The sequence below is a fragment of the Roseomonas marmotae genome (genome assembly GCF_017654485.1).
Lineage (GTDB): Bacteria > Pseudomonadota > Alphaproteobacteria > Acetobacterales > Acetobacteraceae > Pseudoroseomonas > Pseudoroseomonas marmotae.
Genome location: NZ_CP061091.1, coordinates 2556952 through 2614106, shown reverse-complemented (window position 1 = coordinate 2614106; position 57155 = coordinate 2556952). Strand labels below are relative to the sequence as shown.

The 57155-nt window shown below is 68.7% G+C and carries 48 protein-coding genes and 1 tRNA gene (1 of these 49 running past the window's edge); 33 read left to right on the top strand and 16 right to left on the bottom strand.

Translation table 11 applies throughout. The features are described 5' to 3' along the window. The first annotated feature begins 124 nt into the window (after positions 1 to 124). Positions 125 to 1693 (top strand): GMC family oxidoreductase, encoded by a 1569-nt coding sequence (locus tag IAI58_RS12365; RefSeq protein WP_207445494.1) that lies wholly within the window; start codon positions 125 to 127, stop codon positions 1691 to 1693. Between the two features lie 49 nt (positions 1694 to 1742). Here IAI58_RS12365 and IAI58_RS12360 read toward each other — a convergent pair whose 3' ends face one another. Next, a complete protein-coding gene (locus tag IAI58_RS12360; RefSeq protein WP_207445495.1) occupies positions 1743 to 2933 on the bottom strand; it encodes an aminotransferase in 1191 nt (396 codons plus the stop codon). Positions 2934 to 3260: 327 nt separating this feature from the next. On the opposite strand from IAI58_RS12360, the gene IAI58_RS12355 reads away from it, so the two are divergent. The 3 genes from IAI58_RS12355 (at position 3261) to IAI58_RS12345 (ending at position 6672) form a co-directional block, all read left to right on the top strand. Beyond that, the gene (locus IAI58_RS12355) at positions 3261 to 3599 is read left to right on the top strand and encodes a P-II family nitrogen regulator (protein WP_207445496.1); all 339 of its coding nucleotides are present in this window, start codon (positions 3261 to 3263) and stop codon (positions 3597 to 3599) included. A gap of 165 nt (positions 3600 to 3764) precedes the next feature. Further along, positions 3765 to 5207, top strand: a complete 1443-nt coding sequence (gene glnA, locus IAI58_RS12350; RefSeq protein WP_207445497.1) for a type I glutamate--ammonia ligase — start codon at positions 3765 to 3767, stop codon at positions 5205 to 5207. 175 nt (positions 5208 to 5382) lie between these two features. Beyond that, the gene (locus IAI58_RS12345; protein ID WP_272874773.1) at positions 5383 to 6672 is read left to right on the top strand and encodes an NCS2 family permease; all 1290 of its coding nucleotides are present in this window, start codon (positions 5383 to 5385) and stop codon (positions 6670 to 6672) included. Between the two features lie 60 nt (positions 6673 to 6732). Here the strand turns inward: IAI58_RS12345 and IAI58_RS12340 are convergent, their stop codons facing one another. Further along, the gene (locus tag IAI58_RS12340; RefSeq protein ID WP_207445542.1) at positions 6733 to 7284 is read right to left on the bottom strand and encodes a transglycosylase SLT domain-containing protein; all 552 of its coding nucleotides are present in this window, start codon (positions 7282 to 7284) and stop codon (positions 6733 to 6735) included. A 967-nt stretch (positions 7285 to 8251) separates the two neighbouring features. Here IAI58_RS12340 and IAI58_RS23475 point away from each other — a divergent pair. After that, entirely contained in the window at positions 8252 to 8998 is a 747-nt protein-coding gene (locus IAI58_RS23475) for a PEP-CTERM sorting domain-containing protein (RefSeq protein WP_419555780.1), read from the top strand. On the opposite strand, the gene IAI58_RS12330 is transcribed toward IAI58_RS23475, so the two are convergent. The 3 genes from IAI58_RS12330 to IAI58_RS12320 are packed head-to-tail and all read right to left on the bottom strand — an operon-like array spanning position 8901 to position 12140. Continuing rightward, positions 8901 to 9632 (bottom strand): proteasome-type protease, encoded by a 732-nt coding sequence (locus IAI58_RS12330; RefSeq protein ID WP_207445499.1) that lies wholly within the window; start codon positions 9630 to 9632, stop codon positions 8901 to 8903. The genes IAI58_RS23475 and IAI58_RS12330 overlap by 98 nt on opposite strands. Continuing rightward, entirely contained in the window at positions 9629 to 10576 is a 948-nt protein-coding gene (locus tag IAI58_RS12325) for an alpha-E domain-containing protein (RefSeq protein WP_207445500.1), read from the bottom strand. Before IAI58_RS12325 ends, IAI58_RS12330 begins: the two co-directional genes overlap by 4 nt. Before the next feature lie 4 nt (positions 10577 to 10580). After that, the gene (locus IAI58_RS12320) at positions 10581 to 12140 is read right to left on the bottom strand and encodes a circularly permuted type 2 ATP-grasp protein (RefSeq protein WP_456315959.1); all 1560 of its coding nucleotides are present in this window, start codon (positions 12138 to 12140) and stop codon (positions 10581 to 10583) included. Between the two features lie 255 nt (positions 12141 to 12395). Between IAI58_RS12320 and IAI58_RS12315 the strand changes: the two genes are divergently transcribed. From IAI58_RS12315 to IAI58_RS12295, 5 genes are all read left to right on the top strand, one after another. Beyond that, positions 12396 to 13061, top strand: a complete 666-nt coding sequence (locus tag IAI58_RS12315; protein WP_207445501.1) for a DUF1194 domain-containing protein — start codon at positions 12396 to 12398, stop codon at positions 13059 to 13061. Between the two features lie 15 nt (positions 13062 to 13076). Further along, a complete protein-coding gene (locus IAI58_RS12310; RefSeq protein WP_237182848.1) occupies positions 13077 to 14153 on the top strand; it encodes a ligase-associated DNA damage response exonuclease in 1077 nt (358 codons plus the stop codon). Beyond that, the gene (locus IAI58_RS12305; protein ID WP_207445502.1) at positions 14150 to 15766 is read left to right on the top strand and encodes a cisplatin damage response ATP-dependent DNA ligase; all 1617 of its coding nucleotides are present in this window, start codon (positions 14150 to 14152) and stop codon (positions 15764 to 15766) included. Before IAI58_RS12310 ends, IAI58_RS12305 begins: the two co-directional genes overlap by 4 nt. A 98-nt stretch (positions 15767 to 15864) precedes the next feature. Next, positions 15865 to 16038, top strand: a complete 174-nt coding sequence (locus IAI58_RS12300) for a DUF1328 domain-containing protein (protein ID WP_207445503.1) — start codon at positions 15865 to 15867, stop codon at positions 16036 to 16038. Positions 16039 to 16146: 108 nt separating this feature from the next. Then, a tRNA-His gene (locus IAI58_RS12295) sits at positions 16147 to 16219 on the top strand. A 74-nt stretch (positions 16220 to 16293) separates the two neighbouring features. Here the strand turns inward: IAI58_RS12295 and IAI58_RS12290 are convergent. Then, entirely contained in the window at positions 16294 to 17463 is a 1170-nt protein-coding gene (locus tag IAI58_RS12290) for a benzoate/H(+) symporter BenE family transporter (RefSeq protein ID WP_207445504.1), read from the bottom strand. Positions 17464 to 17659: 196 nt separating this feature from the next. Between IAI58_RS12290 and IAI58_RS12285 the strand changes: the two genes are divergently transcribed. From IAI58_RS12285 to IAI58_RS12260, 6 genes are all read left to right on the top strand, one after another. Beyond that, complete coding sequence (locus tag IAI58_RS12285; RefSeq protein ID WP_237182210.1) at positions 17660 to 19612, top strand: PhoX family protein; 1953 nt, start codon at positions 17660 to 17662, stop codon at positions 19610 to 19612. Between the two features lie 210 nt (positions 19613 to 19822). Beyond that, positions 19823 to 20680, top strand: a complete 858-nt coding sequence (locus IAI58_RS12280) for a hypothetical protein (protein WP_207445506.1) — start codon at positions 19823 to 19825, stop codon at positions 20678 to 20680. Then, entirely contained in the window at positions 20677 to 21744 is a 1068-nt protein-coding gene (locus IAI58_RS12275; protein WP_207445507.1) for a toxic anion resistance protein, read from the top strand. The genes IAI58_RS12280 and IAI58_RS12275 overlap by 4 nt, the downstream gene beginning before the upstream one ends. A 100-nt stretch (positions 21745 to 21844) precedes the next feature. Beyond that, entirely contained in the window at positions 21845 to 23272 is a 1428-nt protein-coding gene (locus IAI58_RS12270) for a cytochrome P450 (protein WP_237182211.1), read from the top strand. Beyond that, positions 23265 to 24137 (top strand): lysophospholipid acyltransferase family protein, encoded by an 873-nt coding sequence (locus IAI58_RS12265; RefSeq protein WP_207445508.1) that lies wholly within the window; start codon positions 23265 to 23267, stop codon positions 24135 to 24137. The genes IAI58_RS12270 and IAI58_RS12265 overlap by 8 nt, the downstream gene beginning before the upstream one ends. 53 nt (positions 24138 to 24190) lie before the next feature. After that, positions 24191 to 24559, top strand: coding sequence for a DUF4440 domain-containing protein (locus tag IAI58_RS12260; RefSeq protein ID WP_207445509.1), 369 nt, complete (start codon positions 24191 to 24193; stop codon positions 24557 to 24559). A gap of 34 nt (positions 24560 to 24593) precedes the next feature. On the opposite strand, the gene IAI58_RS12255 is transcribed toward IAI58_RS12260, so the two are convergent. The 3 genes from IAI58_RS12255 to IAI58_RS12245 all read right to left on the bottom strand — a co-directional run bounded on the left by IAI58_RS12255 (position 24594) and on the right by IAI58_RS12245 (position 28529). Further along, the gene (locus IAI58_RS12255; protein WP_207445510.1) at positions 24594 to 25055 is read right to left on the bottom strand and encodes a RidA family protein; all 462 of its coding nucleotides are present in this window, start codon (positions 25053 to 25055) and stop codon (positions 24594 to 24596) included. A 361-nt stretch (positions 25056 to 25416) separates the two neighbouring features. Further along, positions 25417 to 26760, bottom strand: a complete 1344-nt coding sequence (locus tag IAI58_RS12250; protein ID WP_207445511.1) for a sigma-54-dependent transcriptional regulator — start codon at positions 26758 to 26760, stop codon at positions 25417 to 25419. Continuing rightward, positions 26757 to 28529, bottom strand: a complete 1773-nt coding sequence (locus IAI58_RS12245; protein ID WP_207445512.1) for a sensor histidine kinase — start codon at positions 28527 to 28529, stop codon at positions 26757 to 26759. The genes IAI58_RS12250 and IAI58_RS12245 overlap by 4 nt, the downstream gene beginning before the upstream one ends. 309 nt (positions 28530 to 28838) lie before the next feature. Between IAI58_RS12245 and IAI58_RS12240 the strand changes: the two genes are divergently transcribed. Next, complete coding sequence (locus IAI58_RS12240; RefSeq protein ID WP_419555855.1) at positions 28839 to 30170, top strand: dicarboxylate/amino acid:cation symporter; 1332 nt, start codon at positions 28839 to 28841, stop codon at positions 30168 to 30170. 9 nt (positions 30171 to 30179) lie between these two features. Here the strand turns inward: IAI58_RS12240 and IAI58_RS12235 are convergent, their stop codons facing one another. Then, entirely contained in the window at positions 30180 to 31001 is an 822-nt protein-coding gene (locus tag IAI58_RS12235) for an IclR family transcriptional regulator (RefSeq protein WP_207445514.1), read from the bottom strand. 144 nt (positions 31002 to 31145) lie between these two features. Here IAI58_RS12235 and IAI58_RS12230 point away from each other — a divergent pair, with 144 nt between their 5' ends. The 13 genes from IAI58_RS12230 to IAI58_RS12170 all read left to right on the top strand — a co-directional run bounded on the left by IAI58_RS12230 (position 31146) and on the right by IAI58_RS12170 (position 47791). After that, on the top strand, positions 31146 to 33218 hold the full coding sequence (locus IAI58_RS12230; protein ID WP_207445515.1) for a hydantoinase/oxoprolinase family protein: 2073 nt from the start codon (positions 31146 to 31148) through the stop codon (positions 33216 to 33218). Further along, positions 33215 to 34867: a hydantoinase B/oxoprolinase family protein gene (locus IAI58_RS12225; RefSeq protein WP_207445516.1), complete on the top strand. Its 1653-nt coding sequence runs from the start codon at positions 33215 to 33217 to the stop codon at positions 34865 to 34867. Before IAI58_RS12230 ends, IAI58_RS12225 begins: the two co-directional genes overlap by 4 nt. A gap of 33 nt (positions 34868 to 34900) precedes the next feature. Continuing rightward, positions 34901 to 36424, top strand: coding sequence for an ABC transporter substrate-binding protein (locus tag IAI58_RS12220; RefSeq protein WP_237182212.1), 1524 nt, complete (start codon positions 34901 to 34903; stop codon positions 36422 to 36424). Then, a complete protein-coding gene (locus IAI58_RS12215; RefSeq protein WP_207445517.1) occupies positions 36417 to 37106 on the top strand; it encodes an SDR family NAD(P)-dependent oxidoreductase in 690 nt (229 codons plus the stop codon). Before IAI58_RS12220 ends, IAI58_RS12215 begins: the two co-directional genes overlap by 8 nt. After that, positions 37103 to 37378: a (2Fe-2S)-binding protein gene (locus IAI58_RS12210; RefSeq protein WP_207445518.1), complete on the top strand. Its 276-nt coding sequence runs from the start codon at positions 37103 to 37105 to the stop codon at positions 37376 to 37378. Before IAI58_RS12215 ends, IAI58_RS12210 begins: the two co-directional genes overlap by 4 nt. Further along, positions 37375 to 38730 carry an FAD-dependent oxidoreductase gene (locus tag IAI58_RS12205; protein ID WP_207445519.1) on the top strand — a complete coding sequence of 452 codons (1356 nt, stop codon included), beginning with the start codon at positions 37375 to 37377 and terminating at the stop codon, positions 38728 to 38730. The genes IAI58_RS12210 and IAI58_RS12205 overlap by 4 nt, the downstream gene beginning before the upstream one ends. Further along, positions 38727 to 39869: an NAD(P)/FAD-dependent oxidoreductase gene (locus tag IAI58_RS12200; protein WP_207445520.1), complete on the top strand. Its 1143-nt coding sequence runs from the start codon at positions 38727 to 38729 to the stop codon at positions 39867 to 39869. Before IAI58_RS12205 ends, IAI58_RS12200 begins: the two co-directional genes overlap by 4 nt. 61 nt (positions 39870 to 39930) lie before the next feature. Then, entirely contained in the window at positions 39931 to 40731 is an 801-nt protein-coding gene (locus IAI58_RS12195; protein ID WP_207445521.1) for a DUF1206 domain-containing protein, read from the top strand. Positions 40732 to 40770: 39 nt separating this feature from the next. Continuing rightward, positions 40771 to 41760, top strand: coding sequence for a phosphotransferase enzyme family protein (locus IAI58_RS12190; RefSeq protein ID WP_207445522.1), 990 nt, complete (start codon positions 40771 to 40773; stop codon positions 41758 to 41760). 118 nt (positions 41761 to 41878) lie between these two features. Further along, the gene (locus IAI58_RS12185; protein WP_237182213.1) at positions 41879 to 43966 is read left to right on the top strand and encodes a hydantoinase/oxoprolinase family protein; all 2088 of its coding nucleotides are present in this window, start codon (positions 41879 to 41881) and stop codon (positions 43964 to 43966) included. After that, positions 43963 to 45618: a hydantoinase B/oxoprolinase family protein gene (locus tag IAI58_RS12180; RefSeq protein ID WP_207445523.1), complete on the top strand. Its 1656-nt coding sequence runs from the start codon at positions 43963 to 43965 to the stop codon at positions 45616 to 45618. The genes IAI58_RS12185 and IAI58_RS12180 overlap by 4 nt, the downstream gene beginning before the upstream one ends. Positions 45619 to 45771: 153 nt before the next feature. Then, positions 45772 to 46848 carry an IS5 family transposase gene (locus tag IAI58_RS12175; protein ID WP_208775950.1) on the top strand — a complete coding sequence of 359 codons (1077 nt, stop codon included), beginning with the start codon at positions 45772 to 45774 and terminating at the stop codon, positions 46846 to 46848. A 565-nt stretch (positions 46849 to 47413) separates the two neighbouring features. Further along, complete coding sequence (locus tag IAI58_RS12170; RefSeq protein ID WP_207445524.1) at positions 47414 to 47791, top strand: hypothetical protein; 378 nt, start codon at positions 47414 to 47416, stop codon at positions 47789 to 47791. 96 nt (positions 47792 to 47887) lie between these two features. Here IAI58_RS12170 and IAI58_RS12165 read toward each other — a convergent pair whose 3' ends face one another. Further along, a complete protein-coding gene (locus IAI58_RS12165; protein WP_208775949.1) occupies positions 47888 to 49162 on the bottom strand; it encodes an amidase in 1275 nt (424 codons plus the stop codon). A 126-nt stretch (positions 49163 to 49288) separates the two neighbouring features. Here IAI58_RS12165 and IAI58_RS12160 point away from each other — a divergent pair, with 126 nt between their 5' ends. Next, on the top strand, positions 49289 to 49741 hold the full coding sequence (locus IAI58_RS12160) for a GNAT family N-acetyltransferase (protein WP_207445526.1): 453 nt from the start codon (positions 49289 to 49291) through the stop codon (positions 49739 to 49741). Here IAI58_RS12160 and IAI58_RS12155 read toward each other — a convergent pair. The 5 genes from IAI58_RS12155 to IAI58_RS12135 form a co-directional block, all read right to left on the bottom strand. Further along, positions 49738 to 50838, bottom strand: coding sequence for an IS630 family transposase (locus IAI58_RS12155; protein ID WP_208775915.1), 1101 nt, complete (start codon positions 50836 to 50838; stop codon positions 49738 to 49740). The two genes, IAI58_RS12160 and IAI58_RS12155, sit on opposite strands and share 4 nt — an antisense overlap. A 73-nt stretch (positions 50839 to 50911) precedes the next feature. Then, the gene (locus IAI58_RS12150; RefSeq protein ID WP_208775948.1) at positions 50912 to 52153 is read right to left on the bottom strand and encodes a Gfo/Idh/MocA family protein; all 1242 of its coding nucleotides are present in this window, start codon (positions 52151 to 52153) and stop codon (positions 50912 to 50914) included. Positions 52154 to 52176: 23 nt separating this feature from the next. Beyond that, entirely contained in the window at positions 52177 to 53043 is an 867-nt protein-coding gene (locus tag IAI58_RS12145; RefSeq protein ID WP_207450778.1) for an ABC transporter permease, read from the bottom strand. Continuing rightward, positions 53040 to 53981 carry an ABC transporter permease gene (locus IAI58_RS12140; RefSeq protein WP_207450776.1) on the bottom strand — a complete coding sequence of 314 codons (942 nt, stop codon included), beginning with the start codon at positions 53979 to 53981 and terminating at the stop codon, positions 53040 to 53042. The genes IAI58_RS12145 and IAI58_RS12140 overlap by 4 nt, the downstream gene beginning before the upstream one ends. Before the next feature lie 18 nt (positions 53982 to 53999). Beyond that, the gene (locus tag IAI58_RS12135) at positions 54000 to 55526 is read right to left on the bottom strand and encodes an ABC transporter substrate-binding protein (RefSeq protein WP_207450774.1); all 1527 of its coding nucleotides are present in this window, start codon (positions 55524 to 55526) and stop codon (positions 54000 to 54002) included. A 197-nt stretch (positions 55527 to 55723) separates the two neighbouring features. On the opposite strand from IAI58_RS12135, the gene IAI58_RS12130 reads away from it, so the two are divergent. Next, positions 55724 to 56941, top strand: a complete 1218-nt coding sequence (locus IAI58_RS12130; protein ID WP_207450772.1) for an ROK family transcriptional regulator — start codon at positions 55724 to 55726, stop codon at positions 56939 to 56941. Beyond that, positions 56938 to 57155, top strand: the 5' end (the start) of a protein-coding gene (gene nagB / locus IAI58_RS12125; protein WP_207450770.1) for a glucosamine-6-phosphate deaminase. Its footprint extends 559 nt past the window's final position; 218 of the gene's 777 nt are visible here — the first part of the coding sequence; its start codon is at positions 56938 to 56940; the stop codon falls past the right edge of the window. The genes IAI58_RS12130 and nagB overlap by 4 nt, the downstream gene beginning before the upstream one ends.

The window sequence follows — 57155 nt, the reverse complement described above, 5'->3', positions numbered from 1 at the left end:
CTGCGCGGAGCTTTAGCAACACCGCGAAAGTATTTCCAGTCTTGCTCTCCTCCTTGCCGAGAAAGGCAGATGATGGGACGAAAGGCAATCGCGGCAGATTGTAAGCTTCAAGGTGGATCAAGGCATGTATGATGTCATCGTGGTTGGTGCCGGTTCGGCTGGCGCGCCTCTCGCGGCGCGGCTTTCGGAAGATCCCCGCCGGCGCGTGCTTTTGCTGGAGGCCGGGCGCGACTGGCGCGCGGCGGAGCTGCCTCATGTGCTGCGCTCACCCAACCCGATTCCAGGCATCCATGACCCCGCGCTGCAGGCGGCCTGGCAGTGGCCGGGGCTGAATTCCCGCCGCACGGCCACGCAGGATCCGAAGTTCTACTGGCGCGGCAAGGCGCTGGGCGGCAGCTCCCTGGTGAATGCGCAGATCGCCATCCGTGGCGTCGCCGCGGCCTTTGACCAATGGGCGGAACTGGGCTGCGAGGGCTGGTCGGCCGAGGAGATGCTGCCGGTCTGCGCGGCTTTCGAGGATGATCCGGAGATGGCAGGCCAGCCCTATCACGGTGCCGGCGGCCCGATTCCCGTCTATCGCGCGCCGCAGGAAAGCTGGGGCGCGGTGGACAAGGCGCTGCGCGACGCGGCCCTGGCGGCCGGCTATCCCTGGAACCCCGACCTGAACGCGCCGGAGGGGGAGGGCGTCTCCTGCTACCCCATCAACAGCCGTGACGGGAAGCGCGTCACCACGAACGACGCCTATCTGGAGCCGATTCGCAGCAGGGCCAACCTGGAGATTCGCGGCGATGCGCTCGTTGACCGCGTACTGCTGGAGGGGCGCAGCGTTCGGGGCGTGCGGGTGGCGCTGCCTGGGCAGGGCTGGGTGGAACTGACGGCGCGGCAGGTCGTGCTCTGCGCCGGTGCCATCCATTCCCCGGCCATCCTGATGCGTTCCGGCATCGGCGCGGGCGAGGCATTGCACGACAAGGGAATCGGGGTCGCAGTGGACCTGCCCGATGTCGGCCGCAACTTCATGGACCATCCGGTCGTGCGCGCCACGCTCTTCCTGAAGCCGGAGTTCCGTGCTGCCAGCAGCGATGCGCGCCACACCAACTGCTGTGTCACCTATAGTTCCGGCCTTGGCGGCGGCGGGCTGCGGGACATGATCCTGATCGGCTTCAACCACCGCACCCTCGTGCCCGTCGGAGAGCTGCCGCCGACCGGGGCCGTGGCGGCCGGGCTGTTCGACGCCTTCTCACGCGGCAGCGTGACGCTCGCCTCGGCGGAGCCGGAGCAGGACCCGGTGGTGGAGGAGAACATGCTGCATGACCCGCGCGACCGGCTGCGGATGCGCGACGCGGTCCGGCGGCTGGCGGTGCTCTCCGCCCAGCCCGCCATGGCCGGGATCGCTGAGCGAATCCGCTTCGGTGAGACCGATCTGGCGCTGGACCAGGCGGCGGCGTTGCCGGAGGGGGAATTGGATGCGCTGATGCTGGAACAGGCCGGCGATATCCAGCATGCCGCCGGCACCTGCCGGATGAGCGCCTGGGAGGACCCGCGCGGCGTCGTGGACCCGGATGCCTGCGTGAAGGGCGTGGAAGGGCTGCGGGTGGCCGATGCTTCCATCATGCCGGCGGATTGCCGTGCCAATACGCATTTCACCTGTGTGATGATCGGTGAGGCGGTGGCGAAGCGGATGATCGCGGGCTGAGCCCGTGAGACCCCCGCCCGGTTCCGGCCGGGCGGGGGTGGGCGTCGGTTCAGACTGCCACGGCGGAAGGCGCGCGTCCGGCCTTCCAGACCGCGAGGCGGGCCAGGGCCTCGTCCAGCACGGCGTCGTTCTTGCAGAAGGCGAAGCGGGCATAGTGCTTCGGCGCATCCGCCGAATTGTCGTAGAAGGCGGAGACGGGGATCGCCGTGACCTTCGCGGCCTCGGTGATATGGCGGCAGAAGGCCACGTCATCGCCCGAGAAGCCGAGCGGCGAGAAGTCGGCGGTGATGAAATAGCTGCCCTGGGCTGGCAGCACGCCGAAGCCCAGCTTCTCCAGCCCCGTGGCCAGCCGGTCCCGCTTGGCCTGCAACTCGGCGGAAAGGGTCTCGAAGTAGCTGTCGTCCTTGCGGAGCCCGACGGCCACCGCCCGCTGCAGGTTGGGCGGGGTGGTGAAGGTCAGCAGCTGATGTGCCTTGGCGACATTGGGGGCGAGGCTGGCGTCGCAGGTGACGTAGCCCACCTTCCAGCCCGTGAGGCTGAAGGTCTTGCCAGCGGAGCCGACGCGCATGCAGCGGGCGCGCATGCCCGGCAGGGTCATCAGCGGGATGTGCTTCCAGCCGTCGAAGGTCAGGTGCTCATAGACCTCGTCGCAGATGGCATAGGCATCGTGGCGCTGCAGCAGCTCGGCGATGAAAGCCAGCTCGGCGGCGGTGAAGACCTTGCTGGCGGGGTTCAGCGGCGTGTTCAGCAGCACCGCCTTGGTCTTGGGACCGAAGGCGGCGGAGAGGGCCTCGCGCGGCAGCTCCCATTTCGGCGGCGTCAGGCGCACCAGCTTCGGCACCGCGCCCAGCATCCGCACGACCGGAAGATAGGTGTCGTAGAGCGGCTCGAAGAGCACGACCTCGTCGCCGGGGTTCAGCACGGCCATCAGGCAGGCGGTCAGGGCCTCGGTGGCGCCGGAGGTGACGACGACCTCGCTGGCCGGGTCTATCTCCAGCCCATAGAAGCGGCGGTTCGCCTCGGCCACGGCTTGGCGCAGTTCCGGCAGGCCGGTCATGGGCGGATACTGGTTGCGGTTGTCCAGCAGCGCGTCGGCGGCGGCCTTCACGACATCCTCAGGCCCCTCGTAGTCGGGGAAGCCCTGACCCAGATTGATGGAGCCGTGCTGGACGGCCAGGGCCGACATGACGGTGAAGACGGTGGTGCCGGTGGCGGAGAGCAAGGCGTTCAACGGCTTCATGGCGTGCGGGCGCTGCCTTCATGACGTGGCTGGAGAAACCGGATCATGAGCGCCGGCCCGGTTCGATGCAACCGTCGCCCCGGAAGGCACTGCCCCTTTCCTGTGCATACTGCCAAATATAAGGGCGGTTTCTGCCGTGACTTCCGGCTTCACAGTGGAAAACCCTTTGAGACGGCATTGCCCCCCTGGCTCGCCCCGTGCGACACAGCAGGTCGAACCCGCCCGGGCGACCGGATGAACCTGCCGCCACGGTCGGGGCGGGACACCTGGGGGGAAGAGGACGGCCCCGGCCTTGCGGATCAAGGCTGTGGTCCGCGAATGGAGCCGATGAAGAAGATCGAGGCGATCATCAAGCCCTTCAAGCTCGACGAGGTGAAGGACGCGCTGCACGAGATCGGCCTGCAGGGTCTGACCGTGGTCGAGGCCAAGGGCTTCGGGCGGCAGAAGGGCCATACCGAGCTGTATCGCGGGGCCGAATACGTCGTCGATTTCCTGCCCAAGGTGAAGATCGAGGTCGTCTGCCCCGACGATCTGGCCGAGCGCGCCATCGAGGCCATCCAGGCCGCCGCCCGCACCGGGCGCATCGGGGACGGCAAGATCTTCGTCTCCGACGTGCTGGAGGTCATCCGCATCCGCACCGGCGAACGGGGCGAGGACGCGGTCTGAGCAGCGGCAAGCCCGCAGGATTTTCGCTGCCCGCACCGGGGGGTGGGGGTGGTGGTCAGAGGCTTCGCGCGCATCGCGGCGCGTGGGGCCTGAACGCGACGGAAGTGAATTCCGCCGCGCGGTTTTTGAGTTTTGAAGCGTATCTAGGGAACAGGACCACAGAGCATGGCCAAGAAGCCCGCAGCACCCGCCGCAGCGCCCAGCGCTGTCTCCAAGGTCATGGAGATGATCCGGGAGAACAGCGTCGAATACGTTGACTTCCGCTTCACTGACCCGAAGGGCAAGTGGCACCACACGGCCCAGCACGTCTCCACCGTCGAGGAGGAGATGTTCACGGACGGCATCATGTTCGATGGCTCCTCCATCGCCGGCTGGAAGGCGATCAACGAGTCCGACATGATCCTGATGCCGGATGCGGCCACGGCCTGCATGGACCCCTTCGCCGCCAAGCCGCAGCTGATCCTGATCTGCGACATCATCGAGCCCTCGACCGGCCAGTCCTATTCCCGCGACCCGCGCTCGACCGCCAAGAAGGCCGAGGCCTATGTGGCCTCCACCGGCATCGGTGACGCCGCGCTCTTCGGCGCCGAGGCCGAGTTCTTCATCTTCGACAACGTGAAGTTCGGCACGGGCGGCAACTACGGCCACTACTCCCTCGACAGCATCGAGGGCCCGGGCGCCAGCATGAAGGACTTCCCGGAAGGGAATATGGGCCACCGTCCGCTGGTGAAGGGCGGCTACTTCCCGGTGCCGCCGGTCGACAGCGAGAGCGACCTGCGCGCCGAGATGCTGTCCACCATGATCGAGATGGGCGTGGTCGGCGAGAAGCACCACCATGAGGTGGCGCAGTCCCAGCACGAGCTGGGCACCAAGTTCGGCCCGCTGGTGCAGCATGCAGATCACATGCAGATCTATAAGTATGTGATCCACAATGTCGCGCACAGCTACGGCAAGACCGCGACCTTCATGCCGAAGCCGATCTATGGCGACAACGGCTCGGGCATGCATGTCCACCAGTCCATCTGGAAGAACGGCAAGCCGCTCTTCGCGGGCAACGGCTATGCCGACCTGTCCAACGAGGCGCTGTACTACATCGGTGGCATCATCAAGCACGCGAAGGCGCTGAACGCCTTCACGAACCCCTCCACCAACTCCTACAAGCGCCTGATCCCGGGCTTCGAGGCGCCGGTGCTGCTGGCCTATTCGGCCCGCAACCGCTCGGCTTCCTGCCGCATCCCCTATGCGACAAACCCGAAGGCCAAGCGCGTCGAGGTCCGCTTCCCCGACCCGACCGCGAACCCCTACCTGGCCTTCGCCGCCATGCTGATGGCGGGCCTGGACGGCATCAAGAACAAGATCCACCCGGGCGAAGCCATGGACAAGGATCTGTACGACCTGCCGCCGGAAGAGCTGAAGGACATCCCGACCGTCTGCGGTTCGCTGCGCGAGGCGCTGGAGTCCCTGGCCGCCGACCACGAGTTCCTGCTGGCCGGCGACGTCTTCAGCAAGGACCAGATCGAGAGCTACATCGAGCTGAAGTGGCAGGACGTGTACAAGTTCGAGCACACGCCGCACCCGGTCGAGTTCGAGATGTACTACTCCGTCTGAAGCCGTCCAGCTTCGGCCCGGCTGTCCCGAAAGGGATGGCCGGAAGGAAACGCCCCGTGCATCGCGCGGGGCGTTTTTTTGTGAGGGGCGGCCCCTCATGCGCTGCCTGTTGTGGGGTGGCCCACGCGGCTTGTATCTTGCGTTACAAGACCAGGACATTCCGGGGATTATCGCTTTGGACCGCTTCTTCAGCCTCTCGGCGCGGGGGACTACGCCCCGCACCGAGATCATGGCCGGTTTGGCCACCTTCCTGACCATGGCCTATATCGTCGTGGTCAATCCGGGCATGATGGCCGCCGCCGGCATCGACCATGGCGCAGCCTTCGTCGCCACCTGCCTGGCCGCCGCCATCGGATCTGCCCTGATGGGTCTCCTGGCCAACTACCCCATCGCGCTGGCGCCGGGCATGGGGCTGAACGCCTATTTCGCCTTCGCCGTGGTGGGCGGCATGGGTGTGTCCTGGCAGGTCGGGCTTGGCGCGGTCTTCCTCTCGGGCCTCATCTTCTTTGCGGTGTCCGTCGCCGGCTTCCGGGAATGGCTGATCAACTCCATTCCCTTCTCCCTCAAGCTCGGCATCGCCGCCGGCATCGGCCTCTTCCTCGGCTTCATCGGCCTGCGGGGCATGGGGCTCGTGGCGGATAACCCCGCCACCCTGGTGCAGCTCGGCTCGCTGCAGGAAACCTCGACCCTGCTCTCCTGCATCGGCTTCGTGCTGATCGCGGGGCTGGTGGCGCGGGGTATCACGGGCGGCATCGTCATCGGCATCATCATCACGGCGCTGCTGGGCATCCCCTTCGGGCTGACCACCTTCCAGGGCATCGCCTCGCTGCCGCCCTCCCTGGCGCCGACCTTCATGCAGATGGACATCCAGGGCGCCATCAGCCTCGGCCTGCTCGGCATCGTCTTCACCTTCTTCATGGTGGATCTGCTGGACAATGCTGGCACGTTGATCGCCACCACCCACCGCGCAGGGCTGATGGACAAGGACGGCACCGTGCCGCGACTGGGCCGCGCGCTGATGGCGGATTCCGGTGGTGCCATGATCGGCGCCGCGCTCGGCACCTCCACCACCGTCTCTTATATCGAGAGCGCGGCGGGCGTGCAGGCCGGGGGGCGGACGGGCCTGACGGCGCTGACCGTCGCGGCGCTGTTTCTGCTGACGCTGTTTCTGGCGCCGCTGGCGACCTCCATCCCCGCCTTCGCCACGGCGCCGGCGCTGGTGCTGGTGGCCTGCCTGATGATGCAGGGGCTGCGGGACCTGGCCTGGGATGACACGACCGAATACCTGCCGGCCATCGTCACGGCCGTCACCATGCCCTTCAGCTTCTCCATCGCCACGGGCATCGGCCTCGGCTTCATCACCTATGCGCTGGTGAAGGTCGTCGCTGGCCGGGCAGCGCAGGTGCATGGCGCGGTCTGGCTGATCGCACTGCTCTCGGCCATCAAATTCTATCTAGGCGCCTGAAAGCGGAAGCGGCGCGGCCGTGACCGGGCCGCGCCGCTGGTGAAATAAGGCCTAAGGCGCTCAGTTCTCAGGCGCTTCGGCGAGTTCCAGAAGAGTCGCTCCGCTGCGCCGCACGCGGGCGATCTCATTGCTGCGGCAGCCGGTGCGGCCCATCAGGTTCTCACGCGAGTTGAGCACCTGCAGCTTGGCCTGCACACGGCAGACCAGCTTGTTGGCCACGCCGGGCCGGGCGCCATTCCAGGCACGAATGGCATCGGCCCAGTTGCCGGTGCGGTTATACTGCATCCGCAGATGTTTCGCGGCCCAGGTGGTCGCCTTGCCGGGATCGAGCGGCCAGTCGCTGCCCCTGGCATGCACTCGCGCATTGACCTGCATGCAGCCGGCCATCACGGATTGGCGCGCGCCGGCACCGTTCAGCAACTTCCGCGCCTGGGCGGTAGTTTCTGGATAGTAAGACCGGCCGCCAATGTTCAGGGCATTGGCGTGGAGCCCGGATTCAGCCAGTGCAACAGCGACCAGCAGCCCATCGGGCAGGTCGTGGGCAGCTTCTGCGGCCCGTGCGGCATCAAGGCAGGCGGATCGTGGTCCAGCTGCCTCGGCGGGCCTGGACATCAAGATGGGCGCGCCGAGAACAAGGGCCGTAGCGAGAGCCGCGATCGTCAGCCGGGGGAGCTGCTTCGACCGTGAGCTATTCGCATGACCCGTGCCCCGGAGCGGAAAGGCGCTCCGTGCGAATTTGCACGGGAACGCCGCGGGTCTGCGCCGATGCGAGGGCATCGGCCGGCTTGTCGCGGACGTCATGCCCGACCGGTAACACGCGAAAATTCTGGCGCAAAGCAAAAACTGCTCAGGCGGGCCATGACATGGCCAGATGATCATATAAGAATAAGCTTATATACAGTATGCCCTTTGAGCTTTCTGCAGCACTTGCTATTCGGCAACAACCAAAAGAAAATTTAAAGCATTCAATGCTTTGCGCCCGCCGCAGCGCGGTCGGATGTCTGGTTCTGATGTCGAGGCGGGATCCCATAAGGCGATGTCAAGGCCCGGTGGCCGAGTGGGCGAGAATCAGACAGCGGCACGGGGCCAGTCCTTCAGCACAGGCGCGACCTCATGCTGGCAGCCCAGGCGCCGCCTCTTATGGCGAGCCGGCACTGCCCTGCCGCGCAAGGGCTGTGCAATCTTGAACACCTTCTTCCGGGCCAGGAACTCCCGCCGACGCAGCGGGTGTAGGCCGGGCCGATCATCAACATCGCCTCGGCTCTCCGTTGCTGAGAGGATCCGGCGGCTCTTCGGCCTCTTCCCTTCCTTTTCGACAGGCAGGCGCTTCGCGCTGTCAGAATTCATGACGGCTTGAACTTCGCCGTAAGATCGGAAGCCGTCAAAATGACTGGATTTTAGGCAGATTATCTGCCTCATTTTAAAGAATTTTCCCGATATTGCTTGAATTGGTGGCAGAAATAGGGTATGGGCGCCTCAAAAATCTTCTGAAATCGGAACAGTCAGGGGGAATTCGGTCAACGATCCGGTTTCGCAAAAAAGACACGCAAACCGGCGTCGTGGAGTGAAGGGACTGGCTATGCTGCAGTACATGTGGATTTGTCGGCCCGTAGCCCGGGTCGTACGCCGAGCCGCAGGCACTGCCCGGCGGGTCGTGCGGCGTGCGGGACAAAGCGTGAAGAAAGGTGTTGGCGCGGCGGCACCGCAGGTTGCCCGGCGGGGCATCGGGGCGGCAACAGCCATCCCGCTTGGGGGGCTGGCCTGCTTGATGGTGCCGTTTATGCTGCCGATGGACGGCGAGACACCCCAGGAGCCAGCCGCCGTGGCTCGATCCGGCTGGACGCCCCCCTTTGCGCTGGACACCCTCCACACCGGGCAGGCGAGCGTCCTGGACGGCGTTACTTTGAATGGCGCGCCTTTACTCGGGGGCGGAGCGGACTTCGGGTGGCGGGATTTCGCCATGATGGCACTGCTTGATGCCGAAATAGCCGAAACGGTGCTGTTTCCGGGCGACCCCGGTCAAGAGCCGGGCAGGCCTGGCGGACCTGGCGGACCTGGTGGACCTGGTGGACCAAGTGGACTTGGCGGACCGGGCGAATCAGGTGGGCCGGGCGGAGCGGGCGGATCATCGGACGTGCCCACGCCGCCGACCGAGGTGCCGGAACCGGGCGTGTTGAGCCTCTTCCTGGCCGGCCTGGGTGGATTGTTCGTGGCGCGGCGCGCCGTCGCTAGAGCCAGCCTGGGCAGGGCATGGCCTGGTAAGCGTCCCGCAGCGCGACGGACCAAGCCTCCCGCAGATCACGGAAATACGGGTCTGCCTCGGTGACGCGCTGTTGCAGCCGGACCTCGTAGCGGCCGGCTTTATAGACCAGCAGGTCCAGCGGCAGCCCGACCGACAGGTTGGAACGCAGCGTGCTGTCCATGCTGACGAGGGTCAGCTTCACACCGTCCTCAAGGCTGGTCTGGTGGTTGAGGGCGCGGTCCAGGATCGGCTTGCCGTATTTGTGCTCGCCGATCTGCAGAAAGGGCGTATCGGGCGTGGCCTCGATGAAATTGCCGGCGGCATAGACGAGATAGAGCCGCACTGGCCCGCCGGCGATCTGGCCGCCGAGCATGATGGAAACATCGAAGCCGATACCGAGCGCCTTCAGGCTTGGCCCGTCCGAGGCATGGACCGCGCGGATCGCTGCCCCCACCAGTTGCGCGGCGCGGAACATGCTGGGGATGGTGAAGAGCGTGTGCTTCTCCCCCTCCAGCGCCACGCCCTCGCAGAGCCGGTTCCAGACCGCCTGGGTGATCGCGAGATTGCCGGCGGAGAGCAGGCAGAGCATCCGTTCGCCGGGCGAGGTGGCGGTGTGCATCTTGGAAAACGTGGAGATATTGTCGACGCCCGCATTGGTGCGGGTATCTGCCAGCATCACCAAGCCATCTTCCAGCCAGAGCCCGACGCAGTAGGTCATTCCTGCGGTGCCCCCAGATAGTGCCGCCCGATCTGCCGCCCCAGCTCGATATTGTGGTCGATGGTCTGGGTCAGGAAGTCGTGCAGCCCGGCATCGAGGATGCTGCCGATCTCGCCGGAGCGCATGCGCGCCTGCAGCGCCGCGGCCAGCCGGTGGCATTCGCCCTCGATGCCGCCGTTTTCCTTGGCTATCGCCTTCAGCACCGTCTCGACATTACTGTAGCAGGCCACCAGCGACCGGGGCAGTTCCGGTCGCAACAGCAGCAGCTCCGCCACCAGCCGGGGCTGCAACCGGGCATGATAGACATGCTGGTAGGCGCGCAGGGCAGAGACGGCGCGCAGTACCGCCTGCCACTGGGCGTAGTTGGCTGCATCGCCCGCGGCTTCCGGCGCGAAGGCGGCGTGGCGCACATCCAGCAGGCGCGCGGTATTGTCGGCGCGTTCCAGCATGGTGCCGAGGTGGACGAAACGCCAGGCATCGTCACGCAGCATGGTATCGGTGGCGGCGCCGTTGAACAGCAGGGCGCGGGAACGCACCCAGTCCAGGAAGCCCGGCAGGCGGTCGCCACTGATCACGCCGGCGTCCATGCGGCGGAACTCGATCCAGCTGTCGTTGATCGCTTCCCACATATCGACGGTCAGCGCGGAGCGGACGGCGCGGGCATTGCGCCGGGCCGCCTCCACACAGGCGCCGATGCCGCTGGGATTATCGAGATCCAGCGTCAGCCAATGCACCACCGCTTCCGGGGTCGGCTGGGCATGCTTGGCTCGGAAGGCGGATTCGGAGCCGGTGGCGATCAGCAACGCGCGCCATTCGTCGCCGGCGGAGAGGGGGCGCGCGAGCATGACCATGCGGGTGGTGGCGGCGAGGCCACGTGCGACATTGCCCGCGCGCTCGGAATAGCGGCCGAGCCAGAAGAGGTAGTCGGCAGTACGGGAGAGCATGGTGTCAGGCTTTCCCTCGCGGCTGGCTGCCCTGCGACTGCGACTGGCCCTGCTGTGACTGAGCGTCCTGAGGCTGGGCCGGGCCGGGCGCTGCTTCTGCCTCCGGCGAGGCGGGGGTGGACGGAGGCTCGCCGGACGGGTCCTCCAGCAGCACCCAGGTATCCTTGGTGCCGCCGCCCTGGCTGGAATTGACCACCAGCGAACCCGGCCGAAGGGCCACGCGCGTCAGCCCGCCCGCCACCATGCGAATGGTCCTGCCGAAGAGGATGAAGGGGCGCAGGTCCACATGGCGCGGGGCGATGCCATCCTCCCCCAGCGTCGGCACGGTGGAGAGGGCGAGGGTGGGCTGGGCGATGTAGTCGCCCGGCCGCGCCTTGATGCGCCCGGCGAAATCGGCGCGCTGCTCCTCGGTGGCGTGGGGCCCCACCAGCATGCCGTAGCCGCCGGAGCCGCGCGCCAGCTTCACCACCAGCTTGTCCAGATTGGCCAGCACGTAATCCTGGTCCGCCGGGCGCTCACACATGAAAGTCGGCACATTGGCCAGGATGGGCTCCTCCTTCAGATAGAAGCGCACCATCTCCGGCACATAGGGATAGACGGCCTTGTCATCTGCGATGCCGGTGCCCGGCGCATTGGCCAGGGCGACATTGCCGGCGCGATAGGCGGCCATCAGCCCCGGCACGCCCACGACGCTGTCGGCGCGGAAACACTCGGGGTCGAGGAAATCATCGTCGATACGGCGATAGATCACATCCACCCGCTGCGGCCCGGCGGTGGTTCGCATGAACACCACCTCGTCCTGCACGAAGAGGTCGGCGCCCTCCACCAGCTCGACGCCCATCTCATCGGCCAGGAAGGAGTGCTCGTAATAGGCACTGTTATAGGGGCCGGGGGTGAGCACCACGACGCGGGGCTCGCCTTCGCAGGAGGCGGGAGAGATGCTCTTCAGCGTCTCCAGCAGTTCCTCGGGGTAGTGGCTGACGGGGGCGATGCGGTGGCTGGCGCAAAGTTCGGGAAAGAGGCGGAACATCGCCTCCCGGTTCTCCAGCATGTAGGAGACGCCGGAAGGCGTGCGGCAGTTATCCTCCAGCACGGAGAAGGCGTCGGCCTCCGTGCGCACGAGGTCGATGCCGGAGATGACGGTCCAGACGCCGCCGGGCGGCGTGAAGCCCCGCATCTGCGGCAGGTAGCCCTCATTCTCCAGCACCAGCTCGCGCGGGATGCGGTTGGCCTTGATGATCTCCTGTGGCCCGTAGATATCGGTCAGGAAGGCGTTCAGCGCCCGCACGCGCTGCTCCAGGCCCTGGCAGAGATGCATCCACTCGGCATGGGAGAGGATTCGTGGAATGACGTCGAAGGGGATCAGCCGCTCGGGGTCGCCGCCTTCGGTATAGACGGCGAAGGTAACGCCGATGCGGCGGAACAGCACCTCGGCCTCCTTCCGCTTCTGTTCCAGCGCGGCTTCGCCATGGGCCGCGAGGAAGCGCGCCATTTCGGCGTAGGGGGGACGGATGGCGCCATCGGCGTGCATTTCGTCGAAGGCGGAGGACGTTCGATCTGCCACGGCTGGTTGCGTCTTCCTCTTCGCTGGCGCCGTCCGGGGGACGACAAGCCTTCCGGATAATTAACGTACCGACTTGAGCAAGGCTTAGGAGAGGGCGCAAGCGGCGCGCGCCGTCTCATCCACCGCGCCATCTCAGCCGGACGGGCATTCTGCCCACGCCGGCGCCAGCCTGCCCGTGCCCAGGGCGTCTGGATGGTTAATTGACAGATATCCGCGTCCTTGCCGACCCTGCACCTTCACAGAGGGTATCATCCTATGCTGCGCCGCCACCTGCTTGCCGTGCCCGCCTCCCTGGCCGCCGTGCCGGCATGGGCGGAGGGTGACGTGGATCTGCTGCTGGTCGTGGCCATCGACGCCTCCGGCAGCATCGACGAGGCGGAATTCCGGTTGCAGCGGGATGGCTGCGCCGAGGCCATCCAGCATGCCTCCGTCCTGGCGGCCATCCGCGGCGGCCCCATGGGGGCCATCGGCATCGCCATGGTGGAATGGGGCGCGCCGGGCGGGGCGGCGACGGTGGTGGACTGGCAGCGCGTGGATGGCCCGGCCAGCGCGGCGCGGGTGGCGGAGGCCTTCCGCGCGGCGCCACGTTCCCGCCAGAGTTGGAATGCCATCGGCGATGCCATCGACCATGCGGCGCGGCTGATCGCCGGCGCCCCCTTCCGGGCCGCGCGGAAGGTGATCGACGTCTCCGGCGACGCGCCGGATATGCGCGGCCTGCGCTCCGCGCCGGTGGCGCGGGATGACGCGGTGGAGGCCGGCATCAGCATCAATGCCCTGGCCATCCTGGGCGGCGTGCCCGGCCTGGCGGATGTCTTTGGGCGGGGGGTGATCGGCGGGCCCGGCGCCTTCGTGATGACCGCCGAGGGACGCCCCGACTTCGCCCGCGCCATGCGCGCCAAGCTGGTGCGGGAGATCGCCTGAACCAATGAGTGTATAGTGCGTTACGCTCACGTGCCGACTCCACCTCATCCCGAAACCTGGATCCGCGTCCTGCCGCAGGGTCTCTATTGCGAGCCGGGCGATTTCTTCGTCGATCCGCAGGCGGGCGTGCCGCGCGCGGTCATCAGCCATGGCCATTCCGACCACGCCCGCCCCGGCCATGACTCCGTGCTGGCGACGCCGGAGACGCTGGCCATCATGAACCTGCGGCTGGGCACGGCGGCCGCCGGGAGGGTGCAGCAGCCGCTGGCCTATGGCCGCGCCATCGAGCAGAACGGCGTACGGATCACGCTGCTGCCGGCGGGGCATGTGCTGGGCTCGGCGCAGGTGATGCTGGAATGGCAGGGCAGCCGCATCGTCGTCTCCGGTGACTACAAGCGCCAGCCGGACCCGACCTGCCGGCCCTTCGAGCCGGTGCCCTGCGACGTCTTCGTCACCGAGGCCACTTTCGCGCTGCCGGTCTTCCGGCATCCGCCCGCCCAGGTGGAAGTCCGGCGGCTGCTGGACAGCATGGCGCTCTTCCCGCAGCGGACGCATCTGGTGGGCTGCTACGCGCTGGGGAAGTGCCAGCGGCTGATCGCCGAGCTGCGGGCGGCGGGCTACGACCGGCCGATCTACCTGCATGGCGCCCAGGCCAATGTCTGCGCGCTGTACGAGCATTTCGGCGCGAAGCTGGGGGAATTGCTGCCGGTGCCACGGCCGACGCGGCGCGGCGAGACGGTGCTGCCCGGCGAGGTGGTGCTGGCGCCGCCCAGCGCCGATGCCAGCCCCTGGGCGCGGCGGCTCGCCGACCCTGTGACCTGCCTGGCGTCGGGCTGGATGCGGGTGCGGCAACGGGCCAAGGCGCGCGGCGTGGAACTGCCGCTGGTGGTCAGCGACCACGCCGACTGGCCCGACCTGCTGCAGACCATCGAGGAAGTCGGCGCGCCGGAGGTCTGGGTGACGCATGGGCGGGAGGAGGCCCTGATCCACGCCCTCGCGCAGCGGGGCGTGCGCGGGCGCGCGCTGCATCTGCTGGGGCGGGAGGAGGATGAGGTGGAGGCGGACCTGCCGTTGCAGGAGGTGGAGGCATGAGCCTTCCCGCTTTCGCCGACCTGCTGGAGCGGCTGATCTTCACCCCCGGCCGCAATGCCAAGCTGGCCCTGTTGCGGCGCTGGTTCGCCACCCAGCCGGACCCGGACCGGGGCGTCGGGCTGGCCGCCATCGCCGGGGAGCTGAGCTTCACCGCCGCCAAGCCGGCACTGATCCGGGACCTCGTGGCCAGCCGCACCGATCCCGTTCTGCTGGCGCTGAGCCATGACTATGTCGGCGACTTCGCCGAGACGGTGGCGCTGATCTGGCCAGAGCCCAAGCCGCGCCCCAATCGCCCGCCGCCCGCTCTCTCGGAAGTGGTGGAGACGCTGGAACTGGCCAACAAGGCCGATATCCCCGGCATTGTCGCGGAGTGGCTGGATGTGCTGGACGCCGGCGGGCGGCTGGCGCTGATCAAGCTGGTGACGGGCGGGCTGCGCGTGGGGGCCTCCGCCCGCCTCGCGCGGCAGGCGCTGGCTGACTGGGCCGGCAAGCCGGTGGAGGAGATCGAGGAACTCTGGCACGGCATCCCCGTACCCTATCTGCCGCTCTTCGCCTGGCTCGAGGGGCGTTCGCCGCGCCCGGACCCGCAGAACGTGCCGGTCTTCCGCCCGGCGATGCTGGCCCATGCGCTGGAGGAGGCGGATATCGCCATCCTGGACCACGCCGCCTACCGGGCGGAGTGGAAATGGGACGGGGTGCGGGTGCAGGTCTCGGCCGGGCCGGGCGGACGGCGGCTCTGGTCCCGCACGGGGGAAGACTACTCTGTCGCCTTTCCCGATGTCATGCAGTCGCTCGACTTTCACGCCGTGCTGGATGGAGAGCTGCTGGTGATACGGGGCGGCGAGGTCGCCCCCTTCGCAGAGTTGCAACAGCGCCTGAATCGCAAGGTGGTGGGTCCGAAGATGTTGCGGGACTACCCGGCCGGGCTTCGCCTCTATGACATCCTTTTCGAGAATGGGGAGGATCTGCGCCCGCTGCCCTTCGACACGCGCCGGACGCGGCTGGAGGCCTGGTTCGCGCGGATGAAGCCAAAGGCCATGGACCTTTCGCCGCAGATCGCCTTCGTCTCCCTGGACCAGCTTTCGGCGCTGCGGGACGGCGCGCGGGCCGCCGGGATCGAGGGGCTGATGCTGAAGCGCGGCGACGCGCCCTATGTCGCCGGGCGCCCCAAGGGCATGTGGTGGAAATGGAAGCGCGCGCCGCTCAGCGTCGATGTGGTGCTGATGTATGCCCAGCGCGGTCATGGCAGGCGCAGCAGCACCTATAGCGACTACACCTTCGGCCTCTGGCGCGAGGATGGGGCAGGGGGGCGGGAACTGGTGCCGGTGGGAAAGGCCTATTCCGGCTATACGGACCAGGAACTGGTCTGGCTGGACCGCTGGATCCGCAACCACACCATCGGCCGCTTCGGCCCGGTGCGGGAGGTGGAGAAGAGCCTGGTGCTGGAGGTCGTCTTCGACGCCGCCCAGCTCTCCAGCCGCCACAAGTCAGGGGTGGCCATGCGCTTTCCACGCATCGCCCGGCTGCGGACGGATAAGCCGGCGCTGGAGGCCGACCGGCTGGAGACCTTGCTGGCCATGGTGGAGAACCGTCCGGCCGAAGCTGGGGCCTGATTATTAAACGCTGTTCATCCAGCGAAATGGAACCTGAGCCGTTTTAGGGACGTTGGGCCTGCGGAACCGCGGCCGTCGCGGGCAAGAGGAGCAACGCCATGCTGAAATGGGCCCTGATCTGCCTCGTCATTTCCCTGGTCGCCGGCGCGCTGGGGTTCCGGGGGGTGTCCTCGGCCGCGGCATCGGCCGCCAAGGTGCTCTTCGCCATCTTCCTGATCCTCTGCATCGTCTTCCTGATCATGGCCTTCACGGCCGGGCAGCTGGTTTTCTGAGCGCGGGTGACAAGACTGCACGGAAGCTGAAGAGGGGCGGTTGACGCGGAGCCGCAACCGGCTTATTTCGCGGGCCTCGGCGGTGATCGCATCGCTGAGGTGCGTATGGCGGCCTTAGCTCAGTTGGTAGAGCGCCACGTTGTGGTCGTGGATGTCACGGGTTCGAGCCCCGTAGGTCGCCCATCCGCCCTTTTCCGATACTGATTCCCCGTGGTGCCCCAGGCTGATGCCCGGGGCTTTTTTATTGGCCGCGGCTCAGCGCCGCAGCCGGTCCAGCAGCATCAGCGCGCCCCCGGCGAGCAGCCCCCAGAAGGCCGCGCCGATCCCGAAGACGGAGAGGCCGGAAGCCGTGGTGACGAAGGTCGCCATGGCCGGCAGGCGGTTGCGTTCCTCCACCACCGCGCTGGTCAGCGCACCGCCGAGTGTGCCGAGCAGCGCCAGCCCCGCCACCGTCTGGATCAGCAGCGGCGGCGCCGCGGCGATGATGGCGGCGGCGAGGCCCGCGCCCAGCCCCAGGACCATATAGGCCGTGCCGCCGGCGGCCGAGGCCACCCAGCGCCGCGCGGGGTCGGGATGGGCGTCATGGCCCGCGCAGAGCGCGGCCGTGAGGGCGGCGAGGTTGAAGGGATGCGCGCCGAAGGGGGCGATCAGCAGGCTGGTGAGCCCGGTGGCGGTGAAGATCGGCCCGGGCGCGGGGCGGTAGCCATGGGCATGCAGCACTGCCAGCCCCGGCACGTTCTGCGAGGCCATGGTGACCAGGAAGAGCGGCAGCCCCAGCCCGATGGCGGCGGTGAGGCTGAACTGCGGCATGATGGGAGCGGGCCAGGAGATGGCCGCCATGCCGCCCGCCGGCAGCGGCGTGGTCATGAGGATGATGGCCCCGGCCACCAGCACCGCCACCGGCACGGCGAAGAGGCGCGCGAAGCGCCAGGTCAGCGCCCAGGCCAGGATCACCGGCAGCGCTAGGGTGGGCATGGCCCCGGCGGCGCGCACGGGTGCCAGGCAGATCTCGAAGAGGATGCCGGCCAGCATGGCGCTGGCCAGCGCGCTGGGGATGCCCGCCGCCGCGCGGCCGAAGGGTTTCCAGAGCCCCGCCGCCACGATCAGCGCGCCGGCAACCAGGAAGGCACCGATGGCGGCGGGAAAGCCGCCCTCCGGCATGGCGCTGGCGGCCAGCAGCGCGGAGCCCGGCGTGGACCAGGCGAGGGTGATGGGCATGCGCCAGCGTGCGCTGAGCCAGATGGCCAGCGCGCCCTGCGCCAGGCAGACGGCCAGCAGCGCGCCCGCGGCCTGGGCCGGCGTGGCACCGACCACCGTGTAGCCATGCAGCACCAGGGCGAAGGTGCTGGCGAAGCCCACCACGGCGGAGAGCACGCCGGCGAAGACCGGTTGCAGCAGGCCGGGGGAGGGTTCGGCTGGGGACATGGCAAGGCTTCCGCTTGGCAGGGCCGGCGAGCATATCCGAGGATGGCACCCGATCAATGTCAGAGCCCGGATACAGGCCGGCTGGCGGCTGTCACCGCTTCTTCATCAGGCTGTCATCGGCGTGAAGCGGCGGTCCCGTTTCTTCCGTGCGTCCGGCGGTGCCTCCTGGCGCCGTCCCTGAATGCGGAACGATACCATGACCAGAGACCGTCAGCCCGAAATCGAGGATATCGGCAGCAACCCCGCGCCGCGCGAGACCATCGGGGAACTGGTGGAGCGCCGCCTGTCCCGCCGTGCCGCCATGCGTGGCTTCTTCGGCGCGGCGGCGACGGCGGTGCTGGCGGACCAGCTGCTCGTTTCGGGCGGTCAGGCCCTGGCGGCGCAGGCCGGGCCTTCGAGCCTGAGCTTCAAGGAAGTGGCGCACCAGATGACGGCGCGGGACGCCGTGCCCGAAGGCTATGAGATCCAGACCGTGATCCGCTGGGGCGACGCGGTGCTGCCCGATGCGCCGGCCTTCGACCCGCTGCGCCAAACGGCCGAGGCCCAGGCGGCGCAGTTCGGTTACAACAACGACTACGTGGACTTCTTCCCGCTGCCGCGCGGCAGCAGCAACGCCAGCCACGGGCTGCTGGCCGTCAACCACGAATATGTCGACACGCAGCTCATGTTCCCGGACATGGGGGATGAAGACAGCGCCCGCCAGCGCAGCTCGCGCGAGCAGGCGCGGGTGGAGATGGCGGCGCATGGCATGTCCGTCGTCGAGATCCGCCGCGAGAACGGGCGCTGGGCGCCGGTGAAGGCCGGGCGCCTGAACCGCCGCATCACCGCCGATACGCCGATGCGCGTCAGCGGGCCCGCCGCCGGGCATGAGCGGATGCGGACCAGCGCCGACCCCACCGGGCGGCTGGTGCTGGGCACGCTGAACAACTGCGCCGGCGGCAATACGCCCTGGGGCACGGTGCTGACGGCGGAAGAGAACTTCAACCAGTATTTCGGCGGCGCCGCGGCGAAGACGGGCGCGCAGGCGGCTGCCTACAAGCGCTACGGCATCGTCGAGAAGTCCAGCTATTCCTGGACGAAATACGAGGACCGCTTCAACCTGGACAAGGAGCCGAACGAACCCAACCGCTTCGGCTGGATCGTCGAGTTCGACCCCTATGACCCCGAGAGCCGGCCGGTGAAGCGCACGGCGCTGGGCCGCTTCAAGCACGAGGGCTGCACCCATGCCGTCTCGGCCGACGGGCGCGTGGCCTTCTATTCCGGCGACGACGAGCGCTTCGACTATGTCTACAAGTTCGTCACCGCCCGGCCGTGGAACCCGAACGATCCCGCCGCCAACCGTGACCTTCTGGACGACGGCACGCTCTTCGTCGCCCGCTTCCATGAGGATGGCCGGGTGGAGTGGCTGCCGCTGGTGCATGGCCAGGGTCCGCTGACAGCCGAGAACGGCTTCGCCAGCCAGGCCGACGTGCTGATCGAGACGCGCCGCGCCGCCGATCTGCTGAAGGCCACGCCGATGGACCGGCCGGAGGATGTGCAGCCCAACCCCGTGAATGGCCGCGTCTATGTGATGCTGACCAACAACACCCGCCGCGGGCCGGAACAGGCCGACGCGTCCAACCCCCGCGCCGCCAACCGGCACGGCCATGTCATCGAGATCATCCCGCCCGGCGCCGGCACCGGCGCGGTGGACCATGCGTCGGCCGAAGGGCGCTGGGAGATCTTCCTGATGGCGGGCCGGCCCGGCGTGGATGCGGGCGCGCAGTACCACCAGGCCACCAGCAGCGAGGGCTGGCTCTCCTGCCCGGACAACTGCGCCTTCGACGCCAAGGGCCGCATCTGGATCTCGACCGACGGCGCGCCTGGAACCTCCAAGGTGGCGGATGGCCTCTACGCCGCCGATACCGACGGCGAGGGGCGGGCGCTGACCCGGCTCTTCTACCAGGCGCCGACCGGCGCGGAGGTCTGCGGCCCCTGCTTCACGCCGGATGATGAGACCATCTTCCTGGCCATCCAGCATCCCGGCGACGACAAGGGCAGCAGCTTCGCCAATCCCTCCACCCGCTGGCCGGATTTCCAGGAGGGGATGCCACCAAGGCCGGCGGTGATCGCCATCGTCAGGCGCGGGGGCGGCAAGATCGGCGCCTGAGGACCGAATCGGCGCGGCGGGGCGCTTGAACAGGGCCTGAGGCAGGGCAATCTCTTGCCTCATGCGCCTGTCTTCTTCCTCCCGCCTCGCCAGCCGGCTGCCTTCCGGGCCCGCCGCGGCACGGCGTGTCACCGGCTTCGTGCTGCTGGGTAGCTCCCTTTGGCTGGTCTCCATGATCGCCCTCGTAAGGGCGGTGATGGCTTTCTTCCAATGAAGCGCGAACGGCGCCAGGCCGGGCCCTCCGGCGGCCCCTGGAGCGGCCCCTGGCGGCAGGGGCCCTGGAGCGGTGCAGTGGACGGCGTCTGGGGTCGCAGGGACGGCACCCCGCCGGGGGAGGTCCCGGCGCCCGCGCCGGGCTGGGCCGCCTGGCTGACCCACTTGCGTGGCGCGCTGCTGGTGCTGCTGGCCCTGCCGCTGGCGCCCACGTTGCTTCTGAACCTGATCGGCGGCAGCCAGCGGCTGATCGCCGGCACGCTGCTCGGCCTCGGCGGGGTGGCGCTGGCGCTGCGGGCGCTGCGTGGCGGCCATGGGCGCAAGCGGGCCGCGCTCATGATGGGCGTCGGCACCGGCTTGCTGGCGGGCATGTCGGCGCAGGTGCCGCCGCTGGGCGCCGTCATCTTCGGCGGTATGGCTTGGCTGGGTACCGCGCTGCTCTATGAAGGCGTGCCGGAGCCTGAGCCGGTGGCCGCGCCGGCGCCACCGCCCCCGCCACCCGCACCGGACCCGCTGGCCATGCCGCGCGGGCGCCTCCTGGCGCTGGAGCCGGCGCCGGAACGGCTGCGCCCGGCCACGGCTTCCCTGCGGGAACTGCTGGACGAGATGGCGCGGCAGCCGGATGCGTTGCCGGAGGCGCGGCGCTTCCTGAACATTCAGCTCGATGGGCTGGAACGGATCGCCATCCGCCTGCGCGCGGGCGCCGAGCCGCCGGAGGCGCTGGATGTGCTGGTGGCGGAGATGGCGCGGGGCAGCGAGACGCTGCGCGGCCGACTGAGGGCGGCCGAGCGCGAGGCGCTGGAGATTCAAATCAAGGTGCTGTCGGAGCGGCTGCGCGAGGAGGGCTTTGCATGAGTGACGAACTGACCCGGGCGAATACCCCGCTGGCCGATGAGCGCGTGCGGGAGCTGGCACGGACCATCGAGCTTTCCGACCCCGGGACCATCCTGCGCTTCGGCGCGGAGGCGCAGAACCGCGCCGCCGCCGCGGCCGATGCCATGCTGGGCGCCGCCCGCAACCCGACGACGGGCGAGGCGGGGGAGGCGCTCTCCGGCCTGCTGGACACGCTGCGCGGCTTCGACGTGACGAAGCTGGCGGAGAAGCCGGGGCTGGTGAACCGGCTGCTGGGCCGTGGCCGCGCCGAGATCACGACCATCATGCACCGTTATGAGACCGTGCGGGGGCAGATCGAGGCGGTCGGCGACAAGCTGGACAACCACCGCACCAGGCTGCTGGAGGATGTCGAGCGGCTGGAGCGGCTCTATGGCGCGACGCTCGACTGGTTCCATGCCCTGGCCGAGCATATCGCCGCCGGCGAGACCGTGCTGGCCCGCACCGACAACGAGGTCATCCCCGCCGCCGCGCGGGAAGCCGAGGGCGCGCCCGGAACCCTGGCGGCGCAGAAGCTGGCCGATCTGCGCGCCGCGCGGGATGAGCTGGACCGGCGGGTGCACGACCTGCGCCTGACGCGGCAGGTGGCGATGCAGTCCCTCCCGGCGCTGCGGCTGATCCAGGAGAACGACAAGGCACTGGCCGCCAAGATCCATTCGGTGCTGGCGAATACCGTGCCGCTCTGGCGCACCCAGCTGGCGCAGGCCCTGGCCATCCAGCGGATGCGGGAGGCAGGCTCCGCCGTCCGTGCTGCAACCGACCTGACCAACAAGCTGCTGACTGCCAATGCCGAGACCTTGCGCGCCGCCAATGCCGAGGCTCGCGTGGAACTGGAGCGCGGGGTCTTCGATCTGGATGCGGTGAAGCAGGCCAATGCGGCGCTGGTCGCGACGCTGGAGGATACGCTCCGCATCGCCGCCGAGGGCCGCGCGACGCGGCAGAACGCCACCAAGGAACTGGCGCTGGCCGAGCAGCAGATCCGCAAGGCGCTGACCGATACGCGGGATACACGGCTGCGCGATGGCTGAAGCGGGAGCGAGGCGGGCTCGTCAAACTGTGACGGTTGGCATAAATTGCGCGTAAAGGGCTGAATGGCTGGTGCCGGCCCCGAGGGAGGGCCGTCCAGTCATGCCTGCCGACGCTGCGGAACTTCACCACGATGCGCCGCGCTTCGGTGCGCGCGAGGCTCCGCCTTTCATTCCGCCTTATCCGCCCCGCCACAGCCGGATACCGTCGGTGCTGGAGCTGCTGCGGCTGCTGCGGCGCTCCCTTCTGGATATCTGGCCCCGCGCGGCCTTCGAACGTGACTTCGTGCACCGCCGGGTGCTGCTGCGCGATGTCTTCATCTGCAACAGCCCGGCCACGGTGCAGGAAGCCTTCCTGGAACATGCCGCGACCTATGAGCGCAAGTCGCCGCAGATGCGGCACGCGCTGAAGCCGCTGCTGGGGGACGGTCTCTTCATCAGCGACGGGCCGCTCTGGAAGGAGCGGCGGCGGGTGGTGACGCCGGTGACGCATGTCTCGCGCCTGGCGGAACTTTGCCCGCCCATCACCGAGGCCGCCGCCGAGCGCGCGGAAGCCTGGGCGGCGCAGGACCCGGCTGCACCGATCGACATGCTGTCCGAGATGGGCCATCTGACCGCCGAGATCATCTGCCGCACCATCTTCGGCCGGCAACTGGGTGGGCAGGCGGCGGCCAGCGTGGTCAGCGCCTTCGCGGAATACCAGAGCGCGGTGGGGCAGACGGACCTGATCTCGCTGCTGGGCCTGCCGGACTGGATGCCACGCTGGCAACCGCCGCGCGCCCGCCGCGCCAGCAGGCGCATCGCGTCGGTGCTGGACAGGCTGATCGACAACGTGCTCTCGGCCCCCAGCGGCGAGGCCAGCCTCATCCGCTCCATGGCCGAGGGCGTGAACCCCGCCACCGGCCAGCGCATGGACCGGGAGGCCTTCCGCAACGAGGCCGCCGTGCTTTTCATGGCCGGGCACGAGACCACGGCCAATACCATGGCCTGGGCCTGGTACCTGCTGAGCCAGTGTCCTTATTCCGCCGCGCGGGTGGGGCAGGAGGCCGCGGCGCTGGGCAGCCCCGCCACCTTCGCCGACCTGCCGCGCCTGCCCTTCACCCGCGCGGTGGTGGAGGAAACGCTGCGCCTCTACCCGCCCGTGCCGCTGCTGGCGCGGGAAGCGGTGACGGAGGGTGAACTGGCCGGGCATCGGGTGCCCAAGGGCTCGCTGGTGATCGCCGTGCCCTGGCTGCTGCACCGCCATGCCAAGCTCTGGCAGGAGCCGGACGCCTTCCGCCCCGAGCGCTTCCTGCCGGGGGGCGAGGCGGCCATCAAGCCACGCTATGTCTGGATTCCCTTTGCCCTCGGGCCACGCGTCTGCACCGGGGCCGCCTTCGGGCTGACCGAGGCGGTGCTGTGCCTGGCCACGCTGGCCGCCCGCTTCGCGCCGAAGCTGGTGCCGGGGACGGAGGTTTACCCGGTCTGCCGCCTGACGCTACGCCCCGGCGACAGCCTGCCCATGCTGCTGGAGCGCCGCGCGAATGGCTGAGGAGCGGGTGCTGGACCGGCTGCTGCGGCAGGTGGACCGAGTGAAGGACATCGGGCTGCACGAGGGTATGCGGCTGCTGCCGACGCCGGTGGTCTCGGCGCTGGGCGCGCAACTGGCGATGCTGGGCAGCCATTTCCGCCAGCGGCGAATGGTGGAGAACGCGATGCGCGCACTCTCCTACCTGCGCCCGGAACTGGATGAGGCGGCCCGGCGGGATATGGCGCTGCTGTATCTGCGCAACATGGGCCGCGTCTTCTCCGAATTCTCCTGCCTGCACCGGGTGTGGGACGAAGGCCGCATCACCGTGGTGGGGGGGGAGAACATCACCGTCCCCAATGCCGTGCTGGCCCTCGTGCACACGGGCAACTGGGAAGCCGAGATCGCCGCCATTCGCGGCATCGGGCTGCGGATGCGCAGCATCTACCAGCCGCTGTCCAACAAGACCCAGATAGGCATCGCCATGCGGGTGCGGCGCTCGCTCGGTAACGATGCCATTCCGGGCGATGCCAAGGCGATGCGGGAGGCGCTGCGCGTGCTGGCGCGGGGCGACACCATGATCGGCCTTTACGTGGATGAGTATAAAGGCGGGCGGGTCAATGCGCCGGCCTTCGGGCGTCCGCCAGCGCCGCGTGGCAATATCTCGATGGCGGCGCGGCTGGCGGCGCGGGCCGGCGTGCCGGTGGTGCCGGCCTATATGCTGCGGGTGGGTGAGGCGGCGCGCTTCACCGCCCATTTCCTGCCGCCCATCACCCCCAGCGGCGATGCCGAGGCCGATCAGGCCGCCATCGAGGCGGTGCTCGAGCCCGTGGTGCGCCAGCACCTGGACCAGTGGCTGATGCTCTACGCCTTCCGGCCTGACCGCTGAACGATCCGGCCCGCCGCGCGTTGTACCGCCTGCCGCAGAAGCAGGGCCTGGCTATGGACGACGCGCGGATCTGGAGCTTCGAGGAAAGCCTGTGGGCCGCCGACGCGGAACACTACAGGGCCTCGATCGACGACGAGTGCCTGATGGTGGTGCCCCAGCCCCCCTTCGTGATGGGCGGGCAGCAGGCGGTGGAGGCGGTCTCCGCCACCCCGCGCTGGTCGAGCGTCGAACTCTCTGACCGGCAGGTGAGGCGGCCGCAGGAAGGGCTGATCGTCATCGCCTACCATGCGCGGGCGGAGCGGGAGGGGACGCAGCCCTATGAGGCGCATTGCACCTCGGTCTATCGCCGCCTGGCGCATGAGGACTGGCGGGTGGTGCAGCACCAGCAGACGCCAAGGCTGATGGCCCACCCGAAGGCCTGACCCGAACGGGGCGCGCCAGGCGCTCCCGCCGCCGTCAGTCCAGGATGCGGATCACCGCCTCGATTTCCACCGGCACGTTGGAGGGCAGCGAGCCCATGCCGACGGCGGAGCGAGCGTGGCGGCCACGCTCGCCCAGCACCTCGACGAGCAGCTTGGAGCAGGCGTCGATCACCTGCGGCTGCTGGCCGAAATCGGGCGTGGCATTGACCATGCCGAAGATCTTCAGGAACTCCACCTTCTCCAGGCTGCCGGCGGCGGCCTTGGCGACGGAGAGGATATTCAACGCGCAAAGCTCGGCGGCCTTCCGCGCCTCTTCCACCGTCAGCGCATCGCCCACCTTGCCGGTGGTCAGAGAGCCATCGGCATGGCGCGGCACCTGGCCGGAGATATAGGCAACATCGCCTACGCGCTTGAAGGGCACATAGGCGAAGAGCGGCTTGCCCAACACCGGCAGGGTGTGGCCGAGCGCGGCCAGGCGGGATTCAGCGTCATCCATGGTGGCGGTTATCCTTCTTAGGGCGCGGCCGCGCGGAGCGACCTGGACGAAGCCTTGGAAGGCGCCGTCATGAATGACCGCAACGCGATCATGCAGGTTGGAGACAGGGCGGAAAGGCCCCGGTCCAGCGGTGAGCCGCTGGACCGGTATTCCCCCGACCGGCCATGAGCCGGATCATCCCCCGATGATTCTGTTCGCCCCGCGCGTCGTTCGCGGGGCTGAGCTGGCCCAATTTAGGGGTAGAATTTCCGAATACGCAACGTTATTCCTTTTTAACGAATAAATTTTCATAGAACGCAATTTACGTGCTGGCCCGGCATCTCAGCCTGCGGCGATCGCCGGCTCGGAAAACAGCCCGGCCTCATTCCTGCCGAATGTAGCGGCTGCGGTCGATGCCATGCCGGGCCAGCTTGTCGTAGAAGGTCTTGCGCGGGATGCCGAGGAGGGCGAGCGTGTTGCGCACATCGCCGCCGTTGGCCTCCAGCGCCCGGGAGATCAGAGCGGCCTCGTAGCGTTCCATCCGCTCCGGCAGGCTGAAGGCGTCGCCTTCCTCGCGCGGGGCGGGGTCTTCCAGCGCTTCCAGCCCCAGCGCCACGCGCTCGGCGAAATGGGAGAGTTCGCGCACATTGCCGGGCCAGTCATGGCTCAGCAGGTGCCGCTCCACCGCGGGGGTCATCTCCGGCGCGGGGCGACGGAAGCGGATGGCGGCGCGGGCCAGGAAATGCGCGAAGAGCAGGGGGATGTCCCCCCGACGCTCCCGCAGCGGCGGGAGACGCAGCGTCACGACATTCAGGCGGTAGAACAGGTCCTCGCGGAACTCGCCGCGAGAGGCGGCCTCGGCCAGGTCGATCTTGCTGGCGGCCACCACGCGCAGGTCCAGCGCCCGGGTCTCATTGGTGCCGAGGGGGGTGATCTCCCGCGTCTCCAGCACCCGCAGCAGCTTCACCTGCAGGGAATGCGGCATGCTCTCGATCTCGTCGAGGAAGAGCGTGCCGCCGCTGGAATGCTCGACGCGGCCGACGCGCCTCTTGTGCGCTCCGGTGAAGGCGCCGGCCTCATGGCCGAATAATTCGCTCTCGATCACCGTCTCCGGCAGCGCGCCGCAATTGAGCGCGACGAAGGGCCGGCTGGTGCGGCGGCTCCAGCGATGCAGGGCGGAGGAGACAACCTCCTTGCCCGTGCCGGTCTCGCCCACCACCAGCACATCCACGTCGGCATCGGCGATATGGCGCAGCGTGCGGCGCAGGCGCTGCATGGCCGGGGTCTCGCCCAGCAGCAGCGCACCGTCTTCCCCGGCGGCGACGCATTCGCGCAGGCGGCGATTCTCCAGGACAAGCCTGCGTTTTTCCAGGGCGCGCCGGATGCTGGCCAGCAGCGCGCCGGGTTCGAAGGGCTTGGCAAGGAAGTCGTAGGCACCTTCCTTCATCGCCGCGACCGCCATGGGGATATCTCCATGGCCGGTGATCAGGATCACCGGCAGGTCGGCATCCATGGCATGCAGGCGGCGGAAGAGCTGGAAGCCGTCCATGCCGGCCATGCGGATGTCGCTGACCACCACGCCCTCGAAGCCCGCGTCGATGCGCGCCAGAGCCTCGGCGGCGGAGGCGAGGGGCAGGGGCTCCAACCCGTCCAGCTCCAGAGTCTGCGCATTGGCCTCGCGCAGCTCGGCGTCATCATCGACGAAGGCGACGCGGATGGGTGTCATGCGCTGGTCCTCCCCTGCGCTTCCGGCAGAACGATGGTGAAACACGCACCTTCCCCGGGCCTGCTCTCGGCCTCGATGCGCCCGCCGGCCTCCGTGACGATGTCGTTGCAGATGGCGAGGCCGAGGCCCAGCCCCTGCGGCTTGGCCGAGGAGAAGGGCATGAACAGCGACTGCCGGATCTCCGGCGGGATGCCCGGGCCATTGTCCCGGATGGCGATCCGCACCTCGCCGCCATCACGGGTGACGATGAGGTGGATGAGGGCGTCCGCCTGGCCCTCGAGCGCGTCCAGCGCATTCTGGATCAGGTTAATGAGCACCTGCTCCAGCCGCACCTGTCGGCCGATGATCCAGGGCTCGCGCTCCGGCAGCTCGCGCAGCAGCGGCACGCCCTGGTGCTCCAGTCGCGTGTGCAGCAGCATTGCCGCGCCTTCCACGGCCGCGGTGACGCTGACCGGGCCCGGCTCCGCCTCACCCTTGCGGGAGAAGGCGCGCAGTTCCGCCGTGATGCCGCCGATCCGCTCGGTCAGCCGGGCGATGATCTCCAGGTTGCTGCGTGCCCGCGCGGTCTCCCCGCGCGTCAGGAAGGTGACGGCATTGCCGGCATAGCTGCGGATGGCGGCGAGGGGCTGGTTGATCTCATGCGCCACGCCGGCCGCGACCTGGCCGAGCGTTGCCAGGCGGTTGGCCTGGCGCAGGACCTCCCGCGCATCCGCCAGCCGGGCCTCGGTGCGCTTGCGTTCGGCGATCTCGCTGGTCAGTTCCGCGGTGCGGGCGGCGACGCTGTCCTCCAGCCGCTGCCGCTCGGCCCGCTGCTCCGCAGCATGGCGGCGGGCGCGGCCGGCGCGCTGCACCAGGATGGTGGCGCCCGCCATGCCGAGCAGGGAGAGGCCGAAGACGGCATTGCGCCGCTGCGTCTCGGCATCGCGCAGCATCGGCTCAACCGGCGCGAGCAGCGTCAGCTGCCATGCTGCGGTGGGCACCGGCACCGTGGCACGCAGCATGGCGGTGGCGCCGGAGCTGCCCCCTTCGTCCAGCAGCACGGCATCCTGGTCCAGGCCGGTCAGGTTGGCGCGCAGGGGCAGGGGCGTCAGCGCGGCCTCGCCGAATTGCAGGCTGTCGCGGATCACCGCCTGCTGCGGGGCGGGCAGGGGGCGCTCGGTCTGGAAGCGCCAGCCGGAACGGTTGGCCAGCAGCAGGATGCCGCGGTCGTCGGTTACGTAAACGGGGCGGTTCGGGTCGCGCCAGGTATCCTCGACCGCACCGAACTCCACCTTGACCACCACGACGCCGAGGGGGGCCGAGGCCGTGCCCAGGCGACGGGCGATATAGAGGCCGGGGCGGCGGCTGACGGTGCCCATGGCGAATTGCTCGGCCGCGCCCGCGCGCATGGCGCCCTGGATATACTGGCGGAAGCGATATTCCTTGCCGACGAAGCTGCTCTCTTCCCGCCAGTTGCTGGCGGCGATGGCGATGCCTTCCAGATCCACGAGGTAGATGACATCGGCGCCTGTGCCGTCCCGCAGCCGCTCCAGCTTACGGTTGACCCTCAGCAGGATGTCGGGCCCGGGCTCGGCCAGGGCGGCGCTCAGCTCCGCGTCTTCAGCCAGCACGAACGGCAGGGAGCGTTGCTTCTCCAACTCACTGCGCAGCAGGGCGGCGTTGAGCGTGGCCGTGGAGAGGGAGCGTTGCTCCAGCTCCTCCCAGGCCTGACGGCGCGCGACCTGGCCTGCGCCCCATGCCAGGCAGGCGGCCAGCAGGACGCAGGCCATGACCAGGGCCAGCCAGGTCGCGGCTCTGCGATCGGCTCGCAGCCGTTTTGTCGAGAGAAGGAATGGAGCAGCCATTTGTGCGGAATACCACACAATCACCGCAAGGTGAGGGCGAAAATCCGCATGCTGCCTCGACGCTGAAAACCCGGGTCTTATGTAAGTTCTAGGTTTTCTCTCGCCCTGCGAAGTGGCACGGCGCTTGCGGATGAGGCAGCCGTAGCCGCCGGAACAGGCATTTTCGGGTCCTGGCGGATGGGTATGACAGGGCCGGCGCAGGATGCGGGCCCGGCTGGAGGGAACTAAATGGCGATGATCGCCCCCGCCTCGGCGGGCGCCCCACAGGGCAAGAAGAAGCTATGGCAGCACCTCTACTTCCAGGTGCTGCTGGCCATCGCGCTCGGCATTCTGCTGGGGCATTTCTGGCCTGACCAGGGTGCGGCGATGAAGCCGCTGGGCGATGCCTTCATCAAGCTGGTGAAGATGATCATCGCCCCCGTCATTTTCCTGACGGTCGCCACCGGCATCGCCGGCATGAGCGACCTGCAGAAGGTGGGGCGCGTCGCCGGCAAGGCGATGATCTACTTCCTCTGCTTCTCGACCCTGGCCCTGGTCATCGGCCTGGTCGTGGGCAACCTCCTGCAGCCCGGATACGGCCTGCACATCAACCCGGCCACGCTCGATTCCACGGCGGTGCAGGGCTACGCCGCCCAGGCGCATGAGCAGACCATCACCGCCTTCCTCATGAACATCATCCCCACCACGATCGTCAGCCCCTTCGTGACGGGCGACATCCTGCAGGTGCTGTTCTTCGCGGTGCTCTTCGGCATCTCGCTGGCGCTGGTGGGCGAGCGCGGCAAGCCCGTGCTGGACTTCCTCCAGGTCCTGACGGCGCCGATCTTCACGCTGGTCGGCATCCTGATGAAGGCGGCGCCCATCGGTGCCTTCGGCGCCATGGCCTTCACCATCGGCCGTTACGGCATCGGCTCGGTGGTCAACCTCGCCTTCCTGGTCGGCACCTTCTACATCACCTCGCTGCTCTTCGTGCTGGTCGTGCTGGGCGCGGTGGCGCGTTACAACGGCTTCAGCATCCTGGCGCTGATCCGCTACATCAAGGAAGAGCTGCTGCTCGTGCTCGGCACCTCCTCCTCGGAGGCCGCGCTGCCGACGCTGATGGAGAAGATGGAGCGCGCGGGCTGCAAGAAGTCCGTCGTCGGCCTCGTCATCCCGACCGGCTACAGCTTCAACCTGGACGGCACCAATATCTACATGACCCTGGCGGCGCTGTTCATCGCCCAGGCGACGGATACGCCGCTCTCGATCGGCGACCAGGTGCTGCTGCTGCTGGTGGCCATGCTCTCCTCCAAGGGCGCGGCCGGCATCACCGGGGCGGGCTTCATCACCCTGGCGGCCACGCTCTCCGTCGTGCCCTCCGTTCCCGTCGCGGGCATGGCGCTGATCCTCGGCATCGACCGCTTCATGTCCGAGTGCCGGGCACTGACCAACCTGGTCGGCAATGCCGTGGCGACGGTGGTCGTCGCGCGCTGGGAGAACGAGCTGGACCGCGAGCGGCTGGATGCCGCGATGGCGGGCCACCCGCTCTTCGACCCCACGGGCTCCGCCATCCCGGCCGAGGCCGACTAAGCAGCCTTCTTAGGGGGCGGGCGCGGCCTCCATGGCCGCGCCCGCCCGCCGCAGGCTGGGGTCGAAGGGGTTCAGCCGAGCCCCGATGGCAACAGCCTCCTGCCGCAGCGCGGCGGCGACACTGGCGCGCCGCGCCGCATCCAGCCGGTCCGTGGTGGTGCCGATGCTCAGCGCCGCCACGGCGCGCCCTTCGGCATCCAGCACCGGCACGCCCAGCCCAGCCATGCCCGGCAGAATGCCATGGGTGGCCGAGTAGCCTTCCCGCCGGATCCGCTCCAGCTCCTGCCGCAGGTGGCCTTCGTCCATCCCGCCGAATTCCTCGATGCGCGGCAGGTTATGGCGGATCACCTCATCCTGCTCCCCCGGCGGGAGATGGGCCAGGATGGCGCTGGAGCCCTGGCCGATGCCCAGCGGCACCCGCCCGCCGATATCCCCTGTGAAGGTCATGATCGGCAGCGGCCCGGCGCTACGGTCGATGCAGACCGCATCGAAGCCGTTGCGCACCAGCAGGAAGACCGTCTCCCCCAGTGATGCCGTCAGCCGCAGCAGGGCTGGGCGGGCGATGTCGCGCAGCCCACCGGCCTGGCCCGCGCGGGCGGCCAACTGAAACAGCGAGAGGCCGAGCCGATAGCGGCGCCGTTCCGCATCATGTTCCACGAAACCTTCCGCCACCAGCGCGCGCAGGATGCGGTGCGCGCTGGGGCGGGGGAGACCTGCCGCGTCAGCCAGTTCTGCCAGCCTCATTCCAAGGGCCTCGCCCTCCCCAAGCAGGCGGAGGAGGCGCAGCGCGCGGGGCAGGCTGCCGGCTTGGTCGGTCGTGGCATCGGTCATGGCGCCGCCCCCTTAGCGAACCCTTTTGGTTCCGTATAGTGGAATTTCTGTTTACCAAATGTCGCCAAGTGGAATTAGTTCTTGCGGCCTGGGCCGGAGAACGAAAGACTTCACGAAGGGCCTTGGCGGGGGGAGATGGAGAGGATGGAGCGTTGGCGCGTAGGAGTGGACTCTGGCGGCACCTTCACGGATGTCTGCCTGTTCGACGAGGAGAGTAGCCGCGTCGAGGTCTGGAAAGTCTCCTCGACGCCGGATGATCCGTCCCGCGGCATCGCCCAGGGGGTCGAGGAAGGCATGCGTCGCGTGCTGCCCGCGGCCGGCGACAGGCCCGCCGCGTCCGTCACCTATTTCGGCCATGGCACCACGGTTGCCACCAATGCGCTCATCCAGCATCGCGGCGTGCGGACCGGGCTCATCACCACCGACGGCTTCCGGGACCTGCTGGAGATCGGCCGGCAGAAGCGCCCGGACCTCTATGACATGCAGGCGGACAAGCCACCGGTGCTCGTCTCCCGCGACCTGCGGCAGGAGGTGCCGGAACGCGTGCGCCATGACGGGCGCGTGGAACTGCCGCTGGACGAGGAACGGATGCGCGAGGCCGCCCGCGCGCTGAAGCAGGCGGGGGTGAAGGCCGTCGCGGTCTCCTTCCTCTATGGCTTCATCCGGCCCGAGCACGAGATGCGCGCCGTCGAGATCCTGCGCGAGGAGATGCCGGAGGCCTTCATCAGCGCGGGCCATGAGATCGCACCGGAGTTCCGGGAATACGAGCGGCTCTCGACCGTGGTGCTGAATGCCTATCTGGGCCCGGTCATGCGGAGCTATATCGAGAAGCTGACGCCCCGCCTGGAAGCGCTCGGCATGACGGCCGCGCCGCATCTGACGCAGTCCAATGGCGGCGTCATCGGCTTCGCGGCGGCGGCGGGGCTGCCGGTGCGCACGGTGCTCTCCGGCCCCTCCACCGGCGTGGTGGGCGCGCAGGTCATCGGGCGGCTGGCGGGGTTCGAGGACCTGATCACCTTCGACATGGGCGGCACCAGCACCGATGTGGCTTTGCTGCAAGGCGGCCAGTGCCGCCTGACCAGCGAGGCCGTGGTGCATGGCTACCCCATCAAGGCGCCGATGCTGGACATTCACACCGTCGGCGCCGGCGGTGGCTCCATCGCCCATGTCGATGCCGGCGGGCTGCTGAAGGTGGGGCCGCGCAGCTGTGGCGCCTTTCCGGGGCCGGTCTGCTACGATCAGGGCAATACCGAGCCCGCCACCACGGACGCCAATGTGGTGTTGCAGACCCTGAACCCCACGCATCTACTGGGCGGGCGCATGGCCATCCGGCAGGATCTCGCCAGGGCCGCCATCCAGCGGCTGGCGGACCAGCTCGGCCTGGGGCTGATGGAGACGGCGCAGGGCATCCTCTCCGTCGTCACGGCCAATATGGCCCGCGCCATCCGCGTGATCTCGGTGCAGCGCGGGCATGACCCGCGCGATTTCACGCTGATGGCCTTTGGCGGTGGCGGCCCGCTGTATGCGGCGCGCCTGGCCAGGGAACTGGACATGAAGCGCGTCCTGGTGCCGCGCAACCCGGGCATCCTCTGCGCCATGGGTCTGCTGCTAACGGACCTGCGTGCCGATTTCGCCGCGACGAAGCTGCTGCCCCTGGCGCCGGAATCCATCGGCCCTGTCGCGGAGGGGTTCTCGACCCTGGTGGCACGGGCGGAGGAGTGGTTCGCGCATGAGGGAATCGCGCCCGGGAACCGCGTGCTCACCCGCACCGCCGACATGCGCTACAAGGGCCAGAACTACGAGTTGGCGGTGACGCTGCCGGAAGGCCCGGTCACCGCCGCCACGCTGGATGCGCTGGCCGGCGGCTTCGCCGAGTTGCACCGCCAGCGCTACGGCTTCGTCGCGGAGGGTGAGGCGGTGCAGATCGTCACGCTGCGGCTGGAAGCGACCGGGCTGGTGCCGAAGGCGGAACTGGCCCGCCATGCCGATGCCGGACCCGATGCATCAGGCGCCCGCACCGGGGAGCGCCCCGTCTGGTTCCCCGAGGCGCAGGATTTCGTCGCCACGCCCATCTACAGCCGTGACGGGCTGAAGCCCGGCAACCGCTTCGCGGGCCCCGCCATCGTCGAGCAGATGGACACCACCACCGTCGTGCCGCCCGGCATGACCGCGCGGGTCGATTCTTATCTCAACCTGATCCTGGAGGTCGCGGCATGAGCCAGGCTGTCGTCCGGCCCGCCTCGCCGGTCCTTGATCCCATCACTGTCGAGGTGATCGGCGCCGCGCTCTCCTCCATCGTCGAGGAGACGGGGGAGGCGCTGATCCGCGCCTCCTATTCCACGAATATCAAGGAGCGGCGGGACTGCTCCACTGCGCTCTTCAACGCGGCCGGGGAGACGCTCTGCCAGGCCGAGCACATCCCCATCCATCTCGGCAGCTTCATTGGCATCATCCCGCACATCATGCGGAAGCACCGGGTGGAGGATATGCGGCCCGGCGATGTCTTCGTCGGCAACGATGCCTATGAAGGCGGCGGCACGCATCTGCCGGATATCGTGCTGGCGGAGCCGATCTTCGTCGAGGGACGACTGGTTGCCTGGACGGTGAACCTCGCGCACCACTCCGACTTCGCCGACCGCGGGCACGCGCATATCTACCAGGAAGGACTGCGCATCCCGCCCGTCCGGCTCTACCGCGCCGGCGTGCTGCAGGAAGACGTGCAGAGCATGATCCTGCTGAACTGCCAGGTGCCGCATGAGCGCCTGTCGGACCTGCGGGCCCAGATGGCGGCCAACCGCGTCGGCGTGCAGCGCTTCCAGGCGCTGTGCGGGAAATACGGCGTGGAGACGGTGCTGGGCGCCGCGGACGCGCTGCTGGACTATGCCGAGCGCAAGATGCGCGCGGGCATCGCCGCCCTGCCGGATGGCTGCTGGCGCTTCGAGGATGTTTTCGACCCCATCGACCTGACGGTGAACATGCCCTTCGCCGTGGAAGTGACGGTGCGGGGCGACAGCATGGCGCTGGATTTCGAGGCGCCCGACCAGGTCCGCGCCGGCATCAACATGACCTATACGGCGCTGTTGGCGACGGTGTACTACATCATCAAATCGGTGGTGGACCCGACCATCCTGCCCAATGCCGGGCTGGCGCGGCCGCTGACGGTGACGGCGCGGGAAGGCAGCATCCTGAACTGCCTGCATCCGGCGGCGGTCAATGGCCGGCTCGGAGCCTGCCAGCGTGTCTCCGACCTCATCCTGGGCGCCCTGGCCCAGGCGGCACCGGAGAAGGTGACGGCCTGTTCCAATTCCGTCTGCACCGTCGCCAGCTTCATCGGCCAGCGGAAGGATGACGGCGCTCTCTGGGTCTATCTGGAGACGATGGGCGGCGGTTCCGGCGCCCGGCACAACAAGGACGGGCTGGATGGCGTGCATGTGCATACCACCAATACCTCCAACCTGCCGGTCGAGGCGCTGGAGATCGAATATCCGCTGACCCTGCTGCGCTACGAGCTGATCCAGGATTCTGGCGGCGACGGGCAGTATCGCGGCGGCATGGGCCTGCGCCGCGTCTACCGCGCGGATGAGGACTGCCTGGTGCGCGTCGATATCGGACGGCTGCGGTCCCATAGCTGGGGGCTGCAGGGCGGCGGGGCCGGCGCGCATGGCGCGGTGGAATGCGGCCCGGGCGTCACCTTCAACGGCAGCACCGCCAGCCTGAAGGCCGGGCAGTGGTTCGCCATCGTCAGCCCGGGGGCAGGGGGCTACGGCCCCGCCAGCGCGCGCCCGGCCGAGGCGGTGGCGCGGGATGTGGCGGAGGGCGTGATCAGCGCCACGCATGCCAGGCAAGCCTACGCCTACCAGAGCTGAACCCGACCGGACCGAGCAGAGGAGACTCAACCCATGCCTCCCGTGACTCTCTCCCGCCGCGCCATGATGGCCGGCGCCGCCGCCTTGCCCTTCCTGCGCCTGCCGGGTGCGCGTGCCGCGACGCCGGGGGTGCTGACCTTCGGCCTTTCCAGCTTCCCGCCGACCATCCAGCCCTGGGCCAATAGCGGCACGGCGGCGGCGACCATGAAGCTGCTGATGTATCGCGGCCTTTGCTCCTATGGCGAGGATGGCGCGCTGCGCGGGGAGCTGGCGGAAAGCTGGGCGCAGGACGGCAATACCGCCTGGGTCTTCAAGCTGCGGGACGCGAAGTTCCAGAACGGCCAGAAGGTCACCGCCCGCGACGTGAAATGGACGATCGAGCAGATCGCCGATCCCAACTCCACCGCCTTCTTCCGCGCCGAGATGCAGAATGTGGCGGAGGTGCAGACGCCTGACGACCGCACCGTGCGGATCGTGACCAAGGTGCCGGTGGCCACGCTGCCGAACATGATGGCCAGCTACCACCTGCCCATCATCTTCCATGGTTCCGAGCGGAACAGCCCCGTGGGCGCCGGCCCCTTCGTGCTGAAGGGGCAGGAGCGCGGCACGTCCTTGGATTTCGAGGCCAACCCCAATTTCTACAAGCCCGGCCTGCCGAAGCTGAAGGGAATCCGCGTCGTCGCCTACCAGGATGAGAATCTGCGCGTCTCGGCACTGCAATCGGGCGACCTGGACCTGATCGAATACGTCCCCTGGCAGGCCATGGACGCCATCTCCGGGAATCCGGCCCTGAAGCTGGACGCGGTGGACGGCGCCTTCATGTTCCTGGTCTTTAATGGCAGCAAGCCGCCCTTCAACGACGCCCGCGTGCGCCGCGCGGTGGCCCATGCCGTCCGGCGTGACGAGCTGGTGAAGGCTGCCTTCTTCGGCCGTGGTTCGCCGCTGATGCAACTGCCGATCGCGGATTCCAGCGCCTATTACAACGCGGAATACAAGAGCGCCTGGAACTACGACCCGGAGCTTTCGAAGAAGCTACTGGCTGAGGCTGGCCATGCCAACGGCCTCTCCTGCTCGCTGCTCTCCACCGCGCAGTACGGCATGCACAAGGACACGGCGGAGGTGGTGCAGAACCATCTGGCCGCCGTGGGCATCCAGGCGGAGCTGAACCTGCCGGACTGGGCCACCCGCGTCTCCATCGGCAATCGTGGCCAGTATGACTTCGCGGTGATGGGCACGGCGGCGGACAGCAACGATCCCGATGGCATCGCCAACTTCATCGATGGCAGCCTCTCGCCCTCCTATGTCCGCAGCTACGGGCTGAAGGTCGACCGTATCACCGAACTGCTGGCCGCCGGCCGCTCGGAATTCGATGCGGAGAAGCGGAAGGCCATCTACCGGGAGATGGAGGGCGTGGCGGTCGAGCAGGCGCCGATCGTCGGTCTGACCTGGCGCAGCCAGGGCTATGCGATGAAGAAGGACGTCTCGGGCTTCAAGAACCTGCCGGGCGCGCTGACCTTCTATTCCGGCCTGACTTTCGAGACCGCCTCCGTTGCGTGACCTTGCCGGACAGGTGGTGATGGTCTCCGGCGCCGCGCGCGGGATCGGGCGCGCGGTGACGGAGCGGCTGCTGGCGGCGGGCTGCCGGATCAGCGCGGGGGTGCGGGATACCTCCCGCGCGCCGGAAGGGACTGCCGCCTTCTCCTATGACGCGACGCGGCAGGGCAGCGCCGGCGCCTGGGTGCGGGCGACAGTGGAGCATTTCGGCCGCGTCGATGCGCTGATCAATGCCGCCGGCATCAATCCGCGCGCCACGCTGCTGGAGGGGCCGGACGAGGCTTTCCAGGATCTGTGGTCGGTCAATGCCATGGGGCCGATCCAGGTGATCCGCGCCGCATGGCCGCATCTGGTGGCGGCGGGCGAGGGGCGGGTGGTCAATATCGCCTCCCTCTCCGGCAAGCGGGTACGCAACGACAATCTCGGCTATGCCATGAGCAAATTCGCCCTGATGGCGCTGACGCAGGAGGTGCGGCGGCTGGGCTGGGAGCATGGCGTCCGCGCCACGGCGCTCTGCCCCGGCTTCGTCGATACCGACATGACCGCGCATGTGACGAAATGGCCGCGCGAGAAGATGACGCGACCCGAGGATCTAGCGATGCTGGTGGAGGTGCTGCTGCGGCTGCCCAATACCGCGACGGTGGCGGAACTGCTGGTGAACTGCCGGCACGAGGATACGCTGTGAAGCTGGCCCGCCTGCGCGACACCGACCGCGCGCCGCTGCGCCTGAATCTGGAAGGCCAGGAGATCTCCGCCCTGGAGGGCGACACGCTGCTGACGGCTCTGCTGGCCGGTGGCGCCGGGCATCTGCGGGAGAGCGAGTTCGGTGACGGGCACCGCGCGGGTTTCTGCCTGATGGGCGCCTGCCAGGATTGCTGGGTTTCGGTGGAGGGCCTGGGCCGGGTGCGCGCCTGCGCCACCCTGGCCCGTGACGGGATGCGGGTGCGGCGCGGATGAAAGTGGCTGTGGTGGGCGCCGGGCCGGCCGGCGTGCGGGCGGTGGAGGCGCTGCTGGCCTCCGGCATCCGCCCGGTCTGGATCGACGAGGCGATGGATGGCGGCGGCCGCATCTACCAGCGCCCGCCCCCCGGGCTGAAGCGCGACGCCAGAGCGCTGTATGGCTTCGAGGCCGGCAAGGCCACGGCCCTGCATGCTGCGTTGGATGCCGTCAGCCCGCGCGCCGACTGGCGGCCGGAGACGCTGGTTTGGAACATCCGCCCGGGTCAGAAGCAACTGCATACGCTGCATCGCGGCCGGCAGGGCGTGGTGGATTATGACGCCGCCATCCTCTGCACCGGGGCGATGGACCGGGTTGTGCCGGTGCGGGGCTGGACGCTGCCGGGCGTCACCACACTGGGCGGCGCGCAGATCGCGCTGAAATCCCAAGGCTGTGGCATCGGCCAGCGGGTGGCCTTCCTGGGCACGGGTCCGTTGCTCTGGCTGGTGGCCTATCAATACGCCAGGGCGGGGGCCGAAGTCGCGGCGGTACTGGACACCACTCCCTTCGCCACCAAGCTGGCCGCGACGCCGGGATTGCTTCGGGGGGCGGCGACCTTCGCCAAGGGGCTCTACTACATCGGCTGGCTGCGGGCGCATGGCGTGCGGATCGCGGAAGGCGTGACGCCACTGGCCATCGAAGGGCAGACCGAGGTCGGCGCCATCCACTGGCGCGACGCCGGTGGCCGGGAGCACCGCGCGGAATGCGACGCCGTGGGCCTGGGCTGGGGACTGAAGCCGGAGGCGCAGCTCGCGGACCTCGCCGGTGTGCCCTTCGACTTCGACGCCTTGCAGCACAACTGGGTGCCACGACGGGATGTCGCCGGCCGGACGCCGGTGGAAGGGATCTATCTGGCGGGCGACGGCAGCGGCATCGGCGGCGCCGAGGTGGCGGAACTGGGCGGTGTTCGTGCCGCCATGGCGCTGTTGGAGGATATCGGTCGGCGGCAGGATACCATGGTCCTGGACCGTCGCCTCGCCAGCCTCGCCCGCTTCCGCGCGGCGCTCGAAAGTGCCTTTCCTTTCCCGGCGCATCTGGCCGCCGGCCTGCCGGATGATGCACTCCTCTGCCGCTGCGAAGGGCTGACGGCGGGCGAGCTGCGCGCCACCACCGATGGCCCGGCCCTGCCGGCGCCCGAGGTGAATCGCGCCAAGGCCATCAGCCGCGCCGGCATGGGCCGATGCCAGGGCCGCGTCTGCGGGGCGGCGGCGGCCGAGATCCTGGCGGCGAAGCTGGGTTGTTCCGTGGCCGAGGTCGGTCGGCTGCGCGGGCAGGCACCGGTCAAACCGATCCCACTGACGGTTGCGCCATGAATGAGACACGCTTCGAGGTCCTGGTCGTCGGCGGCGGCGGCGCGGGCTGTTCCGCCGCCCTGCATCTCGCCCGGCGCGGCGTGAAGGTGGCGCTGCTGGAGCGCGGGCTGGTGGGCGGGCAGGCCTCCGGCGTCAACTACGGCGGGGTGCGGCAGCAGGGGCGCAACCCGGCGGAACTTCCCATTGCCCGCCGCTCCCGCGAGCTTTGGGGGCGGATGAAGGAACTGGCTGGGACGGAGGCCGAGTTCACCGTCACCGGTCATCTGAAGCTGGCACGCAGCGATGCCGAGGAAGCCGAGCTGGTCGCCTATCTGGATGTCGCGAAGGCGCATGGACTGCCGCTCCGCATGGTCGGGCGCAACGCCATCCATGACGAATATCCCTGGCTCGGGCCGCAGGTGGTGGCGGGATCCTTCGCGCCGGAGGATGGTTCGGCCAATCCGCGTCTGCTGGCGCCGGCCCTGGCCCGTGCCGCGCGGGATGCCGGCGCCACCATCCATGAGCGGATGGAGGTGCTGGAATACACCCATGACGGCACGCTGTTCCACCTGCATACCGTGGGCGGCCACGACTTTATCGCGCCGGTGCTGCTGAACCTCGCGGGCTTCTGGGGCGGACGCATCGCCGCGGCTTTCGGGGAACCGGTACCGGTGGAGCCGCTCAGTCCGAACATGCTGGTGACGGAGCCGATGCGCTACTTCATCGAGCCCAATCTCGGCGTGGTCGGCGGCAATGTCTATCTGCGGCAGATCCCGCGCGGCAATGTCATCATCGGCGCCGGCTATGGCGAAAGCCGCCCCGGGGCGCCGGGCGAGACCCCCTGGGCGCGGCCGCTGCCGGAAGCAACGCTGGCGGGCGCGCGCCTGGCCATCGCCCTGGTGCCGGCGCTGGAGGGCGCGCAGATCATCCGCTCCTGGACCGGCATCGACGGGCGGATGCCGGACCGCATCCCTGTCATCGGCCCCAGCAGCACCACGCCTGGCCTCTTCCATGCCTTCGGCTTCTCCGGCCATGGCTTCCAGCTCGGCCCGGCGATCGGCGCCATCATGAGCGAGCTGGTGCTGGACGGGCGTACAGACATCCCGCTGGAGGCTTTCCGTATCACCCGCTTTGCGATGCAGGGGGCGGAGGCGGACTAGCAGGCTGCATCCCCGAGGCGCGTCAGCCGTTGCAAGCTGTGCCGCAGCCGGAGAAAGCGCCATGCCGTCGCACCGCCACGCCCTCGAACTGCTCGCGCGCCTCGGCTATGCGGCGCGCGGGGTGGTCAACCTGATCATCGGGCTGCTGGCCTTCCTGGCCGCGCTGGGGCAGGGCGGGCAGACCACCGGCTCCAAGGGCGCTCTGCTCTCCCTGCTCAGTCATCCTTTCGGCGGCGTGCTGCTGGGGGTCGTGGCGCTGGGACTGTTCGGCTTCGCCCTCTGGCGTGGTTGCCAGTCCCTACTGGATGCCGACAGCAAGGGCCGCGGTGCCAAGGCCATGGTCGTGCGCGCCGGGCAGATGATCTCCGCCTTCACCTATGCCGGCCTTGGCATCTTCGCGGCGGCACTGATCATCGGCCGCGCCGTCGGCAGCACCGATGATGCACAGCAGGCACAGGACTGGAGCCGCTGGCTGATGGCGCATCCTTTCGGGGAGGTGCTGGTGGCATTGGCCGGGCTGGTGGTGGCGGGGGTCGGCGTCGGCATGCTGGTGCGGGCCCGGAAGGCGTCCTTCACGCGCCATCTGGAATGCCCGGAGCCGGCCGGAAGCTGGGTGGTGAAGCTCGGCCGCATCGGCTTCTCCGCGCGGGGTGTCGTGTTCCTGATCATCGGCGCCTTCCTGGTGATCGCGGCCTGGCAGTCGGACCCGGAGGAGGTGCGGGGGCTGAGCGGCGCGCTTCGGGCCTTGCAGGGGCAGCCCTTCGGCCGGGTGCTCTTCGGCATCGTGGCGCTGGGATTGGCGGCCTTCGGGATCTTCGAATTCGCCGAGGCCCGCTACCGGCGCATCCGCGCCCCCGGCTGAGGCTTCCCGCCACGGGATCGTTCCGCTACTGCGGGCAGGATGTATGAGGCGCCCTTCCTGGAGCATCTGCACCGCCTGCTGCGCGGCGCCCTGCCACGCTGGGGGCTGGCGGCGGATGCGCCGCTCTCGCTGCTGAACGTCTCGGAGAACGCCACCTTCCTGGCCGGGGAGGGCGCGGGCCGGCTGGTGCTGCGGGTCTATCGCAAGGGTTACCACCAGCCGGAGGAGATGGAATCCGAACTGGCCTGGATCGGTGCGCTGCGGGCGGCGGGGGTGGTGGAGACGCCCGCCCCCGTGCCGGCGCGGGATGGCAGGCTGTTGCAGGCGCTGGAGGATGGCGCCGCCACGCGCCACGCCGTGGCCTTCGCGCATATGGCGGGGCGGGAACCGGCGAGCGACCTGCCGCGCTGCTTCCGGCAACTGGGTGGCATCAGCGCCCGCCTGCATGCCCATGGCCGGGCCTGGGCGCCGCCTGCCGGCTTCACGCGCAAGCGCTGGGATCTCGGGACCATGTTGGGGCCCGATGGCCACTGGGGCGACTGGCGCGCCGCCACCGGGCTTGACGCCGATGGGGTGGCGCTGCTGGCGGATGTGGTGGAGGCGCTGCGGGGCATCCTCGCCCGCTATGGCGACGCACCCGAACGTTTCGGGCTGGTGCATGCCGACCTGCGCCTGACCAATCTGCTCGTGGAGGGCGAGCGGCTCGGCGTCATCGACTTCGATGACTGCGGCTTCTCATGGTATCTTTATGACTTCGCGGCCGCCGTAAGCTTCATGGAGGACGACCCGCTGGTGCCGGCACTGATGGCGGCCTGGGTCGACGGCTATCGCGCGGTGGCACCCCTGCCGGAGACGGAGGTGGCGCTGCTGCCGGCCTTCGTGATGCTGCGGCGGATGCTGCTGACGGCGTGGCTGGCGACCCATGCCGAGACGCCGACAGGGCAGGAACTGGGTGCCGGCTATACCGCCGGGACAGTGGCACTGGGCCGCGACTTCCTGCGGCGGCATCCTGGCATGATGGTTGCTTGAGCCTGGGTTCTCCGGGGCGTTCAGGTTTGGCGGGCGCTACAAGCTCTCTCGCCTTTCCGCCACGGGCCGTCCAAGCTGCGGAAGACTGAGCAGCCGCGCGTTTGAGGGGAGTTCCGCTTTGACGATTCCGCCACCCGTCCGCCTGGCCGCCGATATCGGCGGCACCTTCACCGATGTCGTGCTCGATATCGGCGGCGACCGGCGCACCCGCAAGGTGCTGACCACGCCTGCAGCGCCGGAGGAAGGGGTGCTGGAGGGTGTCTTGCTGGTACTGGAGGATGCGGGACTGCGCTTCTCCGACATCGATGTCTTTGTCCACGGCACCACCCTCGCCACCAACGCGATCATCGAGCGGCGCGGCGCGCGTACCGCGTTGATCGCGACTCAGGGATTCCGCGACGTGCTGGAGATCGGCACGGAAAGCCGTTATGACCAATATGACCTGACGCTGGAAAAGCCCGTGCCGCTGGTCCCGCGCGCCCTGCGCTTCACAGTGCCGGAGCGTGTGGATGCGGAAGGCATGATCCGACTGCCGCTGGATGAGGCAGCCGTGGCCGCCCTGGTGGCGGAACTGGAAAAGGCAGGGGTGCAGAGCGTCGCCTTCGCCTTCCTGCACGCCTACGCAAACCCGGTGCATGAGCAGCGCGCGGCGGCGGTGCTGAAGACGCTGATGCCAGGGCTTTCCATCACCATGGCGCATGAGGTCTGCCCGGAGGTGCGGGAATACGAACGCACCTCCACGGCCGTCGCCAATGCCTATGTGCAGCCGCTGATGGAAGGCTATCTGGGCCGGATGCGCGATGCGCTGCGGGCGCGGCAGTATCGTGGCGCGACCTATCTCGTGACATCCGGCGGCGGGCTGACGTCGCTGGAGACGGCGCAGAAGTTCCCGGTGCGTCTCGTGGAATCCGGGCCGGCCGGTGGTGCCATCTTCGCCGCGCAGATGGCGCTGCGGGCCAATGAACAGAAGGTGCTGTCCTTCGACATGGGCGGCACGACCGCGAAGATCTGCCTGATCGAGAATGGCGAGCCGGCGACCTCGCGTTTCTTCGAGGTGGACCGCACGGCCCGCTTCCTGAAGGGTTCGGGCCTGCCGCTGCGTATCCCCGTCATCGAGATGGTGGAGATCGGCGCGGGTGGCGGCTCCATCGCGCAGGTGGATGCCATGCAGCGCGTGACGGTGGGGCCGGAAAGCGCCTCCTCCGTGCCCGGCCCCGCCTGCTACGGGCGCGGCGGGGAGCGGCCGGCGGTGACGGACGCCGATGTGGCCATGGGACTGATCGCGCCGGAGGGATTCGCGGGCGGCAGCATGACGCTGCGGCCCGACCTCTCCCGCGATGCGCTGGGCCGGGAGATCGGGGAGAAGCTAGGCCTCTCGCCAGAGATGTCGGCTTACGCTGTCTATGAGATGGTCTGCGAGAACATGGCCAGCGCGGCCCGCGTGCATGCGGCGGAACGGGGGGCGGTGATCGGCCAGCACACCATGATCGCCTTCGGCGGCGCGGCGCCGCTGCACGCGGCGCGGGTGGCGGAGAAGGTGGGCGTCAGCCGCGTGCTGGTGCCGCCCAATGCCGGCGTCGGCTCCGCGGTCGGCTTCCTGGCGGCGCCCGTGGCCTATGAGATCGTCCGCTCCCGCCATGCACGGGTGGATGAGAGCTTCGACGGCGCCAGCGTCTCGGCGCTTTTCGCGGAGATGTCGGCGGCCGCGCGGGCGCTGGTGGAGCCGGGCGCACGCGGCGCCCCGCTGTTCGAGCGGCGGATGGCCTTCATGCGCTATGTGGGACAGGGGCATGAGATCACGGTGCTGCTGCCCAACCGCGACCTGACGGTGGCGGATGTGCCGGAGCTGCGCCGGATCTTCGAGGCCGAATATGCCGCGCAGTTCGCCCGCATCATCCCGTCCGCGGCGATCGAGGTGCTGAACTGGTCCGTGCTGGTCTCGACGGAAGCGAAGAAGCCGGAGGCCATGCCTGCCGTGGAACCGGCCCAGGCGCCGGAGCCCTCCGGCCTTCGCCTGATCTTCGACGGGCGCAGCGAGAGGCATGTGGAGGTGCCGGTCTATCAGCGCGCCGCCATGCCACCCGGAGCGGTCGTCCCTGGCCCAGTGGTGATCGCCGAGGACGAGACCACCACCTATGTCTCCGCCAGCTTTGACGCGCATATCGACGGCGCCGGCTGCATCGTGATGGAAAGGAAGGCGGCATGAGCACGCAACCCGGCCTGATCGACCTTCAGATCATGTGGAACCGCCTGATCGCCGTGGTGGGCGAGCAGGCGCAGGTGCTGATCCGCACCGCCTTCAGTCCGATCGTGCGGGAATGTGAGGATATCTCGGCAGGCGTCTTCGACCTGAAGGGGCGGATGCTGGCCCAGGCGGTGACCGGTACGCCCGGCCATATCAATTCCATGGCCGAGGCGGTGAAGCACTTCATCCGCCACTTCCCCATCGAGACGATGAAGGAAGGCGATGCCTATATCACCAACGACCCCTGGATGGGCACGGGGCACCTGAACGACTTCGTCATCACCACGCCCGCCTTCCACAAGGGCAAGCTGGTGGGGCTGTTTTCCTGCACCAGCCACCTGATGGACATCGGCGGCCTTGGCAACGGCCCCGAGGCCAGCGATGTCTTCATGGAGGGGCTCTACATCCCCATGCTGAAGCTCATCGACCAGGGGAAGGTCAATGAGACGCTGATGGCGATGATCCGAGCCAATACGCGGCTGCCGGTGGATACGGAGGGCGACACCTATTCGCTCGCCGCCTGCAACGATGTCGGCGTGCGCGCCCTCTCGGCCATGATGGACGAATTCGGCATCGATACGCTGGAGCCACTGGCGGAGCACATCATCACCCGGTCGCGCGAGGCGGTGCTGGCGGAAATCGCCAAGCTGCCCAAGGGCACCTGGCGGCATTCCATGATGGTCGACGGCTATGACCATCCGCTGACGCTGGAAGCGGCGCTGACGATTTCCGACGGCGGCATCCATGTCGATTTCACCGGCACGTCGGATGCGGCGAAGCGCGGCATCAACGTGCCCATCGCCTATACCACCGCCTATACCTGCTTTGGCCTGGGCTGCGTGGTGGCGGCGCATATCCCGAACAACGCGGGCTCCCTGGCTCCGCTGACCGTCTCGGCCCCGGCGGGCTGCATCCTGAACGCGCAGAAGCCGGCGCCCGTCTCGGCCCGCCACATCATCGGGCAGATGCTGCCGGACATGGTCTTCGGCTGCTTGCGGCAGGCCATTCCGGACCGCGTGCCGGCGGAGGGCACGTCCTGCATCTGGAACATCATCGTCCGGGGCGTGCGGCCGAGGATGGAAGGGCCGAACCACGGCTATGCCCTGGCCATCACCACCAATGGCGGCACCGGCGGCCGGCCGCGGCAGGACGGGCTTTCGGCCACCGCCTATCCTTCCGGCGTGCATGGGACACCGGTGGAGATCGCGGAGATCCAGTCGCCGCTGATGTTCTGGCGCAAGGAGTTCCGCCCGGATTCCGGCGGGGCCGGGCGCCAGCGCGGCGGCCTCGGCCAGATCATGGAAATCGAGAACCGCGACGACGCGCCCTTCGAGTTGCTCGCTTCCTTTGACCGCATCCAGTATCCGCCGCGCGGCCGGGATGGCGGCGCGGATGGGGCGGCGGGCTATGTCGGGCTGGGATCCGGGCAGGTGCTGCGGGGCAAGGGGTTGCAGGTCGTCCCCCCAGGGGAACGGTTGGTGGTGCTGACCCCCGGCGGCGGGGGGCTGGGTGACCCCACGGCACGCAATCCCGCCAGGGTCGCGGATGACCTGGGCAACGGGCTGATCTCCGCCGAGGCGGCGGCGCGGTACTATCGGATGGCGGCTGAATAGCGGCCTTCAGCTGGAGCCGGTGGGGTCCGGAACCACCGGCTCCACCGGCACATCCGGTCATCATGGCCGCCGCCGGCGGATGGACGCCTCTAAAAACCTCGCGGTTGACACGCTGAGCTGATTCAATGAGGTCAATCAGCGGAGGCAGTGGCGATGGCAGATCAGCCAGGCTTCTTCGATGTGGATGAGCGGTATGCAACGCTCTCTGCCGCGGGCGATCCGCTGGAGCGCCTTGCGGCAGTGGTCGACTTCGAGATCTTCCGCCCCGTACTGGATGCGGCGCTGAAGCGGTCAGATCGCGGCCGCGGCGGACGCCCACCGTATGATGCGGTGATGATGTTCCGCATCCTGGTGCTGCAGGCGCTCTACAGCCTCTCGGATGAGCAAGCAGAATTCCAGCTGCGGGACCGGCTGTCCTTCATGCGCTTTGCGGGTCTTGGCCTGCATCAGGCGGTGCCGGATGCCAAGACGATCTGGCTCTATCGCGAACAGCTCAAGCAGGCCGGTGCCATCGAGGGGCTGTTCCGCCGCTTTGATGAGGTGCTGGCGGCCAAGGGCTTTCTCGCCATGGGTGGGCAGATCATTGATGCCACCCTGATCGCCGCACCGCGCCAGCAGCTCACCATTGAGGAGAAAGCCACCATCCGCAACGGTGGCACGCCGGAAGGCTGGTCCCGTGCCAAGCGGGCGCAGAAGGACCGGGATGCGCGGTGGACGCTCAAGCGCGGCAGGACCAAGCCCAAACCAGAAGGCACGCAGCGCCAGGCCATCCAGATCGCGGTGCCCATCTTCGGCTACAAGAGCCATATCGGTATCGACCGGCGGCACGGGCTGATCCGCCGCTGGACAGTCACCGATGCCGCCCAGCATGACAGCCGCAGTTTTGTAGATCTGCTGGATCCCGAGAACACCGCCAGCCGCGTCTGGGCGGACACCGCCTACCGCACCAAGCGCAATCTGGAAGTGTTGGAGCGGCGCGGCCTGACCGAACGCATTCAGTTCCGCAGGCCACCGCGGCGTCAACTTTCCGAACAGCAGGCGAAGGCCAATGCCTTACGCGCCCGGATCCGCTCCGGCATCGAACATGTTTTCGCCGCCCAGAAGCACCGTATGAGGCTGTTCGTCCGCACGATCGGCATCGCACGGGCCCAGGTGAAGATCGGCATGGCCAATCTGGCCTATAACTTCGCCCGCCTCGCCTGGCTCAGCACCCGAGCTGCGCCCGCATAACCCCACCGCGCCCACGAAGAGCGGCACCCGCCGCCCAAAGCCGGTGACCCAGTCGGGTCAGCAGGGGCACGTCATGACCTGAGGCGACAACCCTGTTCACGAAACCAGCACAGCGACGGGTACTTCGAGGTGTCCGGATGCTCATGGCCGGGTGGCGTCGCGGAAGCGAAAGCCCTGTCCGCGCGACGTTGTGTTTTCACGTGCTGGACATAGATGGTGTCATGGGCCGTCGCGCTGTGGATATTGCTGCCTCCGATGCGGCTGGCAGGCGGCCTCGTGCCACTTCTGATGGGTGGCCGCGGCATGGCCTTACGATTTGGCCGCGTGGCGTGTCGTCACATGCACGGATGGCGCTGGTTTCAGTTTTCCGGCCCGGCTGCAGCCCGAAAGACAAGAAAAAATTTCAAGAATACAGCGTGGGTTTGATTACTAAAATACGTAGTCGGTTTCGAGAAACAATAGATAACAACTTCTTCCGAGACGGCGCGTTCACTCCTGGGTATTGATTTGGTGTTGCCGGCGATCTGCTTTGGTGGAACGCCGGTTTCTATAGGAAGGTGAAGCCATGAAGAAGTTTCTGATGCTGGGTGCTGGTATCGTGATGCTGGGCATGAGCGGCGTGGCTCTGGCCCAGGCGCCGACGCCGCCGGCTAATGCACCGGCGGCCCCGCAGGCTGAGGCCGAGCGCCCTGATCGCCCTGATCGCGCCGACCGTCACGATCGCTTCGGCCCAGGCGGGCGTGGCCCCGGGATGATGGGAATGCGCGGCCCTCATGGCCAGCGGGGCTTCGGCCCGCCGCCCTCCGATGCCGCGTCCTTCTCGATCAGGCACGGAGACACCAGCCTCCGCGTGCGCTGCGCCGAGGATGAATCCATGCAGGCCTGCGTGAATGCCGCTTCCGCTCTGCTGGACAAGGTCACCGCCTCCAGCACCGCGCGCTGAAGACTGGCGGGCGGGGCAACCGGGCCCCGCCCCCACACCCTTACGCCACGAGGATAGGCGGCCCCGCCCGGTCGCCTGGGGAGCATGCAGCATGGCCTAGCGGCCCAGCACGCCCTCCAGCCACCCGGCCCAGCCGAGCAGGGTGCGGTCCTCGCCATAAGGGGCCACAAGCTGCACCCCCACCGGCATTCCCGCCGCGCCCCGGCCAGCGGGAATGCTGATGCAGGGGGCGTGCAGCGCGGTCCAGAGCGCGTTGCAGATGGCGTCACCGGTCCAGCCGATCCCCTCGGGCGCCTCGTCCAGCGCGGCGGGGGTGAGGATGGCGTCGTATCCGGCCATGAAGTCCTTGAAGGCGGCGCGGGCGCTGGCGAAGGCCGCGCGAGCCTTGGCCAGGGCAGGGGCGGGCACGCCGGCCGCCCAGTCCAGATTCTGGGTCAGCACGGCGGAGATCTGCCGGGGATGCGTCATGCGTTCCCAGGCCAGGGCCTGCAGCGTCTCGGCGTTCATCACCACGGGATGCGCCTCGAACCCCGCCATGACGCCGGGCGGCAGTTCCAGCCGCGTGACGCGCGCCCCGGCCCGGCTGGCGGCATCCGCCACATCCTCCAGCAACCTGCGGGTGGCGGCAGGCAGGGCATCCCCGGCGGGGCCGATGCAGACGGCGAGGCGTGGCGCGGCGCCGGTGGCGCGCTGCGGGTCGCCCAGGTCCTGGCCCGTCAGCGCCTGGGCATAGAGCGCGCAATCCCCCACGCCGCGGCCGAAGACACCGATGGTATCGAGGCTTTCACTCATCACCTTCATGCCGGCACGGTGGATCAGGCCGAAGCTGGGCTTGAAGCCGGTGACGCCGCAGAAGGCCGCCGGCCGCAGCACGGAACCGCCGGTCTGCGTGCCGAGCGCCAGCGGGAAGAAGCCCGCCGCCACCCCCGCCGCCGAGCCGGAGGAGGAGCCGCCCGGCGTGCGCGAGGGGTTATGCGGGTTGGTGGTCGGGCCGGGATGGCGGGTGGCGAATTCCGTCGTCACCGTCTTGCCCATGATGATGCCGCCGGCCCGCCGCGTGGCCGCGACGGCATAGGAGTCGGCGCGCGGTTGGTGCCCCTGCCAGATCGGCGAGCCGTATTGCGAGGGCTGGTCCGCCGTATCCAGCACATCCTTCACCCCCACCGGCAGGCCGGCCAGAATGCCGGCGAGGGGGCGGGAGGCGGCGGCGCGGGCCAGGGCAGGATCGAAATGCACGAAGGCCCGCACCACCGGCTCCCGTTCCGCGATGCGGTCCAGGCAGGCTTCCAGCAGGGTTTCGGGGCGGAGGCTGCCGGCGTCGATACGCCGTGCGGCCTCGGTGGCGGAGAGGTCGGCGGGATTCGTGCTCATGCCGCGATGCTGCGTGTGGCGCGGCCGGAGGTCCAGTGTCCTGTTCAGCAGGCAGGCCGCCCGCTCGGTCTTTTGCTGGGTCGGGGTTAAGCTGGCGTGTGGATCGCTTCAGCGGGGGCTTGTCGGATGAGCGAAGAGGTCAGGATCGGGCCGGCATCGCAGGATGACCGCGCGGATTGGCTGGAGCTATGGGCGCAGTACTGCGCCTTTGGCGGCGCCGTATTGCCGCAGAACGTCACGGACACCACCTGGCGGCGCATCCTCGCGCCGCAGGAGCCGGTCCACTGCCTGCTGGCCCGCGACGCGTCCGGCAAGGCCGTCGGCTTCTGCAACTATGTCTGCCATCCCAATACCTGGAGCACGCAGACCGTCTGCTACCTCGAGGACCTTTTCGTGCATCCCGAGGCCCGCAGGATGGGCGTCGGCACGCGGCTGATCCAGGAACTTGCCGCGATCGGCCGCCGGGAGAACTGGCTGCGGATCTACTGGCACACCAAGACCGACAATCATCAGGCCCGCGCCGCCTATGACCGGATCGCTACGCGCACCGACCATCTGCGCTACGAGATCACTCTCTAGTGTCCTGATTCTGTAGTTCCTCCGATCTGCTGGGTGCGCTGGCAGAAGCGCTGTATGGCACCGAGGATGTCGTCGGCGGACTTGGTCCAGCGGAACGGTCTGGGATCGACGTTATGGGCTTCGATGAAGGCACGGATGTCGCGCTCGAGCGCCTGGGTGGAACGATGGATGCCGCGCCGGATCTGCTTGTCGGTGATGAGGGCGAAGAAGCGTTCGACCTGGTTGATCCAGGAGGCGCCGGTGGGCGTGAAATGGACATGCCAGCGCGGGCGCTTGAGCAGCCAGTCGCGGATCGGCTTGGTCTTGTGGGTGGCGTAGTTGTCCATCACGAGATGGACGTCGAGATCCTGGGGCACGGCTTTCTCCACCTGATCCAGGAACTTCCGGAACTCGGTGGAGCGGTGCTTAGGGTAGCAGTGGCCGATCACTGTCCCGGTCGCGATGTCGAGCGCTGCGAACAGCGAGGTAGTGCCGTGGCGGGTATAGTCGTGCGTGCGCCGCTCCGCCTGGCCGGGACGCATCGGCAGCAGGGGCTGGGTGCGGTCGAGCGCCTGGATCTGGGACTTCTCATCCACGCACAGCACCAGCGCGCGGTCCGGCGGTGCCAGGTAGAGCCCGACGATGTCGCGCACCTTCTCGACAAAGAGCGGGTCATTGGAGAGCTTGAAGGTCTCGCTCCGGTGCGGCTGCAGCCCGAAGGCCCGCCAGATGCGGTGGATGGTCGATGGCGCATACCCGACGGTCCGGGCCATGGAGCGCAGCGACCAATGCGTCGCACCTGGCGGCGTTGTTTCCAGCGTCAGCCGGATGGTATCGGCGATCGCGTCATCGCCGATCGTGCGCGGCGTGCCTGGTCTGGGCTCATCGAGCAACCCGTCCAGGCGATGCACGGCGAAGCGCCGACGCCACTTTGAAACCGTGTTGGCGTCCGCGCCGACCTCAGCGCTGATCGCCTTGTTCTCCAGACCCGCGGCGGCGGCCAACACAATGCGGGCCCGGCGCGCCATCGCCTGTCCGGTCTTGTGAGCCCGAGCCAGGGATTCCAGTTCCCGACGTTCGGCCTCACTCAGCCTAATCGTCACCGCCGGTTTGCCCATCGCGGCTCTCCCTACGATTACCTGCATGATCGTAGGAATTTCGCGATCAGGATACTAGCGATGCCGCCCGGGTTCAGCCCCGGGCGACGGGCGGGACGTAGTTCTCCAGATCCTCGGTGGCGATCTGCACCACACGGCCCAGCTCGGCCGAGCGGTAGAGCGCCATCAGCATCTGCACGACGGCCACGCCGTCATGGAAGGTTTCGGCCGGCATGGCGCCACGGCGGAAGGCCTCGACGAAGTGGTGGTTCTCCAGCGTGTAGCCATAGACACCGGCCTCGTCCTCCAGCACGGGCATCAGCCCCTGCTCGGCATTCTGCTTCTCGACCAGATCCTCGCCGGCGGAACCTTGCACAGCGCGGGAGAGGAAGACCTTCAGCCCCGTATTCAGCGATGAGAATTCCAGCGCGTATTCCGGCCCCAGCAGTTCCAGCGTGATCCGCAGGCCAGCACCGACATAGGCCCAGGATGTCGTGGCGTCGATCACCACGGGGTTGCCGTCAGGGTCCTCCAGCGTCAGCACCCCATGGGCGAAGTCCTCGGCGGGGCGGCGGGTGTAATCCACCTCGGCGCCCATGCGGCGCTTCAGATCCTCGGCATAGGCGGGGCGGCGCCACTTCACGGTGGCCAGGCTGGCATTGGCCGAGACCAGCTTCAGCGCATCACGTGGCTCGTCGGGCGCGGTCAGCAGGAAGCGCGCGACCTCCACGCTGTGGCACATCATGTCCGAGAGCACGCCGCCGCCCTGCTTCTCGCCCTGCCAGAACCAGGGCTCATGCGGGCCGGAATGCTCCTCGGCGGCGCGGGCGATATAGGGGCGGCCGGTGCCGGGCACGGCGCGGCGCCAGATGATGTCCTTGCCGCGCAGCACGGCGGTCGAGAAAAGCTGGTTTTCCAGATAGCCATGCAGCAGCCCGGCATCCTCGGCCAGCCGCAGCATCTCCCGCGCCTCGGCCAGCGTGCGGGCCAGCGGCTTCTCGCAGGCCACGGCGCGCAGGCCGGAGCGGCCGGAGGTGACGGCGGCGTGGATGGCGCGCATCGTTTCCAGCCGCGTGTTGTTGGGCGCGGCGATCCAGACCGCATCCACCGCGCCGGATTCCAGCATGGCCTCCAGCGAGGAGAAGGCAGCGCAATCGCCCAGCTCCATCTCCCGCGCACGGGCGGCGAAAGCCTCCCGCCGCTCGGCGCGCGGACTGAAGACGCCGGTGACGGCGACATTGCGTACGCCCACCAGCGCCTGCAGGTGGAAATGGGCGATGAAGCCGGAGCCGACGAAGCCGATGCGGAGGAGGGGAAGCACGCTCTGCGTCATCATCGGACTCCTTGCATCGTGCCGCGTCAGTCGCGGGGGTTCAGAAGATCGTTCAGCGCATCACCCAGCAGGTTGAAGCCGATCACCACCACCACGATGGCGAGGCCGGGCCAGACGGCCATCCAGGGCGCGTCCACCAGGAACTGCCGCGCCGAATCCAGCATGGAGCCCCAGGAGGGGTCGGGCGGTGGCTGGCCCAGGCCGAGGAAGGCCAGGCTGGCCTCGGCGAGCACAGCAATGGCGGTGGTCAGCGTCGCCTGGACGATGATGGGCGGCAGGATGTTCGGCAGGATGTGGAAGACCAGGATGCTGCCATGGCCCAGGCCCTGGGAGATGGAGGCGCTGACATAGTCCTCGGCGCGCACCGACAGCGTCTGCCCGCGCGCCAGGCGGATGAAGATGGGCATGGCGGAGATGCCGATGGCGATCATGGCATTCTCCAGCGAGGCGCCGAGGAAGGCCGCCAGCGCGATGGCCAGCACCAGGAAGGGACAGGCCAGCAGCGCATCCGTGACCTGGGAGATGGCCATATCCGTGAAGCCGCCGAAATAGCCGGCCAGCACGCCCAGCGGCACCCCCAGCAGCAGCGCGATGACGACCGAGATCAGCCCCGCCGCCAGCGAGGCCCGCGCGCCGTAGATGACGCGGGAGAGCACGTCGCGCCCGAGGTCGTCGGTGCCGAAGAGATGCGCGGCGCTGGGTGCCTCCCGCACCGCCATCCAGTCCGAGGCGTTGGGGTCGTAGGGCGCGATCAGCGGCGCCAGCAGGGCCAGCAGCACGAAGGCCAGCACGATCAGCCCGCCGCCGATGGCCGCGGGCTCCCGCAGCAGGCGCCGCCAGCCGGTGCGCGGCGGGGGTGGCGCCGCTTCTTCCAGGCTCGCGATATCGCTCATGCGCGCAGCCTCGGGTTCAGGGCCATGTAGAGAAGATCCGCCAGCAGCGTCATCAGCAGGAAGAAGGCGGCGGAGCACATCACCACCGCCTGCACCACGGCATAGTCGCGCGAGAAGACGCCATCGACGATCATCTTGCCGAAGCCGGGGATGCCGAAGACCTGCTCGGTCAGCACGGCACCGGAGAGGAGCTGGCCGAATTGCAGCGTGCCCAGCGTCACCACCGGGATCAGCCCGTTCCGCAGCGCGTGGCGCACCACCACGATCCGCTCCCGCAGCCCCTTGGCGCGGGCGGTGCGGACGAAATCCTGCTTCAGCACCGTCAGCATGGAGGAGCGGGTATGCCGCATCAGGATGGCGGCGGAGGCGGTGCCCAGCACCACGGCCGGCATGACCATGGTGCGGAGGTTGGCGACGGGGTCCTCGAAGAAAGGCACATATCCGCCCGAGGGCAGCAGGCCCAGGGACACCGAGAAGGCCAGGATCAGCATGATGCCCAGCCAGAAGGAGGGGATGGACAGCCCCGCCAGCCCTACGACGCTGACGAGGTAATCCGCGAGCGAACCCCGGCGCAGCGCCGCCAGCACGCCCAGCGGAATGCCCAGCGCCACGGCCAGCAGCATGGAGAGGAAGGCGAGCTCGAAGGTGACGGGCAGCTTCTCCAGCACCATGCGCCCGATGGGCAACTGGGTGCGGACGGAGATGCCGAGGTCGCCCTGCAGGAAGGCCTTCAGCCAGGCCCAGTACTGCACGGGCAGCGGCTGGTCGAACTGATACTTGGCTCGGAGGAAGGCGATGACCTGGGGGTTCTGCTCCTCGCCCGCCAGGGCCACCGCCGGGTCGCCCGGCAGCAGGCGCTGCAAGGCGAAGACCAGCACCGAGACCACCAGCAGCGTCACGATCGCCGCCAGCAGCCGGCGCAGCAGAAGCCTGCCCATGTCCCCGCGCCGCCGCCGTCAGCGCGCCGGGGCGACGCCGGTCAGGCGCAGCAGCCCGTCCGGATAGACGGTGATGCCCGTGACATTCGCCCGCGCGCCGACGAACCAGTTGGGGTGATAGAGCGGGATGCTCGGCAGGTCAGCCAGATACATGCCGCTTGCCTGCTCATAGAGCGCCTTGCGCTTCGCGGTGTCCGTCTCCGCCCGCGCCTGGTCCAGCACGCCCTGGAGCGCACGGTTGCAGTATTTGTTCACGTTCTGCCCGCCCTCGCAGGAGAAGAAGGCGTAAAGCGTGCCATCCGGGTCTCCGCGGCCGCTCCAGTTGCCGATATAGGCCTCGAAGTTGCCGGCGAGGTAGCGCTGGATGGCCGTGGTGGTCTCCAGCGGCACCAGCTTGATGTCGAAGCCGGCTTCCTTGGCCATGGACTGGATGATCTGCGCGACGCGCGCATCGGTCGGCGCATTCTCGAAGGTCAGTTCCACCGGCACCGTCGTCACGCCCGCCTGCGCCAGCAGCGCCTTGGCCGCCGCCACGTCCCGCGCGGGCATGGGGTGCTGCGTGGAGCGGAAGGGGTCGCTCAGCGGCAGCATCTGGTTATCGGGCGCGTTTTCTCCGCCAAAGGCCACGCGGTTGATGACGTTGCGGTCCAGCGCCAGTTCCAGCGCCTTCCGCAGCCGGGCGTCCTTGACGATGGGCGCACTGGCGCGGTCGGTGCCGCCGACATTGATCATGAGATGCGAGACGCCGAGGCCGGAAGCGGTGTGCAGCCCGAGGTTCCTGTCCTCCCGAACCGTCTTCAGGTCGGTCGGCGCCAGGCGCTCCGCCACATCCAGGTCGCCGGCGCGGAGGCGGGAGAGGCGGACGGTGGTGTCGGGGATGAAGGCATAGGTGACGGCGTCGTAGCCATGCCGGGCGGCGTCATAATGGCCCTGGTACTTGGTCAGGCGGATGATGTCGCGCGCCCGGCGCTCGGCGAAGCGGTAGGGGCCGGCGCAGACGGGGTTGGCCGCGAAATCCGGTTTCGCGGCGGCGGCGGGGGAGACCATCATGCCCGCGCGGTCGCTGAGCACGGAGAGCAGCGGGGCGAATGGCGCCTTCAGCACCAGCCGCACCTTGTCCGGCGCGATCACCTCCACACCCGAGACCGGCGACAACTCCGCCTTGCGGCGGCTGTCCGGCATGGTCTGCATGCGCTCGATGTTGAACTTCACTGCCTCGGCATCGAAGGGCGTGCCGTCATGGAAGGTGACGCCCTGGCGCAGGGTGAAGGTGATGCCACGACCGTCGGGCGCCACCTCCCAGCTTTGCGCCAGCTGCGGCACGATGCTCAGGTCGGGACCGATATCCACGAGCTTGTCGCAGAGCGCGGCGAAGACAAAGCGGCCGGCATAGGTGCCGCTGGTGGCGGGGTCGAGTGCATCCGGGTCATCCTGGATGCCGACGCGCAGCGTGCTGCCCTGCGCGGCGGCGGGACCCGGCGCCTGCGCGACAAGCGCGGTGATGGCCAGCCCGGCCATAAGTGCCAGAGAGCGTCGCTGCTGCATCCAGAGGGTCCTCCGTCGGGATCGCTCGCCCGAGCGATGCTGCATGGCAGTCATGCATGCGTGAGCGAGTTTGTAAAGCATCTGGACGAAATGCGAGGAGTTCTGGGTTTTCAGGCGGTGCCTTCGGACGGTCCTCGTTGACATCATCAGAGTTCCAGCACAGCTTCGTCCACGATCCTGACGAAATACCGGGGAAGATGACCCTGACTTCTCAGCCAGCCTCGGTCGCGCGGCAGCTTTCGGTCCGCTCCATCATGGAAACCCTGTTGCGCCAGGGCCCGGTCTCGCGCGCGGAGCTGGCGCGGCTCACCGGCCTCTCCAAGCAGACGGCAACCGAGGTAGTGCGTGTGCTGGAAAGCGGTGGCTGGATTCGTCCCGATGGCCAGACTCAGGGCGCGCTTGGCCGCAGCGCGGTGACCTATACACTGGAAACCCGCGCCGCCTTCGTGGCGGGCATCGACCTCGGCGGCACCAAGATCCGCCTGGCGCTGGCCGACCTGGCAGGTACCGTGGTGGGGGAAGCGGTGGAGCCCACCGACCGCCGGGGCGGGGAGCATGTCATCACGCAGATCGGCGCCCTGACCGACCGCGTGGCGGCGCAGGCGGACATGCCGGCGGGTGCCTTGCGTGGCGCGACCCTGGGTTGCCCCGGCGTGCTGGAGCCCGCCACGGGGGCTGTGACCATCGCACCGAACATTCCGGGCTTCGACCGTCTGGATGTCCTGCGCGTGCTGGAGGAACGGCTGGGTTGCCCGGTCAGCGTCGAGAACGACGTCAACCTCGCCGCCAAGGGTGAGCAGTGGCAGGGCTGCTGCCAGGATGTGCGGGATTTCGCCTTCATCGCCCTGGGCACGGGCGTCGGCATGGGTATTGTCGCCAATGGGCAGCTGCTGCGCGGCGCCGGCGGCGCGGCAGGGGAAATCGCCTATCTGCCGCTGGGCGGCGATCCTTTCGACAGCCGCGGCTACCGCTATGGCACACTGGAAACCGCCCTGAGCAGCGAGGCGCTGCTTGGCCGCTATCGGGGCTTCGGTGGCACGGGGGCCCAGGATGTGCGCGGCATCTTCGACTGCCTGGGCGAAGGCGATGCCGCCGCCGCCGCGACGATGGACGAGGCCGCGCGGCTGCTGGTGCAGGCACTGATGGCTGTGCGCGCGCTGCTGGACCCTGCCCGGATCGTGCTGGGCGGCAGCGTCGGCGCGCGGGTGGAACTGGCGGAGCGGGTGCGCGCCCTGGCCGCGCGCTACATGCGCTCTCCCATGCCGATCGACACCAGTGCCCTGGGCAGCCGCGCGGCGGTGGTGGGTGCCGTGGGCATGGCGCTGACGCGGCTGCATGCGGGGCTCTTCGGTCTTTCGGACCTGCCACACGATTCCCGCCTGCCGGCGGCCCCGGCCCTTCCGGTGCCCGCATGAGCGGCCTGCCGCGCCTGGTGGTGCGACCGGATGCGGCGGCCGTGGCGCGGCTGGCCGCCGGCCGCATCGCAGCCCGGCTGCGGGAGGCGCCGGACATGGTGCTGGGCCTGGCCACCGGCGGCACCATGCTGCCGGTCTACGACGCCCTGGTCGCGCTGCACCGCGCGGGCCAGGCGCCATTGCAGCAGGCCAGCAGCTTCAACCTTGATGAATA

Coding starts and splice junctions, on each gene's coding strand:
- IAI58_RS12365 (WP_207445494.1), top strand. CDS start 125: ATGTATGATGTCATCGTGGTTGGTGCCGGTTCGGCTGGCGCGCCTCTC.
- IAI58_RS12360 (WP_207445495.1), bottom strand. CDS start 2,933: ATGAAGCCGTTGAACGCCTTGCTCTCCGCCACCGGCACCACCGTCTTC.
- IAI58_RS12355 (WP_207445496.1), top strand. CDS start 3,261: ATGAAGAAGATCGAGGCGATCATCAAGCCCTTCAAGCTCGACGAGGTG.
- glnA (WP_207445497.1), top strand. CDS start 3,765: ATGGCCAAGAAGCCCGCAGCACCCGCCGCAGCGCCCAGCGCTGTCTCC.
- IAI58_RS12340 (WP_207445542.1), bottom strand. CDS start 7,284: ATGTCCAGGCCCGCCGAGGCAGCTGGACCACGATCCGCCTGCCTTGAT.
- IAI58_RS23475 (WP_419555780.1), top strand. CDS start 8,252: ATGCTGCAGTACATGTGGATTTGTCGGCCCGTAGCCCGGGTCGTACGC.
- IAI58_RS12330 (WP_207445499.1), bottom strand. CDS start 9,632: ATGACCTACTGCGTCGGGCTCTGGCTGGAAGATGGCTTGGTGATGCTG.
- IAI58_RS12325 (WP_207445500.1), bottom strand. CDS start 10,576: ATGCTCTCCCGTACTGCCGACTACCTCTTCTGGCTCGGCCGCTATTCC.
- IAI58_RS12315 (WP_207445501.1), top strand. CDS start 12,396: ATGCTGCGCCGCCACCTGCTTGCCGTGCCCGCCTCCCTGGCCGCCGTG.
- IAI58_RS12305 (WP_207445502.1), top strand. CDS start 14,150: ATGAGCCTTCCCGCTTTCGCCGACCTGCTGGAGCGGCTGATCTTCACC.
- IAI58_RS12300 (WP_207445503.1), top strand. CDS start 15,865: ATGCTGAAATGGGCCCTGATCTGCCTCGTCATTTCCCTGGTCGCCGGC.
- IAI58_RS12290 (WP_207445504.1), bottom strand. CDS start 17,463: ATGTCCCCAGCCGAACCCTCCCCCGGCCTGCTGCAACCGGTCTTCGCC.
- IAI58_RS12285 (WP_237182210.1), top strand. CDS start 17,660: ATGACCAGAGACCGTCAGCCCGAAATCGAGGATATCGGCAGCAACCCC.
- IAI58_RS12280 (WP_207445506.1), top strand. CDS start 19,823: ATGAAGCGCGAACGGCGCCAGGCCGGGCCCTCCGGCGGCCCCTGGAGC.
- IAI58_RS12275 (WP_207445507.1), top strand. CDS start 20,677: ATGAGTGACGAACTGACCCGGGCGAATACCCCGCTGGCCGATGAGCGC.
- IAI58_RS12270 (WP_237182211.1), top strand. CDS start 21,845: ATGCCTGCCGACGCTGCGGAACTTCACCACGATGCGCCGCGCTTCGGT.
- IAI58_RS12265 (WP_207445508.1), top strand. CDS start 23,265: ATGGCTGAGGAGCGGGTGCTGGACCGGCTGCTGCGGCAGGTGGACCGA.
- IAI58_RS12260 (WP_207445509.1), top strand. CDS start 24,191: ATGGACGACGCGCGGATCTGGAGCTTCGAGGAAAGCCTGTGGGCCGCC.
- IAI58_RS12255 (WP_207445510.1), bottom strand. CDS start 25,055: ATGGATGACGCTGAATCCCGCCTGGCCGCGCTCGGCCACACCCTGCCG.
- IAI58_RS12250 (WP_207445511.1), bottom strand. CDS start 26,760: ATGACACCCATCCGCGTCGCCTTCGTCGATGATGACGCCGAGCTGCGC.
- IAI58_RS12245 (WP_207445512.1), bottom strand. CDS start 28,529: ATGGCCTGCGTCCTGCTGGCCGCCTGCCTGGCATGGGGCGCAGGCCAG.
- IAI58_RS12240 (WP_419555855.1), top strand. CDS start 28,839: ATGATCGCCCCCGCCTCGGCGGGCGCCCCACAGGGCAAGAAGAAGCTA.
- IAI58_RS12235 (WP_207445514.1), bottom strand. CDS start 31,001: ATGACCGATGCCACGACCGACCAAGCCGGCAGCCTGCCCCGCGCGCTG.
- IAI58_RS12230 (WP_207445515.1), top strand. CDS start 31,146: ATGGAGCGTTGGCGCGTAGGAGTGGACTCTGGCGGCACCTTCACGGAT.
- IAI58_RS12225 (WP_207445516.1), top strand. CDS start 33,215: ATGAGCCAGGCTGTCGTCCGGCCCGCCTCGCCGGTCCTTGATCCCATC.
- IAI58_RS12220 (WP_237182212.1), top strand. CDS start 34,901: ATGCCTCCCGTGACTCTCTCCCGCCGCGCCATGATGGCCGGCGCCGCC.
- IAI58_RS12205 (WP_207445519.1), top strand. CDS start 37,375: ATGAAAGTGGCTGTGGTGGGCGCCGGGCCGGCCGGCGTGCGGGCGGTG.
- IAI58_RS12200 (WP_207445520.1), top strand. CDS start 38,727: ATGAATGAGACACGCTTCGAGGTCCTGGTCGTCGGCGGCGGCGGCGCG.
- IAI58_RS12195 (WP_207445521.1), top strand. CDS start 39,931: ATGCCGTCGCACCGCCACGCCCTCGAACTGCTCGCGCGCCTCGGCTAT.
- IAI58_RS12190 (WP_207445522.1), top strand. CDS start 40,771: ATGTATGAGGCGCCCTTCCTGGAGCATCTGCACCGCCTGCTGCGCGGC.
- IAI58_RS12180 (WP_207445523.1), top strand. CDS start 43,963: ATGAGCACGCAACCCGGCCTGATCGACCTTCAGATCATGTGGAACCGC.
- IAI58_RS12175 (WP_208775950.1), top strand. CDS start 45,772: ATGGCAGATCAGCCAGGCTTCTTCGATGTGGATGAGCGGTATGCAACG.
- IAI58_RS12170 (WP_207445524.1), top strand. CDS start 47,414: ATGAAGAAGTTTCTGATGCTGGGTGCTGGTATCGTGATGCTGGGCATG.
- IAI58_RS12165 (WP_208775949.1), bottom strand. CDS start 49,162: ATGAGCACGAATCCCGCCGACCTCTCCGCCACCGAGGCCGCACGGCGT.
- IAI58_RS12160 (WP_207445526.1), top strand. CDS start 49,289: ATGAGCGAAGAGGTCAGGATCGGGCCGGCATCGCAGGATGACCGCGCG.
- IAI58_RS12155 (WP_208775915.1), bottom strand. CDS start 50,838: ATGGGCAAACCGGCGGTGACGATTAGGCTGAGTGAGGCCGAACGTCGG.
- IAI58_RS12150 (WP_208775948.1), bottom strand. CDS start 52,153: ATGATGACGCAGAGCGTGCTTCCCCTCCTCCGCATCGGCTTCGTCGGC.
- IAI58_RS12145 (WP_207450778.1), bottom strand. CDS start 53,043: ATGAGCGATATCGCGAGCCTGGAAGAAGCGGCGCCACCCCCGCCGCGC.
- IAI58_RS12140 (WP_207450776.1), bottom strand. CDS start 53,981: ATGGGCAGGCTTCTGCTGCGCCGGCTGCTGGCGGCGATCGTGACGCTG.
- IAI58_RS12135 (WP_207450774.1), bottom strand. CDS start 55,526: ATGCAGCAGCGACGCTCTCTGGCACTTATGGCCGGGCTGGCCATCACC.
- IAI58_RS12130 (WP_207450772.1), top strand. CDS start 55,724: ATGACCCTGACTTCTCAGCCAGCCTCGGTCGCGCGGCAGCTTTCGGTC.